The organism is Aromatoleum petrolei (assembly GCF_017894385.1).
Lineage (GTDB): Bacteria > Pseudomonadota > Gammaproteobacteria > Burkholderiales > Rhodocyclaceae > Aromatoleum > Aromatoleum petrolei.
In genome coordinates this window covers 4,888,356-4,944,973 of record NZ_CP059560.1, presented here as the reverse complement: position 1 = coordinate 4,944,973, position 56,618 = coordinate 4,888,356, and the positions used below count along the sequence as shown (strand labels likewise).

Genomic DNA, 56,618 nt, shown 5'->3' with positions numbered 1-56,618 from the left:
AGTACGACGCCCCCGAGCAGCGCTACTGCCCGGCCGGCGTGTACGAGATCGTGCGCGACGAATCGGGGCAGAACCCTCGCCTGCAGATCAACGCCCAAAACTGCGTGCACTGCAAGACCTGCGACATCAAGGACCCGACACAGAACATCAACTGGGTCGTGCCGCAGGGTGGCGAGGGACCGATCTACCAAGGGATGTAAGCCCCAGCTCCAAGCCAGCGACGGCAAAGGGCGGCTTCGGCCGCCCTTTTACTTTCCGGCCGGCGTCGTTACGGGGCCGCCTGCAGACCGAGGGCCGAGCGGACCGTCGCCTCGGTGACGACACCGGACAGGGCTGACTTGCCGCCCTTCCCGTCGAAAAAGATCGTTCTCGGCAACTCGCCGCGCCACTTCGGATCGAGCGCGTAACCGAGCGCCTCGGGCGACTCACCTCCGTAGGCGAAACGTTGCCCGGGCACGGAAAGCAGGTCGAGCGGTTCGGCCAAGCCTGCAAACGGCGCCTCCACTGCGACCGTGACCAGCCTGAACCTGTGGTCGCCCTTGGCCATCTGGGAAAAGAGTTTCAGGTTCTTCTTGCAGTGAATGCACTCCGATGACCACAGGGCAACGATCGTCGGTACCGTGTGGCTCGCGGGATTGACGATTCGGGCCGCGGCAGCCCGATCCAGGGTCTGGAATTCCGCCGCGGCAGTTGCCGCAGCGAGGCTCCACGCCAAGACCGCAATGAGGTTCCGGATCTTCATTCCAGCCAATACCCCTGCATACCTTCGTTTTCCGTCCGCCAGAAGGCGAACAGCACATCGCCACGACGAATCACGCGCGGCTGGTCCGATGCGCCGGAGGTGCTTGCGAGTGCGCGCGCACTGAAGGTCGCACCACCGTCCGCCGAAACCTCTGCCCGAAGAAGCGTGCTCCTTCCGTCAAACTCCTTCCAGACAATGGCGACGCGCCGACCTGCAATCGCAAGGTCCGCATGCGCCGCCCGCTCACCGCCCAGTGCGCGCTGCCCCCTCACGCGTCCATCTTCCAGGCGCCCATAGAACACGCGCCCTTCGCCATCCTTCTCGTTGAACCACACCGCGTGACGCGTGCTGTTCGGGGCAACGGCAAGTGAGGGGCCGTGATGCGGACAGGCGTCGATGCGCCAGCGGTCGAAGGTGGCGCGCAGGACGGGGCCGGGCGCCCCGTCCGCGCCCAGCTTGACCACCGCGTGATCGCGCTCGTTGGGCTCGAAGACATGGCGCCACATCAGCAACGGGAGGCCGTCCGTATCCCCCGCGATCGCGATGCGGCAGCATTCGCAGGAATGGTCGGAGATCTTCCTCTCGGGTCTGAAACTGCGCCCGCCGTCGTCCGAAACCGCCGCGTAGATCGCCGCGCCGCGGTAGTCGCGATTCGCCGCCTGGGCGAGCTCGAGGTCGCGCTTGTCGATCCACGCCAGCACGACCTTCCCGGCACCGGTCACGGCGAGCGACTCGAAGCGATGGGTGATCTCCTGACGATCGCGGTGTACCGTGACGGGCGCTGTGAAGTGGCGGCGGTCATCGGCACGGGCGAGGCGAATCTCACCGGTGAAACGCTTCGCCAGCGGTCGGGTCCATGACACCAGCGCCGCGCCATCCGCATCGAAGGCGAGCTTGGGACGATTTTCGCCGTCTGCCGAGATCTGCTCCGGCTCCGCGTTGACGACGACAGGCGAATCCCAGCTGCGGCCGTCATCCGGACTGCGATGCAGCAATACATGCTGACCATCCTTCGACACTGCGTACAGCGCGCCGTCGGGAGCGAAGGCCGCACTCGTTCCCAGCTCCGGTCGCGCGGGCTTGGCGCCAGCCGCTCCATGCATGTGCTGAGCCGACTGCGCGTGGGCCACGTCAACATTGGCGATGGCCAAGGCCCCGAGCAACACCAGCAACGCCTTCCGGGCGGCACTCCCTGGGGTTGCAGCGCTCACCATTTCGCCTCCACTCCTGCGATCACGGCCCTGGGCAAGCCTGGCGAATAGACCGGCGTACTCCGCGTCGACAGTTGCGCGCTTTCGGCGTAACGCTTGTCGGTCAGGTTCTGGATGCTGCCGAACAGCGACCACGTCGGGTTGAGGGCGTAGTTCCCCCGAAGATTGAAGAGATTATGGCCGCCATACTTCACGGTGTTCGCGTCATCGAGCCAGTAGGAGCCGATTCTCGACCATTCGACCTGCGCCCGGACTGCAGTCGTCGGCGTCCAGGTCAGGCGCGTATTCGACATGAAGCGTGGCGCGCTGGCCTGTTCGTTCCCACCGAAATCGCCCTGCGACGTCTCCCAGTCCTCGAACTCGTGCCACGCGTACGACATCGAAACGTCGAGTCTGACGGTGCGGTGCAGGGGGGCGCCGACTCCGAGTTCGACGCCACGGTGCCGCGTCTTGCCGGCATTGGTCGTGATCGTCTGCGTCGTCTCGGGATCGCGCTGGCTCACGATGTCGTCGTGCTTGGTGAGATCGTAGGCGACCAGGTCGTAGGACACGCCGGCGACCACCCCGCGGATGCCAAGCTCGAACTGTTCGGCCCGGATGGCCTCCAGCTCGAGCGCCGACTGCGCGAGCGCCAGCGCCGATGCACGACTCGTCGCGCGCGACGGCCGGAAGAGTTGAGATTCGGACGGTGCGCGGAAGCCCTGATTGTACGAGGCAAACAGGTGGGTATCGCGATCCAGCGCGTATGTCGCGCCGAGCTTGGGCGTTGCACGACGGAAATTCACTGTGCTGTCGGCCACCTGCCCGTAGAAGCTGCTGCCGACCTGGACGACGCCGGCGGCGAAGTCGTTGCGGAAGGCGTAGCGCATGTCGTCATAACGCAGCCCCGCCGTCAGGCGCAAACGATCGGTGGGCGAGATTTCCCCGTGCAGGTAGGGTGAAATACCACGATATTCAACGTCATAATCGTAGATGCGCGCCCCCACCGTATAGTCGATGAACTCCTGGCTCGCACCGCTTCCGCGCGTCGTCGCATTGACCCTGTTCTCCCGCCGCGACCCGGGACTCATGTCTAGATCGATGCCCGCAATCAGGCGCGCACGCATCGGAGCGAAATCCTGGCGCCACTTGGCCATCAGGCCGTAGGACTGGTTCCGCGTCTCGGCGAGGCTGGGATCGAAACGCAGGGCGAAGCTCGCCAGCAGATCCATGCTGTTGTCGCGCACGTAGGGCGTAATCGACAGCAGCGAATCGGCGGTCTCATGCTCCAAACTGGTCGAGAGCCGCAGCGCACTGACCTTGCGGAAGGCAATCGGTAGGTAGTTGCGCGTCGGGTCGTGTTTGTAGTCCTCGCGCACGAGAGGCGAATTGGCGCCTGTATCCTGATCGATCTCGGAGAAACCGAGCACGGTTTTCAGCGAAGTGTTGTCGCCGATGAAGTGGTCCCAGCGCAGGGTGCCACTCTTGCGGTCGTACGCGGTATCGTCACGCCAGCCGTCGGTCGCGGAGAGATTGAGGTCGGCACGAAAGCCGCCGTTGGCGTAACCCGATCCGCCGCTCAGGAGCGCGCGCCGCCAGCCATGTTCGCCGATCTCGACGGAGGCTCCGAGCTCGGGCTTCGTCGGCGGCACGCGCGTCAGCACGTTCACGACGCCGCCGATTGCATCCGACCCGTAGAGCGCCGAAGACGGCCCGCGGTTCACCTCGATGCCGCCCGCCTGCGGCACGTTGATCTCGTACAGCGCATTGTGATTGAAGAAACCCGGTGAACGCGACGGAATGCCATCTTCAAGGAAAAGGTACACGGGACTTGTCGTGAACGGCTGACGGATGGAGGTCGTATGTCCTTCACCATTGGTGACGGCGACTGCGGCACCGGGGATCTGTCCCATGACCTGGGCGGGATGAGCCGGCTTGTCCGCCGCAATCGCCTCCGCCTTCACGGCGCCGACCGACGCCGGAGTTTCGACCAATCGCTCCTTTTCGCGCGTACCCGTGACGGTCACCTGCTCCAGGATCGTCTCGCCCTCAGCCGCCGACACCCCGCCAATCGCACAGGCGCACGACAGCGCGACCAATGCGCGGATTCGCTCAGCGCTCATGCCCGGCACCTCCCATCGTACCGAGCGGCCGCACCGGTGCCTTGATCTCGATCGTTTCGCGCTTGCCATCACGCCCCTCTACCGTGAGGGTCAGCGGCACGGTTTCACCGGGCTGCAAGGGTTTGCGCAGATCGAGCAGCATGACGTGGTGCGCGCCGGGCTTGAGTTCCACGGACTGACCCGCGGGAAGCGCCACCGCGGCGACCGGCCGCATCTTCATGACTTCGTGCTCCAACGCCATCTCGTGAATCTCGACGGTACCGGCCACCGGCGAACCCGCAGCGACCAGCTTCGCATCCTCGGATGCGGTGAGCCGCATGAAGGCTCCGGTGACCTTCTGGTGCGGCACGGTCGCGCGCACCCACGGTTCCTCGATCTTGACGTCTGCCTGCGCGGGCAGCGAGAAGGCGATCAGGGACAGAGCTGCTGCAATGTAATGCTTCATGTTTCCACTCCTGCATATCAGGCGATCCGCCCGGCAAGTGCGTAACCAACCGGCGCCGGCACGGACGAAGGCGAAGCGACGCTAGTCCGGTCATCGGATCGAAACGTCGCAAACGTAGCTGATGAACCACTGTGATTCCGCCGCACGGACGTCGCACCTGTTTCGTATCGGCTACAGGCGGATCGGGGCGAGAAATGGTCAGGCGAGAAGTGGCGGTGCGCGCGAAGGCGAAGTGATCCACCCGAACAGCGGGCGTGGGGAATGGAAATAGAGGCGGGGAAATTCTTCGCTGCCAGTCGCCAGAGCGAAGGGCACCACGTCTTGCGTCGGGAGCGCAGGTATCCCCCCATGCGTCGCGCAGAAGGCGCAGCGCTCGGCCGGAAAGAGATCGGCGTTGCCGCCCTTGCCCTCGCCGGTCGAATCATTGACCGCCACCAGCTTGGTCCCGGCGACGGTACAAACCTCGACCCAGCGCGTTTCGTCGCCGGTGACCCGCGACAGCGCGTGGCTCATGGCCGGCATCACGGCACCGAGCAGGATCGCGAACAACGCGATCCATGCCGTTAGAGTGCGGGTCGAGCGCTTGAGATGCATGGATGTATCGAGGCCTCGGATCGGAGGCATTCTAGCGACGAGGCTCCCGTTCCCCTTGATTGCAGTCAAGCGCCGAAAAAAGGCTCCTGCCAACTGCTTCACGCGTCGGCAGCCCTTGCGCCGGGCGGCGCGTGAGTCCGATCAGCCCAGCCAGTGCCGCGCGTTGCGGAACATGCGCATCCAGGGCGAATCCTCGCCCAACGATTCGGGATGCCAACTCATCTGCACCGTGCGCGCGGTGCGCTCGGGGTGCGGCATCATGATCGTGAAGCGGCCATCCGCGGTCGTCACCCCGGCCAAGCCATCTGGCGAACCGTTCGGATTGAAGGGGTAGGACGTGGCCGGCTTGCCGTGGTTGTCGACGTAGCGCACCGCCGTGAGCACGCTGCCACGATGAGCATCCTCGGCAAACACCGCCCTGCCCTCGCCGTGGCTGACCACGATGGGCATGCGGCTGCCCGCCATGCCGGCGAATAGGATGGACGGATTTTCCGGAATCTCCGCCATCACGAAGCGCGCCTCGAACTGCTCGCTGCGGTTGCGATGGAAGGTCGGCCAGTGTTCCGCACCGGGGATGATGGCGGCAAGGTTGGCCATCATCTGGCAACCGTTGCACACACCCAGCGCGAAGGTGTCGCTGCGGCCGAAGTAGGTTTCGAACTGCTCACGCAGCGCGGTATTGAAAAGGATGGACTTCGCCCAGCCCTGGCCCGCGCCGAGCACGTCGCCGTAGGAGAAGCCGCCGCAGGCCGCAAGGCCGTGAAAGTCGGACAGGTGACGGCGGCCCGCCTGCAGGTCGGACATGTGTACGTCGAAGGGCGCGAAGCCAGCTCGCTCGAAGGCGGCGGCCATCTCGGCTTGCGAGTTCACGCCTTGCTCTCGAAGGATCGCGATCTTCGGGCGGGCGCCGGTGCCGATCATTGGCGCGACGATGTCCTCCGACGGATCGAAGCTCGTGACGACGCTCAGTCCAGGATTGGACGCATCCGAGAGAGCTTCGAATTCCTCGCGCGCGCAATCGGCGTCGTCGCGCAGGCGCGCGATGCGGTAGCTCGTTTCCGACCAGGTCTGATGGAGTTCGGCACGCGGGGCGCTGAACACGAGCTTGGCGTTGCGCCAGAAGCGCAATTCGTCGCGCTCGTTCGGCTCGCCGAGGAAGTGGTAGGTAAGCCCCGCGTCGCGCAGCGGCGTTGTGATGCGCGCCCGATCCTCGCGGCGAATCTGAACCACTGCACCGAGTTCCTCCGCGAACAACCCGCCGAACAGGCGATCGTTGAGGCGCCCCTTGATCGTGTCCGGCTTCTTGTCGAGACCGTCGACATCGTTCATGTACTGGTCGTAGCACACCGTGTCGAGGACTACAGAGAGGCCGCACTTCGATGCGAAGGCCATCTCGCACAGCGTCGCGAACAGGCCGCCGTCGCTGCGATCGTGGTAGGCGAGCAGCAAGCCGTCGCGGCGGAACTGCTGGATCACCTCAAAGAACTTCGCCAGTTGTGCCGCATCGACGTCGGGGGCGTGTTCGCCGACCGAACCGAACACCTGCGCGAGCGCCGAGCCGCCGAGGCGGTTGCGGTCGTTGCCGAGGTCGATGAGCATCAGTTCGGTCTCGACCCCTTCGGGGAACTGCAGCTGCGGCGTTAGCGTGCGACGGATGTCCTCCACCGGCGCGAAGGAGGTAACGATGAGCGACAGCGGCGCGACGACCTGCTTGTCTCGGCCCTCCTCGCTCCACGCCGTCTTCATCGACAGTGAGTCCTTGCCGACCGGAATCGACAGCCCCGCCGCCTGGCAGAACTGCGACACGGCACTGACGGTGTCGTAGAGCTTTGCGTCCTCGCCGCGATGCCCCGCAGCCGCCATCCAGTTCGCGGACAACTTCACTTGGCCGAGGTCGGAAATATCTGCCGCCGCGATGTTCGTGATTGCCTCGCCCACCGCCATCCGCCCGGACGCCACGGCGTCCAGACAGGCAACCGGTGTACGCTCGCCCATCGCAAAGGCTTCACCCTTGTGGCCGTGGAAGCTCATTGCGGTGACCGCGACGTCGGCCACCGGCACCTGCCAGGGGCCAACCATCTGGTCGCGCGCCGTCATGCCGCCGACCGAACGGTCGCCGATCGTAATGAGGAAATTCTTCGAGGCTACCGTCGGCAGGCGCAGCACGCGCAGGCAGGCCTCCTTCAGGTCGACGTCGGTGACGTCAAAGGGGGGAACGTGCACGGCGCGGCGTGACACGTTGCGCGTCATCTTCGGCGGCTTGCCGAGCAGCACCTGCATTTCCATGTCGACCGGCTTGTTGTCGAAGTGGCGGTCGCTCACGGTAAGATGGCCGTCGGCGGTCGCAGAGCCGAGCACCGCGAACGGGCAGCGTTCGCGCTCGCAGATGGCACGGAATTCGTCGAGGCTCTCCGGCGCGATCGCGAGGACGTAACGCTCCTGCGACTCATTGCTCCATATCTCGCGCGGGCTCATGCCCGGCTCTTCGATATGCACCTCGCGCAATTCGAAATGCGCGCCGAGGCTCGCGGAGTCGGCCAGTTCCGGCATCGCATTCGACAGACCGCCGGCCCCTACGTCGTGGATCGCGAGGATGGGATTCGCCTCGCCGCGCTGCCAGCACGCGTCGATCACTTCCTGACAGCGGCGCTCGATCTCGGGGTTACCGCGCTGCACCGAGGCGAAGTCGAGGTCCGCGGTGTTCGTGCCGGTCGCCATGCTGGACGCCGCACCGCCGCCGAGGCCGATCAGCATGCCGGGGCCGCCCAACTGGATCAGCAGCGTGCCGGGCGCGAACTTCACCTTGTGCGACTGCTGCGCCTGGATGCTGCCGACCCCGCCGGCGATCATGATCGGCTTGTGGTAGCCCCGCACTTCGCTCTGCACTTCCTGCTCGAAGGCACGGAAGTAGCCCGCGAGGTTGGGACGGCCGAACTCGTTGTTGAAGGCCGCGCCGCCTATAGGACCTTCGATCATGATGTCGAGCGCGGAGGCGATTCGGTCGGGCTTGCCATAGGCCTTTTCCCACGGCTGCACGAAGTCGGGGATGTTCAGGTTCGACACCGAGAAACCGGTCAAACCCGCTTTGGGCTTGGAACCGCGGCCCGTCGCGCCTTCGTCACGGATCTCGCCGCCCGCACCCGTCGCGGCGCCCGGGAAGGGCGAGATTGCGGTCGGATGGTTGTGCGTCTCGACCTTGGCGAGGATGTGGGTCTCCTCCGCGCGGAAGCGCCACTGCCCGTCGCCGTCCGCATAGAAGCGGTCGATCACGGCGCCTTCGATCACGGAAGCGTTGTCCGAATATGCGACGACTGTCCCTTCGGGATGCGCCTTGTGCGTCTCGCGGATCATGCCGAACAGGGTCTTGTCCATCGTGCGCGCATCGATGACCCAGTCCGCGTTGAAGATCTTGTGGCGGCAGTGTTCCGAGTTCGCCTGTGCGAACATCATCAGCTCGACGTCAGTCGGGTTGCGCGCCATACGGGTGAAGTTGTCGACGAGGTAGTCGATCTCGTCGTCCGACAGCGCAAGCCCCAACTCACTGTTTGCAGCGACAAGTGCGGCACGGCCGCCGCCGATCACGTCTACGGTTGTTAGCGGCTTGGGGTCATAGTGGTGGAACAACGCCTCGGCCGCATCGACAGTCGGCACCACCGATTCGGTCATGCGGTCGTGCAGAAGCGGAAGCACCGCGGCGAACTGCCGGTCGTCGAGGCCGCCGCGAACGTCGAGCGAATAAGCGATGGCTCGCTCGATGCGCACGACCTTGTCGAAACCGCACTGACTCGCGATGTCGCTGGCCTTCGACGACCACGGCGAAATCGTGCCGAGTCGCGGGACGACGACGAGGAGCGTTCCTGCCGGTGCCGCGGACGTGGCCGGCACTGCACCCAGCAAATCCACCAGCCGCTCGAGTTCGGCGATGCTCAACGGCTCATTGATCTCGATAAGGTACCAGTGTTCGGCTGCGAGCCCCCTGAGCTTGGGCAGTGCTTCGCCAACGGTATGCGAGAGACGCTCCAGACGGGAGGGAGAGAGCGCCGGAGCGCCACGCAGCTTGAGAATTTCGGCCATTTGAGTCGATACGAAGGGTCGGGAAGAACGCGAACAAAGGTCCGACGTACAGGGAAGGTGTAATTATACCCGACGGCCGCGCCGGCTCCCGCTGGTAGTTTCCCCGCATCCGACAGCCCACACCCGCAGTTCGCGACGCAAGCACCGACCCGTTCAAGGCTTGTACGCACAGATCGGGTAGAATTGCGCGTTTTGTCCGACGCAGTCCGATGACTACATCCCGTTTGTCTTCGCCCAGTCGCTCGCGCGAAAGCGCTTGCTGGATCGCGGTTCCCGCCGCAATCCTCGCGCTGTGCGCGCTGGCAACGCTGGCAAGCGGACGCAACGCCGAGTGGTTCCTCGGCTGGAACGACGTAGCCGCGGCGCTGCCCGCCTTTGTGTGGGCCGGCCTGACCAACCTCGGCGCAACTTCCGGCGCGTTTGCGGTGCTCGCCGGTTTCCTCGCCTGGCATCCGCGCTGGGCGGCATCTGCACTGCTGGCGGTTCCCGTCGGGGCGCTCTACACGCATGGCGCGAAAGAATTCTTCGATGAAGCACGACCCGCGGCCGTTCTGGGCGCGGAGAATTTCAATGTAATCGGCGAAGTGCTGCGCACCGGTTCATTCCCTTCCGGCCACTCGACCACGGCCTTCGGTTTCGCGGCCGTCGCGGCATTGTGCGCGGTGCAATCGGGCCGGCGCCTCGTCGCCTTGGCAGCGCTCGCGCTTGCCGCAGCTGTCGCATTCTCCCGCGTTGCAGTGGGGGCTCACTGGCCGCTCGACATCTTCGCCGGCGCAGCCGGCGGCTGGCTCTGCGGTGCGTTCGGAGTGTGGTGGTCCTCGCGCTGGCGCTTCTGGGAAACGCGTACCGGCTGGCACATGCTGGCCGTGCTGCTGGCCGCCTTCTCGATCTCGATATTCTTCGAGGAACTCGGCTACCCTGAAGGACGCTGGATCCAGTACCTGCTGAGCGCCTGGGGACTGGGCGGTGTCGCCCTTGCGTTAGCCCGCGGCCGCCATCCGCAGGGGATCGGTACATGAAGCGCCTGCTTGCGATCGCCGCAAGCCTCGCGCTCTTGGCATGGCTGGCATGGGACGGCCGCTGGCAAGGTCTCGCCGATGCGTTCCGGCGTCTCGACCCGCTCGCTGCGACGCTGGCACTGGCCGGTTTCGCGACAAGCTATATCCTTCGTGCGGGCCGCGTGTACGATGAGTTTCGCTCCGATGCACAAGGTCGCTTCGCGGCCTGCCTGCGCATCGTGCTGATCCACAACGCGATGGTCAATGTGGTGCCTTTCCGCGGTGGCGAGGCAGCCTTCCCCGTCCTGCTCGGACGCAACTTTGGCACGCCGCTGGCCCGCGCCGTCGCCTCGCTGTTCTGGTTCCGCCTCCAGGACGCACTCGTAGTAGCCATCCTCGCCCTCGCCGTCTGGCCGCCTCTGCCCCTGCCCCTGCGCGCCGCCGGGATCGCCGCTCTGGTCACCTTCGCGTGGTACCTTCCGCGCTGGGCGCGTGCGCCTCACGCCTGGGCCGAGCGCGGCGGAGCGAAGGCCAAGCTTGCCAAAATGCGCGACGCTTTTGCCGACTCGACGCGACATGCGCGCTTCGGCTGGGCCTGGACGCTCGCGAACTGGTCTGTGAAGCTCGCCACGCAGGCCTGGCTGCTCGCCTCCCTCGTCCCCGCAGGGCTCGCTGTCGGCGCATCGGGCGCGCTGGGCGCGGAACTCGCGTCCATCCTCCCGGTCCAGGGGGTCGCGGGATTCGGCACGTACGAGGCGGGGGCCGCAGCGGCGATGCTGCCGAACGGCGTCCCGTTCGAGAACGGCCTGCAGGCCGCTATCGCCCTTCATCTTTTCGTCATCGCCTGTGCCGTCGCATCCGGCACCTTCGCCTGGCTCGCGCCTGCACGACCCGCTCGCGCTGCAAATCCCGATCGCTCCCACCTTTCCTGAAGCCACTGATCCGCATGAACAAGTCACCCCTGCCGCCGGCCGAACCGCAAATTCCCGCGGACATGCCTGAACACACCCTCTCGGTTGTCGTGCCAATGTACAACGAGGCGGAGAACGTCGAGCCGCTGCTCGAACGCATCCACCTCGCACTGGGTCCCTATCCCTGCCCCTGGGAGGTGGTGCTTGTCGATGACGGCAGCTCCGACGCGACTCCAGCGGAACTGGCCCGCTGCGCCGACAAGTTCGGCCCTCACGTGCACATCGTCGAGTTGATGCGCAACTTCAAACAGACTGCAGCCATGCAGGCCGGCCTCGACGCCGCCCGCGGCAGCGTCATCGTCACCATGGACGGCGACCTGCAGAACGATCCGATCGACATCCCGCGCATGGTCAAGCGTCTGCTGACGGAAGATCTCGACCTTGTGGCAGGCTGGCGAAAGGATCGCCAGGACGGCCTGCTGTTGCGCAAGATTCCCTCCCGTATCGCCAACCGGCTCATCGCGCGCATGACCGGCGTACACCTCAAGGACTACGGCTGCAGCCTCAAGGTCTTCCGTGCCAGTGCCATCAAGAGCGTGCGCCTGTATGGCGAGATGCACCGCTTCATCCCCGCCTGGCTGGCGACGGTAACGACGCCACGCCGTATCGCCCAGGAAGTCGTGACGCACCACGCCCGCGTCTTCGGCCAATCGAAATACGGCATCTCGCGCACGTTCCGCGTGGTCCTCGACCTGGTGTTCGTGTACTTCTTCATGCGCTACCGCACCCGCCCGGGGCATTTCTTCGGCGGCATCGGCATCGGTCTCGGCGCGCTCGGCACCCTCATCCTCGGCTACCTCCTTGCCCTCAAGCTCTTCCTCGGCGAGGACATCGGCACCCGCCCACTGCTGTTTGGCGGCTTCTTCCTCGTCATCGCGGGCGTGCAGATGGTCACCTCCGGCGTGCTCGCCGAACTGCTCGCGCGCGTGTATTACGAATCCGGCAGCTCCCGCGCCTATCTCGCGCGGCCGCGGACTGCGCTTGACGACGTGGACGGATGGCACCGGAAAGGCGACCGATGACGACTCCCGCGTCGCCCCTGCCCCAGCCGCGCACGTCGCTGGTGCTTGCGATCTTCCTACTGCCGCTCGCGGCCTTCTTTCTGCGGCTGGGGGGCGCACCGCTGTTCGACGTCGACGAGGGAGCGTTCTCGGAAGCCACGCGCGAGATGTTCGAGCGCGGCGACTTCCTCTCCACCTACCTCAACGGCGAGAACCGCTTCGACAAGCCGATCCTCGTATATTGGCTGCAGGCACTCGGCTACCTGCTGTTTGGGCCCACCGAATGGGGCTTCCGCCTGCCCTCCGCGGTAGCGGGGGCGCTGTGGAGCTACGCGACCTGGCACTTCGCGCGCGAGCGCTTCGGCGCGAGTACGGCACTTGCAGCACTCGCGGTCGCGTCGACTGCGCTGGGCCCTTTCGCCATTGCGCGCGCCGCGACCGCCGACGCCCTGCTCAACCTGCTCCTCGCCCTCGCGTTGTTCGACGCCTGGCGGCACCTCGAATCCGGCCGTCGTGCCCCCCTGCTGCGCAGCTTCGTGTGGATCGGCCTGGGCGCACTGACCAAGGGCCCGATTGCGCTGATCGTCCCGGGCACCGTGAGCCTGCTGTACTGCGCGAGCCGCGGGGAATGGAAACGCTGGGCGCGTGCCGTGTTCGACCCGATCGGCCTCGTCATCATCGCGGCGATCGTCGTGCCCTGGTATGCCGTCACCCTGGCGATACACGGACAGGACTTCATCGACGGATTCATCCTCAAGCACAACGTCGAACGCTTTACCGGCACACTGGAAGGCCACGCCGGCAGCCTGTTCTACTACGTGATTGCGGTACCGCTGCTCCTGCTGCCGTGGACCGGTCCGCTATTCGGCGCCCTGAGGCAGCTGCGGGGTGACCTCGATACCGGCGTGCGCCGCTTCCTGTGGATCTGGGCCGGTTTCGTCGTTGCCTTCTTTTCCCTGTCGGGTACCAAACTCCCGCACTACGTACTCTATGGCTCGACGCCGCTGTTCCTGCTGATCGCCGTCCACCGCAACGAACTTCGCCGGGTTCCGCTGCACCTGCTCGCCCCGACCCTGTTTCTCGCGCTGCTGCCGGCCCTGCCGCTGATCTTCGACACGCTCGCCGCAAGCGAGGCTGGCAACGACTACTACCGCGCCCAGCTCGCACTCGCGCTGACCGAGGCCACCCCCGAATACTACCTTGTCGCCGTCGGCGGCCTGCTCGCGTGGATCTGGCTGGCCTTGCGCTGGAACGCCGCTGCGTGGATGAAGGTCGGTGCCGCCGCCGTCATCCAGGTCATCGTCCTCGCGGGCGTGGTCGTCCCCTGGGCCGGCGCGGTATTGCAGGGCCCCGTCAAGGAAGCCGGACTGCTCGCACGCAAGACCGGCGAACCCGTCGTCGCGTGGCGCTACTACGCCCCGAGCTTCAGCGTCTATCGGCAGGCAGTTACTCCTGACCGCACGCCGGCAGCGGGTGAACTGGCGATCACGCGCACCGACCGGATCCCGGCGAGCGGCGTCGTCGTCCTCTACCGCAAGGGCGGGGTCGCACTCGTGCGCAAGCTGCCCGACTGAGCGCCATGCCCGAACCGGCATCGATGAAGGAAGTTACACATGCTGCAAGCCAGCCCGCCATTCCAACCCCTGCGGACAAATCACCCGCGCCGCAGGAGCAGATCCGCATGAACCGGCTGACAGTCTGGATGGCGGTGACGATGGCCGCCTGCGCGATCGTGTTTACGGTGTGGCCCGAGCTCGATCTCGTGGTGTCGCGCGCGTTTTACGATTCCGCACGCGGCTTCTCGGGCGACCACAACCCGCTCGTGCAGTCGCTCTACCGCGGCATCCCGCTCATGTCCAAGGCGACCATCATCGGCCTGTTCATCGCCCTCTTCGCCTACTCGATGCAACGCGGGGTAACCGGACAAAAACGCCGCATCCAGGTCGCCTACCTGATCGCCGCGCTCGCCCTCGGCCCGGGCCTGCTGATCGACGTCGCCCTGAAGGATTATTGGGGCCGCGCACGCCCCTACAAGGTCGAGCAGTTCGGCGGCACCAAGACCTTCACCCCGGCAACGCAACCGTCCGACCAGTGCGACAACAATTGCTCCTTCGTCAGCGGCCACGCCTCGGCCGGCTATTATCTGGTGAGCCTCGGCTTCCTCGGAGGGGTTGCCGCCCGGCGGCGCTGGACCCTGATCGGTCTCACGGTTGGAACGCTCTTCGGCCTCGGCAGGATCGCCCAAGGCGGACATTTCCTAAGCGATATCGTGTTCAGCTTCTATGCAACGTGGTTCGCGGCCTGGGCCGCATGGGTGATCTTCCTGCGGCTCGGATGGCTGCGGGACGAAAGTTCAGCGACAGGGCGGCCCTCGCATCGCGACGACCGGCACGGAGGAAGCGCCGCCCGATCCGGGGGGCGCCCAGGCTAGCGGGCCACTGATGCCGGAATCGAGTTCGTGAGCTCAATGACGTTGGCGCCCGAGGCGCCATCCGCGACTTTTTCCAGCTTGCCATCGACGACCGCGCCGCATTCCATCTGCAGCTGACGGTAGATGATGTTGCCCGAGATCCGCGCGTTCGCCTGCAGCTCGAGGAAATGGTCGACCTCGAGATCACCCTCGATTACGCCGTTGATCACGGCGTCGTAGGCACGCACGCGCCCGTTGATCGAACCTTTCTCGCTGAGAACGAGGAGGCTGCGCTCGCCTTCCTTGTTGACCACGTTGCCCTGGATGCGGCCGTCGACCCTCAGCCCGGCAGAAAAAATCACATCTCCGACGATCTCGAGGTTGTCCGCGACCAAACTCGAAAGCTTGGTCATTTCGATCGTACGCTTGCCCTTGCGTCCGAAGAACATCGCTCCTGCCCCCCCCTTTTCCACTCCCGTGCCTGCCCGGCGCGACGGGTCACTTTTCCGGCTTGCCCGCCCCGGCTGATTTCAGGAACGCCAGTTCGTCGCCGACCTGCTTCAGTTGTTCGTTTAGCGCTGCAACTTGTCGCTCCAGTTCGCCGCGCGTCGCCAGTTCGACATCCAGCTCGAGACGAACCTTTGCGAGCTCCTTCCTGAGTTCGATGTTTTCCGCGCGCACGTCTGAAAGGTAGGACGCCGGCGCAAGATTATTCTCGAAAAACCGCAGTCCGGCCACCGCCACCAGCACCGCCACCACGAGCGTGGCCCCGAGCACGAACGCCATGCGCCCGACGCCGCGGTTTGCCGAGGTCAGTGCATATTCATTACGCGTCAGTTCGTGATTCGGCGAACGGCGCGGCGGCTTCATCGGCTCCACTCAGAAGCGCGCAAGATAGGCAGCGGGATCGACCACCAGGCCATCCTTGATGACTTCAAAATGCAGATGCGAACCGGTCGAGCGTCCGGTCGACCCGACCTCTGCGATTTTCTGCCCTGGTATCACGATCTGCCCGCGCGTGACCAGAACCTTGGACGCATGCGCATAGCGCGTCACAAGGCCGCCACCGTGATCGATCTCGACGGTCTTGCCATATTCCACGCGATGGCCCGCGTAAACGACACGCCCGCCACCACTGGCGACGATCCCGGTGCCACGCGGGGCTGGGTAATCGACACCGCTGTGGAACGCGAGACGGTTGCGGAACGGGTCGAGCCGGTTGCCGAAATTGGAATTCACCTCGACATCAGGAACCGGCGCGCGCCCGGGGAATGCCATCTGCACGAGGCTGAACGAGGTCGCAAGGTTGTCGAGATGGGCGAATGTCTCGCTGACACGTTCGATGTCTCGCTCCATTCGCTCGAGTTCGTCGGAGAGCTTGCCGGCGTCGTCCGCGTCCGACATCAGCGGCGAGCGTACCAGCGCAGTGACCGGATCGGTGACGCGGGGCGCGAACGCCGCGTTCGGATCGAGCAGCGGACCACCGGACGACGCCGGAGGCGTCTTGGCCATGCGACCCGATTTGCTTTCCGCCTCGGCGCTCTCACTTAGGCGGCTTTCGAAGTCCGTGAGGACACCGATTCGGTTGGCAAGACCTTTGGCTTCCGCCTCGAGCTGCACCATCCGGCCCGCGAGCTCGCCGAACCGGCCGATGAGCAGGCGTGCTTCAGGGCTCGCGGAAGGGTCGGCACCGCCTTCCTGCGATGCGGCCGCAGAGTTCGCCGGCGACTGGAAACCGTACCCGAGGGCGAATCCGCCACCGAGTGCGGCCAGCACCGCGATACTCGCGCCGGCCAGGAACGCCCGTGCGCTGATCGTGCGCACTTTCGACCGCGTTAGCGTTCCGGCGGAAAGAATGACAAAAGCCATCCGTCTCCTCCAAGCAGAGACATTGACCAGGCATCGCACAAGCTACGCGTGCGATGGGCGAAAACGGATCCCGGCCAAATCCATTCGTGCAAATCCAAAACGCCGGAACAAAGGCGGCGAATTTTATCACCAAATCAACATGATGCGTCAAGCCGGGGACAGCGAGATCAGCGCCAATGTGGCATCCCTCACCATCCACGCGGCTTTGCGGCTCACGAGCCGGGAAGCCCGGCCCTCTGGTCCGCCCCCACTGCAGGCACTATCATCACGCGGACGGCACAATACGGAACCGTACGTTCCGACACCCAAGAATCGAAATCCGAGGAGACCCGAATGACCGCCGCGAACGCCTACCCGACCCTGCTCCAGCCGCTCGATCTGGGTTTCTGCACGCTCAAGAATCGCGTACTGATGGGGTCGATGCACACCGGGCTGGAGGAGTCCGGCAACGGCTTCCAGAAGCTGGCCGCTTTCTACGCAGCGCGCGCACGCGGTGGCGTCGGCCTGATCGTGACAGGTGGCATTTCGCCGAATTCGGACGGCCTGATCTTCCCCGGTGCGAGCGCTCTGACGAACGACGAGGAAGTTGCGCACCACCGCCTGATCGCCGACAGCGTGCATGCCGAGGGCGGACGCATCTGCATGCAGATCCTCCACACGGGCCGCTACGCGTATCACCGCGGTTCGGTGGCGCCGTCGGCCCTCAAGGCGCCCATATCGCCGGTGACGCCGCGCGAGATGGGCGAAGAGGACATCGAGCGCACGATCGAGGATTACGCCCGCTGTGCCGCGCTGGCGCAGCGTGCCGGCTACGACGGCGTCGAGGTGATGGGCTCGGAGGGCTACCTGATCAACGAATTCACGGTCCTGCATACCAACCACCGCACCGACTGCTGGGGCGGCAGCATGGAGAATCGCCACCGTTTCCCCGTGGAGATCGTGCGCCGCGTGCGCGAACGCGTCGGACCCAATTTCATCATCATCTACCGCATCTCCATGCTCGACCTGGTGGACGGCGGTGCGCCGTGGGAGGAGATCGTCGCGCTCGCGAAGGCCATTGAGGCTGCCGGGGCGACAATCATCAACACCGGGGTGGGCTGGCACGAGGCGCGGATCCCCACAATCGCGACGATGGTGCCGCGCGCCGCCTTCAGCTGGGTCACGCGGCGCATGAAGGGCGAGGTCGGCATTCCGCTGATCACCTCGAACCGCATCAACACCCCCGAGGTCGCCGAGCAGGTTCTGGCCCGCGGCGATGCCGACATGGTGTCGATGGCGCGTCCCTTCCTCGCCGATCCGGATTTCGTTGCCAAGGCGGCCGCCGGGCGCGGCGACGAGATCAATACCTGCATCGCGTGCAATCAGGCCTGCCTGGATCATATTTTCGAAGCGAAACCCTGCACCTGCCTGGTGAACCCGGTCGCCTGCCGCGAAACGGAACTGATGATTTCGCCAGCCCAACAGAAAAAACGCGTTGCCGTCGTTGGTGCGGGGCCGGCGGGCATGGCGGCTGCAGCCACCGCCGCCGAGCGCGGCCATGCTGTAACGCTTTTCGAGGCAGCGGACCGCATCGGGGGGCAGTTCAATCTCGCGAAGCGGATTCCCGGCAAAGAGGAATTTGCGGAGACGCTGCGCTACTTCGGCCGCCGCCTGGAAAGGGCCGGCGTGGAACTCCGGCTGAACCGCCGCGTCACGATCGATGAACTCGCCGGACGTTTCGATACGGTGGTGCTGGCGACCGGGATCACCCCGCGCACCCCCGAAATTCCCGGCATTGACCACCCCAAGGTGGCGAGCTACATCGACGTGATAACCGGACGCAAGCCCGTGGGCCGGAAGGTGGCCGTGATCGGCGCGGGTGGAATCGGCTTCGACGTCAGCGAACTGCTCACGCACGCCGACCTCGCGGACGACCCGGTCGAGCATTACCGCCGCGAGTGGGGGATCGACGCCACGTACGCGACGCGGGGCGGCCTGTGCCCCCCCGTGGAGGAAGCGCGCACGCGCGAACTGTGGCTGCTTCAGCGCAAGCCTAGCAAGGTCGGCGACGGCCTCGCCAAGACCACCGGCTGGATCCGGCGCACGCTGCTCAGTCGACGGGGCGTGAAGATGCTCGCGGGCGTCAGCTATGCGAAGATCGACGACGCGGGCCTGCACCTGCGGCTGGGCGACGAGGAAAAGCTCCTACTGGTCGACACGATCGTGATCTGCGCCGGTCAGGACCCCCTGCGGGAACTGCAGGCTCCGCTGCAAGCTGCGGGAATGGACGTCCATCTTGTGGGGGGGGCGGACGTCGCCGCGGAGCTCGATGCCAAGCGGGCCATCGACCAAGGAACGCGGGTCGCAGCGGCGCTCTGAGTTCGCGCGCTGACAGCATCCCCCCGCAGTTCTGTTCGCCTGGTGCCCCGCGAGGCGCCAGGCGGTCAGAGCTGCAATTCGGCCCGCTCGACCTCGATCACCAGCACGGCGCGCGCCCACGGAAACGATGCCTTCACGCGCTCAAGCAGTTCCGGGTCGTTCACGATCGCTCCGATCCCATGCAGCAGGCAGCCCTGGCCGGGTCCGTGACTGCCCTGTACCGAACGCGACGCCGCCAGGATCTGGACGCGCGGGTTGCTGCGCAGGTTTTCCTCCGTCTTGCGATAGTACCCTGCCGGCAAAACCAGCTTGTCCCCCTCGACCCCGAGACGCCGCAGGTATTCGCCCCAGTTTCCCACCACGTGCGGCCCCTCGGGGCCCTCGGTAACGATCGTTACAAACTCCGTCTTCTCGAGAAGATCCCGCACCGCGCCTTCGATCACGCCCATTGTTCGCATCTCCTGTCTGTCGTTGCCGTGCGCCTCACTGCGCACCCATGCCGGCCGTTGCATTCGGCCATCGTTTTCCGGATTTTGTTTTCCATAAAATAATAGACCCGGATTAGCATGTCTCAATTGATGCGACTCAAGGCGGTCCGTCATACCCGTCCGTCAAGGCCGTCAAATTGGCTGCATTGCGAACACGCAAAAAAAACGGCGGCCGAGGCCGCCGTTTTCGTTCCGCCGGGCGCGGTCTTACTTGCCAGCGTGCTCGGACAGCTTGAGCCAGGTATCGACGACCGTGTCGGGATTGAGCGAGATCGTCTGAATCCCTTCGTCCATCAGCCATTCGGCGAAATCGGCGTGGTCCGACGGACCCTGCCCGCAAATGCCGACGTACTTACCGAGGCGGTTGGCCGACTTGATCGCCATCGACAGGAGCTGCTTCACCGCCGGATCGCGCTCGTCGAATGCGTGGGCGACGAGGCCGGAGTCACGGTCGAGGCCGAGCGTGAGCTGGGTGAGATCGTTCGAGCCGATGGAGAAGCCGTCGAAGTGCTCGAGGAACTGGTCCGCGAGCAGCGCGTTGGACGGGATCTCGCACATCATGATGAGCTTGAGATCGTTCGTGCCACGCTTGAGGCCGTGCGCGGCGAGGAGGTCGACGACACCCTTGGCTTCTTCGACGTTGCGCACGAAGGGCACCATGATCTGGACGTTGGTCAGGCCCAGCTCGTTGCGCACCTTCTTCATCGCGATGCACTCGAGCTCGAAGCAGTCCCGGAAGCTGTGCGCGATGTAGCGCGAGGCGCCGCGGAAGCCCAGCATCGGGTTTTCTTCCTCCGGCTCGTAGATCTCGCCACCGAGAAGCTTGCGGTACTCGTTCGACTTGAAGTCGGACATGCGGACGATGACGGGCTTCGGATAGAAGGCCGCGGCGATCGTCGCCACGCCTTCCACCAGCTTCTCGATGAAGAACTGCTTGGGCGTCGCGTAGCCGCGCGACCGGCGCAGGATCTCATCGCGCAGGCTGGCCGGGACCTGGTTCAGCTCGAGGATCGCCTTCGGGTGGATGCCGATCATGTTGTTGATGACGAACTCGAGGCGCGCAAGGCCGACGCCGCCGTTCGGGATCTGCGCGAACTCGAAGGCGAGTTCCGGGTTGCCGACGTTCATCATGATCTTGACCGGGATCTCGGGCAGGTTGCCCATGTCCGTCGTGATCACCTCGAAATCGAGCTTGCCGCGATAGACGTAGCCGGTGTCACCTTCGGCGCACGACACGGTCACCGAGTCGCCTTCCGACAGCACTTCGGTCGCGTTGCCGCAACCGACGATGGCCGGGATGCCCAGCTCGCGCGCGATGATCGCGGCGTGGCAGGTGCGGCCGCCGCGGTTGGTCACGATGGCGCTGGCGCGCTTCATCACCGGCTCCCAGTTCGGGTCGGTCATGTCGGTGACGAGGATGTCGCCCGCCTGCACACGGCTCATCTCGGACGCATCGGCAACGACGCGCACCGTGCCGACGCCGATCTTCTGGCCAATTGCGCGGCCGTGCGCCAGTGCCTTGCCGTACTGCTTGAGGCGGTACTTCTCCATCACCAGCCCGTTGGACTGGCTCTTCACGGTCTCGGGGCGCGCCTGGAGGATGTAGAGCTTGCCGTCCTGGCCGTCCTTGCCCCATTCGATGTCCATCGGGCGGCCATAGTGCTGCTCGATCACGACGGCGTAGCGCGCGAGTTCGAGCACGTCCTCGTTCGTCAGCGAGAACTTGACGCGGTCGGCCTCGGGCACATCGACGGTGCGCACCGACTTGCCGGCTTCCTTCTTGTCCGCGAAGACCATCTTGATCAGCTTGGAGCCGAGGTTGCGGCGGATCACCGCGGGCTTGCCCTGCGCCAGCGTCTGCTTGTGCACGTAGTACTCGTCCGGATTCACCGCGCCCTGCACGACCGTCTCACCCAGGCCGTAGGAAGCCGTGATGAACACGACGTTGTCGAAGCCCGACTCGGTGTCGATGGTGAACATCACTCCCGAGGCACCGGTATCGGAGCGCACCATGCGCTGCACGCCGGCCGACAGTGCAACGTCGGCGTGCGCAAAGCCTTTGTGCACGCGGTAGGCAATGGCGCGGTCGTTGTACAGCGACGCGAACACTTCCTTCATCGCATGCAGGATGTTCTCGTAACCATGAATGTTCAGGAAGGTTTCCTGCTGACCGGCGAACGAGGCATCCGGGAGATCCTCGGCGGTCGCGGACGAACGCACCGCAAAACTACCCTCGCCTTCCGCGGTCAGTGCGTTGTACGCTGCATGAATCTCTTCTTCCAGCTTGGTCGGGAAGGGGGTCTCGACAACCCACTGGCGGATCTGCGCGCCGGTTTTCGCCAGCTTTTCGACGTCATCCACATCCAGCGCATCGAGCGCAGCGCGGATTTTCTCCGCGAGCCCCTGATGGGCGAGGAACTCGCGGAACGCATCGGCAGTGGTGGCGAATCCGCCAGGAACCCGCACACTGGCGGGCAACTGACTGATCATCTCGCCGAGCGAGGCGTTCTTGCCACCGACCTGCTCTACGTCCGACATGCGCAGTTCAGTGAAGGGGATGACATAACGGGTCATGAATGGCCTTCCGGTTTTGTTGGGGAGAAAGCAAAATGTGATTTTAGCGAATTTTGCTGCTTTGCCGCATGACAGGTTTTCCCGTATGTAACGATCTTTGGCCCCGACCATGAGCGAAAATCCTCCCCGGACCGTATTCTTCATCTCCGACGGCACCGGCATTACGGCCGAGACGCTGGGCCACAGCCTGCTCGCGCAGTTCCCGAAGTCCGGGCTGCGCCAGGTCCGCATCCCCTTCGTCGACGACCTCGACAAGGCACTCGACGCTGCCCGCCTGATCCGCGAGGCACGCGCTGCCGACGGCGTCCGCCCGATCGTCTTCAGCACCCTCGTGAATCCGCACCCCGAAAGTGGGTTGCGCGACGTAGATGCCCTGTTCGTTGACCTCTTCGAGCAGTTCATCGTGCCGCTGGAGGCCGAGCTCGGCCAGCGCTCGACCCACACGGTGGGACGCTTCCACGGCATCGCCGAGAGCCAGGACTACAAGGCGCGCATCGAGGCGATCAACTTCGCCATGTCGCACGACGACGGGATCTCGACGGACGGAGAGCTCGCCGACGCGGACGTGATCCTCGTCGGCGTGTCGCGCTCGGGCAAGACGCCCACGAGCCTCTATCTCGCGATGCAGTTCGGGGTGAAGGCTGCGAATTACCCTCTCATTCCCGAGGACTTCGAGCGCAACAAGCTGCCCGGCGAACTGCACCGCCATCGCGCCAAGCTGTTCGGCCTCACGATCGCGCCCGAGCGCCTCTCGCAGATCCGCCAGGAGCGACGCCCGAACAGCCGATACGCCGCAATCGAGAACTGCCGCTTCGAGATCGAGGCTGCACAGAAGCTGATGCGCCGCGAGAACATCCCCTGGCTCGACTCGACGACGAAATCCATTGAGGAGATTTCGGCTACCATCCTCCAGGCCGTAAGGCTCAACAGACCTGCGTACTGAACTGCGCAGGCGCTGCAAGATCCCCCAAACAGGAATTTCCATGAAGAGACCTCGTCAAAAACGCCGCGGTGGTTTGGGCCGCGACGCCGAAAACCTGATCTGGCTCGCAACGGGCCTGGCCGAATCCGGCAGCCGCGCGGAAGACCGCTACTGGGACCGGCTGCTGTGCGAGAGCCTCGATCGCATCCTCGAGGAAGGCGGCGAAGACACGCTGAATGCCGCGCTCGACCATCTGTACGCCGCCGACCCGCGCGCCTACGACGAACTCGCGGACTACATCGAGTCGCGCGCGGAGAGCGCGTCCGGCCTTTCTCCGGATCACGACATCCTGCTCATCGCCGCGCCGGTGCTGGCGTGGTCGCGCTATCGCATCCCGTCCAACACCATTTCCGCTGCCGTTCTGGCGAACCTGCGGGTGCACCTGCAGGCTCACGTGCTCGCCGATAAGGTGAAACTGGCGCTTGCCGACTTCCTCTTCAGCCCAGACCAGTTGCCGCAGGGCTACTGCGCGACCTCTGCATTCGCCGCCGAACTCGGGCGCGCTGCCGTCGCCGGGAAGGACTTGCGCATCGACACCGAAGGCATGCCGGAAACGGCGCAGTTCCTGTCCGACACGCGTTACCTGCTTGCAGCGGTTGCCGTGCCCAAGGGCGAGGCACTGTTCGCGTGGCAGCAGCCCGACCGCACGCGCGAGCAATGCATGGCACAGTGGCGCATGCAGGGCGGCGCCTGCCTCACCCCCCTGCTGCCGGGCTGTGCAATGGAAGTCGTGTTGCCGGAAGCGTATTTCGCTGCCAGCCGCCAGGCCGACAAGGACAGCCGCCCGTATGCGATCCGCGCCTCGGTGGCCTTCCTCGGCGCCGAGTTGGATACGCCGGCCGCGAACGTCCGCGCCGTGATCGCGCCGTTCTACGACCGCGAGCTCGAGGAATACCGCGTCGGACTGACCCTGCGCGGCAAGGAAGAGGTCGTTCACGGCGTCGTGTGGCCGCTGCTCGGCGCGGAAGACGAGACGTCCGACGCGCATGCCGAGATCGAGGCGGTGCTGCGCGATTGCGGCGTGACCGAAATCGTGAACCTCGAACACCGTTTCCCGCTCGAATACTGCGACGACTGCGGCGCACCGCTCTACCCCTCGCCGGAGGGCGAGATCGTGCACGCGGAGATGCCTGACGAGCACGGCGAGCAGGCGCCCCGCCACCTGCACTGAAGGTTGCGCGCGGTCCCGACGGAGGGAAATCAATGAGCCGCAAGATCGAAAAGACCGACGCCGAGTGGCGCGCGCAACTCTCACCCACGCAGTATCAGGTCGCCCGGCAAAAAGGCACCGAGCGTGCCTTCACCGGCGAATACTGGAACTTCTGGGAGAACGGCGAGTACCGTTGCATCTGCTGCGGCGCGCCGCTGTTCGACTCCGAGCACAAGTTCGACGCAGGCTGCGGTTGGCCCAGTTTCTGGACCGCAGCCGCGCCGGAGAACGTCGATGAGGCCGAAGACCACTCTCACTTCATGCATCGCACCGAGGTGCTGTGCCACCAATGCGGCGCCCATCTCGGGCACGTCTTCGAAGACGGACCGGCGCCCACGGGGCTGCGCTACTGCATCAACTCCGCCTCCATCCACTTCGATCCGCAGCGCTCGCCAGGGGATGCAGACTGAGAACAGCGAGCGCCGGCAGCCCCTTCAGCCGCGATCGTCGTCGAGCACCACCAGCACCGACGAAGTAAAGTCGCGACGGTAGAGCACCACGACCACCAGCGCGGTCAGGAACAGGAAGAGCCAGGGCTGGATGAACCAGGCAACCGCTGCAAGCCCGAAATAGTAGGCGCGGATGCCGCGATTGAACTCGTCGCCAGCCAGCGAGTTCACCATCGCGACTCGCTGCACCATGCGCTCACGCCCTGCCCCGTCGGGATTCGTCGGACTCGCGCCGATGAGAATGGAGAGCATGTTGAACTGGCGCAGCGACCAGGTGAACTTGAAGTAGGCAACCACGAAAACGGTCAGCAACAGCAGCAGCTTCAGTTCCGCCAATTCGCGCGAGGTCGCGCGCGCAAACGGCAGGTCGGCGGTGAAGCGCATCGCCTGGTCAAGGGCCCCGAGTACGGCGAGCAGGCCGGCGATGATGTAGATCGTGGTGTTCGCGTAGAACGACACGCTCTGCATGAGATTGCCCACCAATGCCGCGTCGCTGACACGCAGATCGCGTGCGAGCATCTCGCGGGCCCAGTCGAGCCGGAAGCGGTGACTCACCCCCATCAGGCCGCGCTGCGACCAGCGGCTGCTTTCCGATAACCACCCGTAGCCCGCCCACGCCGCGAGAAACCAGCCGAGCGCAACCCAGTCGAGCGTCGAAATGCTGCTCATCGTGTGCCCGCCTCCCGCAACGCACGCCTCATCGCTCGAGCAGGAAGTCGCGCACCAGCGCGATCTGCGCACGGTCCATCAGCACCGGTGCGTGCCCCACGCCCGCAATCTCCGCAAGTCGCGCCCGCGGCCCGGTGTCACCCATCCGGCGGAATGTCTCGGGGGTGAGCAGATCCGATTCGGCGCCGCGGATCGCAAGCGTCGGGCACTGGATCGCGTTGTACACATCCCACAGATCGATATCGACCACCACGGGCGCCGCGCGGAAGACGTCGCCCAGTCCTGGGTCGTACACCATCGCGAAGCCCCCCTCGACGGGACGCACCGAATAGCGCGTGAGGTGTTGCCACTGGTCGTCGGTGAGCGGGCCGAAGGGGGCGCTCACGGCGCGGATCCAGGCTTCGGCCTCGGCCATGCTGCGGAATTTCGGCGCATTCCCGACGTATTCGCCGATGCGTCGGAGCGAGGCCGCAGTGATCACCGGTCCGACGTCGTTGAGGACGAGCCGCGAGATCGGCGTGTGCGGCCTGCTGGCGAGCAGCATGCCGATGATCCCGCCCATGGATGTGCCGACCCAATGCACCGTGTCGGCATCAAGCCGCGCCAGCAACGTCACCATGTCCCCAACGTACAGCGGGAAGCCGTAGTCGGACTTCACGCCGAGCCAGTCGCTGCGTCCCCGCCCCACCACGTCGGGGCATACCACACGGTAGTCGTCCGCCAGCGCCTGCGCGAGGAAATCGAAGTCGCGCCCGTTGCGGGTGAGACCGTGCGCGCACACGAGCACCTTGCGGGTGGCTGGATTGCCCCATTCCACATATGCCATGCGATGAAAACCGTGCGGACCGATGCATTGCACCGACCGCTCGCGCACGCCATGCCACGGCCGGTCCACCACGGGCTGGACGGCACGCGAAGGGGGTGGTTCGGGCCGGAGCAGACGGCGCAGGGTGTCAAGCAGACTCATTGAAGCGAAATCCCGGTATGCACGGCAGATCCTTGAAGTGTAACAGGACGAACACCTAGCTCCCGTACCAATAGCGCCTCGCAACATCGCGCCAGGAGGTGATCTCGACCCCGCGCACGCCGACATCGACAAGGATCGCGCCCTGCTCGTCGGTACGCCAGTTCGTCGCACCCGCCGCCGACCAGCGCTGCAACACGCCGGGATGCGGGTGATGGAACTGATTGAGGTAGCCCGCCGAATGGATCGCCGCACGTGCCGCGACGCCCGCGACAAGGGGCTCGCCGGACGAGGACTTGCTCCCGTGGTGCGGCACGACCACGACCGTGCTACGCAGCGATTCCCCCGCTTGGACTAGCAGGCGCCGCTCGGCGGCACGCTCGATGTCGCCCGCAAGCAGCACGGAGCCGCCAGGCGCGGAGATGCGCAGCACGCAGGAGGAGTCGTTGTCCGAACTCGTGTCGAGCTCCCTCTCGTCGGGATGAAGGATGCGGAAATCCACGCCATCCCAGGACCAGCTGTCGCCCGCGAGACACGGGCGCCGCGGCGGTTGCGGTCGGCGATCGGAAGGCTCGGGCAGATCGAAGTTGGCCATCACCTCGCTCACTGCGCCGGCAGCGAGCAGGGATGCGAGGCCACCCGAGTGGTCCAGGTCGTCGTGCGAGACGACGAGGCGATCGATACGCCTGACACCGGCGGCGCCAAGATAGGGGATCAGGACCCGCATCCCTGCATCTCCGCCCTGCCGGTAGGCCGGCCCGGTGTCGTAGATGAGCTCGTGGCGGGCCGTGCGCACATGCACCGCCGTCCCCTGACCAACATCCAGTACGGTCATGCGGAATGCCCCGTAAGGGGGCCGCTCGGGCACCCACGCGAGCATCGGAAGCACGGCCAGCGCCCCCGCCGCACGTGCCGGCGTGCCGCGCGGGAGCATCAGCCACCCCACACCGACGAGGGCCACTGCGGCCAGCACCCCTGGCGGCGCGGCCTGCGACCACATCGCGAAAGACAGGGCCGACAACCATTCAAGGGCCACCATCAACACGCCGAAGAACCAGTGCGCCAGCTCCAGCAAGCCCGTGAAGGGCAGGACGATGGCCAACAGCGTGAGCGGCGTGATGACGAAGCTCACCAGCGGGATCGCCAGTGCGTTGGCGAGCGGCGAAACCAGCGAGAAGGCGTTGAACAGGACAACCAGACCCGGGATCATCGCAAGCGTGATACCGAGCTGACCCGCCACCGCCGCGCGCCAACCCTTTTCCGCACGGACGCGGCCGCCGAGAAGGAACATCAGGATCGCGACCGCGCCGAAGGACAACCAGAACCCCGCTGCCAGCACCGCCCACGGATCGAACAGCAGCACGCACAGCAATGCGAGCGCGAGCACGATGCCCCTCGATGGCGCCCTCCCGCCGAGGATCGCCACCGCGACTACCGCGATCATGATCAGCGAGCGCTGCGTGGGGATGCCCATCCCGGCAAGGACCGAATACACGGCCGCAGCGGCGAGCCCGCTTGCCGCGGCCACCTTCATGGCCGGAACCCGCAACATCCGCCGCTGCGACCGACGCCATGCCTTTCCGGCCAGCCAGCCGACGAGCAGGCCGATCATCGATACATGCATTCCGGAGATGCTTATGAGATGACTGATCCCGGTGTTGCGGAACACCGTCCACTGCTGGTCCGGGATGCCACGCTGATCCCCCACGGCGAGCGCAACGAGCACCCCGACATAGTCGGCGCCGGGCAGCGCAGTGTGGAAACGCGCGCGGATGGCGTCGCGCAGGCGATGCACGAGCGTTGCCGGACGCACGACGAATTCGTCGATTCGGACCGGTGCGGGCGACGCGCGCACGCTGCCGGTGGCGCGAATACCGCGCTCGAGCAATGCCGCCTCGTAGTCGAAAAGTTCGGGATTCGCGAGGCCGTGCGGCCGCTTGAGACGGGCGGTGAAACGCCAGCGCTCGCCGGGCCGTAGTGCCGGCGCGGCTCCTTCACCCCGCTCGGCCGCGTACCACGACAGGAGCACGCGCTCGGGCACAGCGGCGGAGGCCCTTTCGACCTGAAAAACGAAGCGCACCCCCTGCTCGCCGGGTTCGGGCAACTCGGCCACGATACCCGTCAGCTCCACGTCACGCATTTCGACGGCTCTTGGCAGTGCGTCGGCGAGCCGCCACACTGCACGCCAGCTCGACCATGCAAACCCGGCGGTTAGCGCGATCGCCAGGATCAGCGCACGAAACAGGTTCGCGCGTGCGACACCGGACTTGTACCATTGCAACGCCAAGACGCAGGTGACGGTCAAACCGCCCGGTAGCACGGCGAGCCATGGATACGAAGGCAACTGCGCCTGGTACTGCGCTGCCCAGACGCCCGCCGCGAACGCGAATATTGCCAGTGGCATAAGCGCGCATCATGCCCGCAGAAGCGAACGGGGGCAAGGGCTGCGTGCAGCATGACACGGGCGACCGTCGTCACGAAAAACAGGACTTCGACCCCCACAGCGAGAATGCGCAACACGATCAAACGCTTCCTGCCGAATCACGAATCGGTGCACAGCAACCGCTGGCTGCGTCCCTTCGCCAACTCCCTGCTCCATCCGCGCCTGTGGCACGTGAATCGCCACTCGGCCGCGGGAGCGATCGCATTGGGCCTGTTCTGCGGTTTGATTCCCGGCCCTTTCCAGGCACTCGCTGCGGCAGCAGGGTGTGTGGTGTTTCGCGTCAACCTGCCGCTGGCGGTGCTGACCACGCTGTATTCGAACCCGCTCACCATCGTGCCGCTGTACGTGCTGGCATACGGCGTCGGCAGCCGCGTGATGGGCATGAGCACCAACGGCTTCGTGCAGCCGCCCGACATGGGCGAACTGCAGTTCGCCCAATGGCTGGGCGCACTGGCGGACTGGATGGTGGGATTGGGCAAGCCCCTGGCGCTGGGGCTGATCGTGCTCGCGGCGGTCTTTTCGCTCGTCGGCTACATCGGCGTCAAGGCAGCCTGGCGCGTGTGGCTGATCCGCGCCTGGCACGGGCGCCGCGCGCGGCGCAGCTCGGGCCCCTGAAGGCCGCCCGGCAACTGCGGCACCCGATCAGAGCAGGCGTCCGTCCTCGAGGCGCAGAGTGCGTTGCGTGCGGCGTGCGAGCCCCTCGTCGTGCGTGACAATGACGAAGCTGGTCGCGTGCCGCTCGTTGAGGCTCAGCATCAGGTCAAAGATCACCTCGGCGGTCTTGCGGTCGAGATTGCCCGTCGGCTCGTCGGCCAGCACGCAGGCCGGCTGCGTCACCAGCGCCCGCGCGATCGCGGCGCGCTGACGCTCGCCGCCCGAGAGTTCGCCCGGCGCGTGGTCGAGCCGGTGGCCGAGCCCGACCTCCTTGAGCACGGCTGCGGCACGTGCTTCCGCTTCTGTCCGGTCCAGACGCCGGATATAGAGCGGCATAGCGACATTCTCGAGCGCCGAGAACTCGGGCAGCAGATGATGGAACTGGTACACAAACCCCAGTCTTTCATTGCGTGCCGCTCCCCGCTCGGCGTCCGACATGCGCGAGAACTCGCGCCCCATCAGCTCGACGGAACCCGCGCCCGGCACGTCCAGCCCGCCCAGCAGATGCAGCAGCGTGCTCTTGCCCGAGCCGGACGCCCCGACGATGGACAACCGCTCGCCGCGCTTCACCTCCAGCGTCACGTCGTGCAGCACCCGCACGGCATCGGCGCCCTCGCGGAAGCTCTTGGTCAGGCCGCGGCAAGCCAGCACAATTTCGTTCATCGGCTCACTCATAGCGCAGCGCCTCGGCCGGATTGACGCGGCTCGCACGCCAACTCGGATACAGGGTTGCAACAACGGTCAGGACAAAGGACACCGACACGATGGTGACGACGTCCGACGTCAGCACCTTCGACGGCAACTCGCTGATGTAATAGATTTCCTTGTTCCACAACGTGGCGCCGGTCAGCGCCTCGAGCGCGGGGATGATCACGTCGAGGTTGTTGGCCAGCAGCAAGCCGCCGATCACGCCGCCGGCGAGGCCCACGAGTCCGATGATCGCGCCCTGCAGCACGAAGATCCCCATGATCGAGCCCGGGCTCGCGCCCAACGTGCGCAGGATGGCGATGTCCGCGTACTTTTCCTGCACCGCCATCACCAGCGTCGAGACGATGTTGAAGGCGGCGACCGCGACGATCAGGAAGAGGATGATCGTCATCATCGTCTTCTCCAGCGCCACGGCACGGAAGAAGTTGGCGTGGCTGCGCGTCCAGTCGGTGACGGCGAGGTCCGCTTCCATCGATCCGACCAGTTCCCGCGCCACGCGCGGCGCGGCGAAGAGATCGTCGAGCTTGAGACGCACGCCGCTCACGCGCTCGTCCAGCCGGTACAGCACTTGCGCATCCTGCATGTGCACCAGCGCCAGTCCGGAATCGTATTCGTACATGCCCGCTTCGAAGATGCCCACCACGTCGAACTGTTTGACTCGTGGCAGCACCGCGGCGGGCGTCACGAGCCCCTGCGGCGCGATCAGGGTCACCTTGTCGCCGACCTGCACGCGTAGCGCGAAGGCCAGATCGCGCCCGAGGATGATGCCGAAGCGCCCCGGCTGCAGTGCACCGAAGCTGCCCGCGCGCATGTGGCGCGCGAAGTCGGCGACCTTTTCCTCGGCGTCCGGCAGCACCCCGCGCACGAGGGTGCCGCGCACCGCCTGTTCGAAGGAGAGCATGGCCTGCTCCTGCACATACGGCGCCGCGGCCCGTACGTCCGGATGGCGGCTCGCGACGTCCGCCACCTGCTGCCATGACTCCAACTCACCGCCAGGGCCCGATATCTGGATGTGCGACGCGACCCCCAGGATGCGCGTACGCAACTCTTCCTGGAAACCGTTCATGACCGACAGCACGACGATCAGCGCCGCAACGCCCAGGCCCGTACCCAGCATCGACACGAGCGAAATGAAGGAGATGAAGCGATTGCGGCCCTGCGCACGTTTTCGCGACCGCGTGTAGCGCAGCCCAACCAGTAATTCGTATCGCATCGCTTGGGGCGGAAACCGCCTGCTTTTTCGGGAAACTCTGCATTGTGCCCTGCGCGCGCGGGAATTGGGAGCTCGCCCGTCTGCGGCACTCTCGGGAGGCCGCGTCGCGCCTAGGGTTTCCCCCAACAGGGAATACCCCCGTAGCTTGTCAGACAACTTCTTCGTATCGTTCGCCGCGCACCGGGAACTCCGTTCGCGGTCCTTCAAACAATTACGGGGGCACACCAAGTGGTCTGGCAACAGCTTTACGATCCATTCAACAACATTTGGCTATCCAGTGCAGTCGCGGCGATTCCGGTCGTCGTGATGCTCGTCGGCCTCGGTTTCCTGCACATGAAGGCCCACATCGCCGCCGCGCTGGGCCTCGGCAGCGCGCTCCTGATCGCGATCTTCGTGTTCGGGATGCCTGCCGCGATGGCAGGCAATGCAACGCTGTACGGCGCCATGTTCGGTCTGCTGCCGATCGGCTGGATCGTGCTCAACATCATCTTCCTGCATCAGCTCACGACCGAGAACGGCTCGTTCAAGGTGCTGCAGCAGAGTCTCACCGGCATCACCGATGACCGCCGCCTGCAACTGCTGCTGATCGCCTTCAGCTTCGGCGCCTTCTTCGAGGGCGCCGCCGGCTTCGGTACCCCCGTCGCGGTGACCGGCGCAATCCTGATCGGTCTCGGTTTCTCGCCACTGGCCGCGTCGGGCCTCGCCCTCATCGCGAACACCGCCCCGGTGGCCTACGGTGCGCTCGGTACGCCGGTGATTGCGCTAGCCGCCGTCACGGGCCTCGACCTGCACCAGCTTTCGGCCATGATCGGCCGCCAACTGCCGTTCTTCTCGCTGCTCGTGCCGTTCTGGCTGATCTGGGCGTTTGCTGGTTTCCGCGGCATGATCCAGATCTGGCCCGCGATCCTCGTGACCGGCGTGTCGTTCGCGATCCCGCAGTTCCTCGTGTCGAACTTCCACGGCCCCTGGCTGGTGGACGTGGTCGCCGCGATCGTCTCGATGGTCACGCTGATCCTCTTCCTGAAAGTGTGGAAGCCAAAGAAAGTGTGGACCTCGACCGCACTGCAGGGCCGCAAGGACGACTCCGCAAGCCAGGTGCCGCAGGAAACGGCCGCTCCTGCATCGAGCGTGCGCCCTGACCGACGTGCGGTGATCGCCGCCTGGGTGCCCTGGATCGTGCTCACCGTGTTCGTGTTCATCTGGGGCATTCCGGACTTCAAGAAGTGGCTGGACACGATCTCGGTTTTCAAGATCCCCTTCACCGGACTGCACAACCTGATCGAGAAGGTTCCGCCGGTCGTCGCCTCCCCGCACAAGGAAGCCGCGGTGTACACCTTCAACTGGCTGTCGGCCACCGGTAGCGGCATCTTTATCGCCGCGATCGTCTCCGGCCTGCTGATGAAGTTCAGCCTGGGCCAGCTCTTCGGTGTCTACTGGCGCACGATCAAGCTGGTCAAGATGTCGCTGCTGACCATTGTCATCATGCTGGGCCTCGGCTACCTGACGCGTTACTCCGGCCTCGACGCCACGCTGGGCCTCGCCTTCGCCAACACCGGCGCGCTATACCCGCTGTTCGGCACCCTGTTGGGCTGGCTGGGCGTCGCGCTGACCGGATCGGACACCGCCGCGAACGTGCTGTTCGGGGGGCTGCAGAAGGTCACGGCGGAACAACTCGGCCTGAATCCGATCCTAATGGCGTCGGCCAACAGCTCCGGCGGCGTGATGGGCAAGATGATCGATGCCCAGTCAATCGTCGTCGCCAGTACCGCAACGCGCTGGTTCGGGCATGAAGGCGACATCCTGCGTTACGTGTTCTTCCACTCGATCGCGCTGGCCATCCTCGTCGGCCTGCTGGTGACCTTGCAGGCATACGTGCCGCCCTTCACCCTACTGGTTCCCACGCCGTAAGGACCCGGGGGCGTGGCTGGCACCCGGTTTCCGGACGGTGCCGGCCACGCCGCGCAAACAATCATCCCGTATTCATCGGAGCATCACATGTACAAGAGGATTCTGGTCGCGGTCGATGACAGCGCGACCTCCAATGCCGCCCTGGACGAAGCGATCACGCTCGCCAAGGCTCTGGGAGCAGCCCTGCGCATCGTGCACGTCGCGGACGAAGCCCCCGTGCGCAGCACGGTTGGGCTGGAGGCCCTGCTCGACGTCGCGCAGGTCGAGGAAGCCATGCGCAAGGCCGGCAAGGCCCTGCTCGAGGCCGCGGTAAAGAAGGCCGCCGATGCCGGCGTGCAGGCGGACTCGGCGCTGCTCGAGAGCGACAACAAGATCGAACTGGCCCACAAGCGCGTCGCCGAGTGGATCGTCGAGGGTGCCAATGCGTGGCAGGCGGACGTGATCGTCGCCGGAACGCACGGGCGCCGCGGCTTCGCTCGCCTGTTCGTCGGCAACGTCGCGGAGGACCTGGTCCGCCTCGCGACCACGTCGTTGGTCCTCGTTCGCGGGAAATAAGCCGCCGCGGATGCCGTAAGTGCATCCCGATTCCGGACGGGCGTCGCGGGACCAGCAGAGCCGGTTCCGCGACGCCCGAATCGTTTCCGGGTCAGATCACGCGGCCGCATGCGCCGCACCGCGCGCATGCGACGGGCTTCGCATGCAATTTCATTGGAATAATAATTATCTAATCTGGATAATCACTGTCGCCCGACATGGGCAATAACAGGAGAGTCCGATGAATCAGTCCCGCCGCAACATGTTGAAGATGGTGGCATGACCCTCGCAATGATTCCGATCGTCGCCCTGGCTGCGAAGAACGAAGGCATCCGCACGTCGATGAAATACAAGGACACGCCTGAAGGCGACAAGAAGTGCGAAAGCTGCAACCTGTTCATCCCGGGCGCCTCGCCGACCGCCCCGGGCGCCTGCAAGGTCTTCCTGAACGACACCGAGATCTCTCCCAACGGCTATTGCATGGCCTGGGCGAAGAAGGCTTAAGCGGCGACGAACCAGGATTCCGCCTGCGCCCTGCGTGCCACGCTCGAGCGGGGCGGGCCGATATGCTAGACTCTGCGCCGCGGATTTTCACCCGGCGTCCCATGCAGATTCATCTTGTCGTCCCCGGCCTGCTCTGGCCGGCGGTCTCCGCCCTCGGGCCCGCCTCGGGCCTCCAACTGACTTCGCTCGCATGGCTGCTCGGCCAGGGACGGCGCAGCCTCGTGCCTTTCGAACCGCTCGATGCGCAGCTCGCACGGCTGATGGGCTATCCCGCCGATGCGGGAGCGCTTCCCCTCGCCGCCCTGCGCCGGCTCGGCGAACCCGATCTCCCCGCACCTGCAGTCGACACGGACTGGCTGTGCGCCGACCCGGTCAACCTCTCGTTCGCACGCGAGCACCTGCTGCTCGGCGAATTTCCAGCGGACGAACTGCGCGCGGACGAGGTTGCGCCGCTCGTCGCGGAACTGAACACCACCTTCGGCGACCTCGGAAGCTTCGAGGCCGCGACGCCGAACCGCTGGTACCTGCGCCTGAAGGCACCGACCCGCACACGCTTCTTTCCGTTGCACGACGTTGTCGGGCGCCCCATCCGCGACTTCCTTCCGGAAGGCGATGACGCGCGCCTGTGGCAGCGCACGATGAACGAACTGCAGGTGGTGCTGCACAACCATCCTGTCAATCAGGCGCGCGAGGCTGCCGGTCGCAGGCCGGCGAACAGCCTGTGGTTCTGGGGCGCGGGCACGCTTCGCGCCGCCGCGCAATCGGGCGCACGCACGATCCAGACCGCCGACCCGCTCGTGCGTGGTTTCGCCCTCGCGGCCGGCACCCCAGTTGCGGCGCCAAACTGCGCCAAGGCCCTGGAAGGCAACTCGCTGGTCGTGCTGGAAGATCTGATGCTCCCCGCGCGGCATCTCGACATCGACAGCTGGCGGAACCGGCTGGCGATGCTGGAGCAGGCCTGGTTTGCGCCGCTCGCGGCGGCCCTGCGTGGCAAACGCCTGCGCGTGCTGAAGCTCACGGCGCCGGGCGACCGTGGAACGATGACGCTCGAGGCGCGCGCCACCGATGCATGGAAATTCTGGCGCAAGCCCCTCTCGCTAGACACCCTGCTGAAGTCGATCGCACCCGCAGCCGCGGCGCTGCCGGGTGGCGTGGCCGACCTCGCCCCTCCTCACCCCCCAGGCACACGATGACCCGAATCCAGCCGCGGGCGATTCCGCCCCGCTCCATGCAGCGCCTGATCGACGCCGGCACCCACCCCTTGCTGGCCCGCATCTACGCCGCGCGCGGCATCTCGCGCCGTGAAGAACTCGACTACTCGCTCAAGGCGCTCATTCCGCCCGCAGCCCTGAAGGGGGCGCGCGAAGCGGGCGCGCTGCTCGCCGATGCGATCGAGGCCGGCGCGCGCATGGTGATCGTCGCCGACTATGACTGCGACGGCGCAACGGCTTGCGCGGTCGGCGTGCGGGCGCTGCGAGCCTTCGGTGCCGACGTCGGCTACCTGGTGCCGAACCGCTTCGAATACGGCTATGGGCTGACGCCTGCCATCGTCGAGCTGGCCGCGCGCATGGAGCCGGACGTGCTGATCACCGTCGACAACGGCATCGCCAGCGTGGAGGGGGTTGCTGCGGCGCGCAGCTACGGCATGGCGACGGTGATCACCGACCACCACCTGCCGGGTGACACGCTTCCCGATGCCGACGTGATCGTGAATCCGAACCAGCCCGGCTGCGACTTCCCGAGCAAGTCGCTCGCCGGCGTAGGCGTGATGTTTTACACCATGCTCGCGCTGCGCGCCGAGTTGCGGGAACGCGGCGCATTTGCCGGCCGCCAGGAGCCGAACCTTGGCGAGCTGCTGGATCTCGTGGCCCTCGGCACGGTCGCGGACGTCGTGAAGCTCGACCACAATAACCGTATCCTCGTCTCGCAAGGTCTCGCGCGGATGCGAGCGGACCGCATGCAGCCAGGCATCCGCGCGCTGTTCTCGGTCGCCGGCCGCGACGCCACGCGCGCGAGCACTTTCGACATGGGGTTCGGGCTCGGCCCGCGCCTGAACGCCGCTGGCCGCCTTTCGGACATGAGCCTCGGCATCGAGTGCCTGGTCACCGACGACATGGGCCGCGCGCTCAACATCGCACAGGAGCTCGATCGGCTCAACCGCGAACGCCGCAGCATCGAGCAGGACATGCAGGAAGGCGCCCTGCTGCGCCTGGCGGATTTCGACCCGGGCAATTGCGCGACCGTCAGCCTGTTCGAGCCGGACTGGCACCAGGGCGTGATCGGGATCGTTGCCGGCCGAATCAAGGAGAGGCTGCACCGCCCGGTGATCGCGTTTGCGCGGGGCGACGAGGGGCAGCTGAAGGGCTCGGGCCGCTCGATCCAGAACCTGCATCTGCGGGATGCCCTCGATCTGGTCAGCAAGCAGCATCCCGACCTGATTCTGCGCTTTGGCGGGCACTCGATGGCCGCGGGCCTGACGATCCGCGAGGCGGACTATGACCGCTTTCAGCGCGTGTTCGAGGAAGCCGTTCAGTCCCTCGTGGCACCCGCGGACCTGACGCGCACGCTGGACACCGACGGGCCGCTCGAAACCGGTTACATGAGCCTGGAAGCCGCACGGCTGATCGAGCAGGATATCTGGGGCCAGGGCTTTCCGGCACCGCTGTTCGACGACGTGTTCCGCGTCGACAACCAACGACTGCTGAAGGACAAGCACCTCAAGCTGCAGCTGTCCAGGAACAACGTGCGCTTCGACGGGATCCGCTTCAATTTTGCCGAGGGTGCGCCGCAGCAGATCCGCGCGGCGTTCCGCCTGGCGCCGAACGAGTATAACGGCGTCACCAGCCTGCAGCTCATGCTGGAGCATTTCGAAGCGGCCTGAGCCGACTTTGCGGCGCCCGCTCCGGCGCCAGCTCACCCCTCGCGTTTCGTCCCGGCACGCCGCTCGCCCCGCTCGATTCCGCGGTCGTATCGGTCGGCGTATTCCTCACCGGCGACGCCGAGTCGCCGATGGTGCCCCCCGATATGCCTTCCACAACCGCAACCTGCCGATCGGGGGCGCATATTGGGTCGCACTTGCGGAATCTTTCCTACGCCGAGTCCTGCCAATCACGGCTCGCGCTGTTCCGGCCGGGGCAACTCCGTCATAATGGAGTTGCCCTTTTTTCACGCCAACGGAGCATTCCGGGCGACATCGTGCCGGCAACGCATCATGATGAACGACACCAACGCGCCCTATCTCACCTACAAGCTCGACCTGATCAAGACCATCTCGATCAAGGCGGGCAATACGTACTTCAAAAAGGCCTTCGGCCTTGGCGTCCGCGAGCTGCGCGTTCTGCGTCTCGTGCACGACCACCCCGGCATCACCGCGAAGGATCTCGGCAACATGCTGGTCCTCGACAAGACCCTGTTGTCGAAGAACATCGCGTTTCTCGAGGACGGCGGCCTCATCACGCGCAGCCCCAACGTCAATGACAACCGTCAACAGCACCTCGCGCTGACCGAGCTTGGCATGCAGGTCTGGCGCGATGGTGAAGAGATCGGTCGCGGGCTCGAACGCGAGATGTTCGCGGATCTCAGCAGGGAGGACTGGGAGCACCTGCACATCCTGCTCGACAGGGTGCTGGTTTCGCTGGACAAGTGGCAGGAGTCGCACCGAAAGTAGTGCCCCACCCAGCCGCCCGAGCTTGCCGCCCCCAGGGCGGGCGGCGTCACTGCCGCAGCGGGGTCTGCCGGATTTCGTCCACCGCCCAGGTTGCGACTTCAGTCGCGAGGCGCGTCGACGCCACCCCCAGTGCATTCACGACGGCCGGGACATCGCTAGCCGTTGCGCGCTCGCCTGACGTGAAGGTCCGGCTCGCGAGAATGCGCCTGCTTTCGCGCTCCACCAGGCGCGCATCAAGCCGCACGACCGCCTCTGGAACCCCTCCGCGGTATTCGCTCTGGAAGGCGCGCAGGTCGCTGACGATTTCGTAATCCGCCTGCAGCCGGGCTTCGTCGCTGCTCAACGCGGCGATCCGGCCATCCGCACGCAGGGCGTCGATCAGCCGATCGCGCATCAGCACCGGTGCGGGTTCGCTCCAACTCGCGCCCTGGTACACGCTCACCTGGTTGTCCTGAGGAATGACGACGATGCGCTGTCCGGCAAGATGCACACCGCTGGCGGGTTTGGCCACGCGCAATGAAACGGGAAGCGGCGTGGCGGTCACGGCGGCAGGCGCCGGGGCGAAGGGAAGGAGGAAGGTGTCGACCGGCTCCGCCTTCGGCAGCACGGAACACGCGCCGAGAAGTAGCGTTGCGGCCAGCCAGGCCGCGCGGCGCATCCCGCTCCCACCGCGCCGGGCGCTCCGGCAATCGGTGGTCATGGCTTGAACTCCTTCATCGTCTCATTGCCCAGCAGGTAGTCCGCGGGACGGTTTTCGAGCTGCCGGGCGATCGTCCGCACCGACACGAGGGTGTCCTGCAGTTCGGTGAGTGCGGGCCCCAGTTCCGCCGCGCCCCGTACACCGGAGGCGAACTGGGCGCGGTTTTCGGCGAGCAGCGCGTCGACGTTCTGCATCGCGCGCTCGAAGGCGGCCATCGCATTCTGCGCGCTCTGCAGCGTCTGCACGCCACGCTCATCGACGAGCCGGTTGGTCGCCTTGGCCAGCTTCGCCGCTTCGGCCAGCGTCGTATTCGCCTGCTCGCTGGCCCCGGCTAGTTCCTTCAGCGCACGGCCGAGGTCTTCGCGCTGGGCGGCGATCGCCCCGGTCGCCTGCTCCAGGCTCTGCAGCATGCGGCCGACGCTCTCGACGTTCTGTGCGGAAAAGAGCTCGCGCACCTGCAGCAGCACCTGATTCGCGTTGAGCATGGCATCCTCGCCGTCGGCCAGCAGCTTGCTGAGCGGCGACGGCGTGGCGACGATCTCCGGGACCTGCCCGGCTTCACCCTCCAGCGGCTTGCTCGCCGGATCGTCGCCGCTGCTCAGGCGGATGACCGAGATGCCGGTGATCCCGGCAGGCACCAGGCGCGCACGAGTGTCGCTGCGCACCGGGGCCTCGGCATCGACACGCACGCGCGCGAACACTCGGCGCGGATCCTGCGGATCGAGCCGCAGACTGAACACGTCGCCGATCTTGATGCCGTTGAACTCGACCGTGCTACCCTTGGAGAGGCCCGTGACCGCCTCCTGGAAGACCACGTCGTAGGTGCGGAACTGCTTATCGCTGTCGGCCTTGCCGAGCCACAGCGCGAACATCAGCGCCGCGCCGACCACCAGCAGGGTGAAGAATCCGATCAATATGTGATGGGCGCGTGTTTCCATTCAGCTCTGCCCCCCATGGGAAAGTTTGTGCGACACACCGTGCGCAGAAGAAACCGCCTGCGCCGCGGCACGTCCGCGCGGACCGTGGAAGTATTCCCGGATCCAGGCGTCGTCGACGTCCACGACGACGTCGAGACGCTCGTTCACGAGCACACGCTTTTGCGCGAGCACGGCAACGCGGTCGGTGATGGTGTAGATGGTGTCGAGATCGTGCGTGACCATGAAGACGGTGAGGCCGAGCGCATCACGCAGGGTCAGGATGAGCGCGTCGAACGCGGCCGCGCCGATCGGGTCCAGCCCTGCGGTCGGCTCGTCCAGAAACAGGATGTCGGGGTCGAGCGCAAGCGCGCGCGCGAGGGCCGCGCGCTTGATCATGCCGCCGGAGAGGTCTGCCGGATACTTCTCGCCTGCGTTGGCGGGCAGGCCCGCGAGCGCGATCTTCAGCGCGGCGAGCCGGGCGGCGTCCGCGGCTTTGAGCCCGGCATGCTCGATCAGCGGCAGGGCGACATTTTCCGCCACAGTCAGCGAGGAAAACAGTGCCCCTTTCTGGAACAGCACGCCGAAGCGCCGCTCGATGGCGGCCCGCCGCAGCGCAGGCAGGGCGAGCAGATCCTCGCCGAACACGCTGACGCGACCGGCCGCCGGGCGGTTGAGGCCGACGATGGTGCGCAGCAGGACGGACTTGCCGGTACCCGAGCCGCCCACCACGCTCAGGATCTCGCCGCGCCGCACGTCGAGGTCCAGGCCATCGTGCACCACCTGACGGCCGAACTGGTTGCGAACGCCGCGCACTTCGATAATGTTGGTCACCAGCCCATCTCCATGCAGAAGAGCGCCGCCACCGCATCGACGACGATCACAATGAAGATGGACTGCACGACGGCCGAGGTCGTGTGCTCGCCGACGGACTGCGCGCTGCCCTCGACCCTGAAGCCTTCCAGGCAGCCGATGACCGCGATCAGGAAGGCGAAGATCGGTGCCTTGGCGATGCCGATGATGAAGTGCCGGAGCCCGACGTGGCTTTCCAGCACGGACAGGAACATCGTAGGCGAGATCTCTAGCGTCATCGCGCACACCAGCATGCCGCCGACAATGCCCGAGATCATCGCGATGAAGCTGAGCATCGGCAGGGCGAGCAGCAGCGCGGCGACGCGCGGCACGACGAGCAGCTCGACGGGGCTCAAGCCGCCCACGCGGATCGCGTCGATCTCCTCGTTCGCGCGCATCGAACCGATCTGCGCCGTGAAGGCGCTTGCCGTGCGGCCGGCGACGATGATCGCGGTGAGCATCGGCCCGAACTCGCGCAGGAAGGAGAACGCGACGAGGTCGACGGCGAAGATGCTGGCGCCGAAATCGGCCAGCACCGTGGCGCCGAGGAAGGCGACCACCGCGCCGACAAGGAAGGTCAGCAGCGCGACGATGGGCACGGCGTCGAGGCCCGTGCGTTCGAGGTTCGCGGCGAGCGAGGTGATGCGCCAGCGCCGCGGGCGCAGCATCACATGGAACGAGGTCTCCAGCGTGATGCCGATGAAGCCGGCGATGTCGATCACGTGGCGCCAGAACGCAAGCATGCCGATGCCCGCGCGCTCCATTATGTCGCCGAAGGCGTAGCCTGCGACGCCTGGCGCGGGTGCGGCAGCATCGATCACGCCGACCACCGCCTGCAGCAGGGCACGGCGTTCGGGCGGCAGCGGGCTCCCGTCCGCGGCCAGCGCGGCGAGCCGATCCTTGCCCAGCAGGTCGTGCATGAGGCTGACACCGGCGGTATCGAGTTCGCCGACGTCGCCGAGATCGACCACGACGGCATCGGCGATCCCGGGGCGCAGGCGTGCGACATCGGCCGCGAGCGCGGCGTGGTTCGCAAGCGTCCAGTCGCCCCGCAGGCGCACCTGCCGGCCGTCGATGTCGATGAATGCCGGTTCCGTCATCGGCCGCGGGCTCCCTCCCTGTCGCGCTCGCGCATCGCGAAATCCTTCATGTTGAGGTACGTGATCATGTCGGCGTAATCGTACAAATAAATCCACGGGCACAGGCCCGTCAATACGCAGCAGCTTTCCCCGCAGCCCACAGGTGTGCCGCCACTAGCGCGCGCCACGGCGCATAGCGGGCGAGCCACTCCTTGGCCTCGGCTTCGCCCACCCTGCCCTCCGTTCCCTGCAGCGCCTGCAGTCCCCGACGTACAGCAACATCGCCGTGCAAGGATCCGTCGAGCCAGCCGAAACCGCGTAACAGCACGTAATCGACGGTCCACGGTCCGACGCCGCGTACCGCGAGCAGGCGGGAACGAATCTCCTCGATGGATGCCGTTTCCGCCCACGCGTCGAGCGGCAGTTCCCCGACCCCCACCCGCCGCGCGAGCGTCAGCAGCGTGCGCGCCTTCGCGGTCGAAAAGCCCGCGGCGCGCAGATCGTCCTCCGCAAGGTGCGCGAGACCTCCCGCGTCCGGATAACACAACATCCCCGAGCGGTGGCGGATCCCTGCGGCGACGATCAGTCGTCGCCGCAGCGACACGGCGGCCGCAACGCAGATCTGCTGGCCGGTCACCGCCCAGCTCAGCGCCTCGAAGGGCGTTGTGGTGACCGGCACGCGCAGCCCCTTCTGCGCCGAGATCAGCGAACCGATGCCCGGATCGTCGCGAAAGCGTTCCTCGAATGCCTCGACCGTCTGGTCCAGCCCCAGCATGCGCCGCACCATCGTCCCAAAGCGGGGCTCGAGGTCGCGCGCTGGCTCCGCGTCGAGCACGATTTCCGCGCTCGCCACCCCGTCGGCGAATCGCACGTTCAGGCAGGCGGGGATCCCGTCCCACAACAACCCCTTGCACAGCGAATCCCCGGTGACACGTTCGGCCAGCTCCTGCGTGTCGCGCCGATGGAACGCGAGGATGTCGCCGGGACGGAACCCGGCAGGGAGCGCGATCGCGACGGCAGCCTGGCGCGTCATTGCGCCGCTTCGCGCGCGAGCAGGAGGCGCTTGCGCTCGACGCCCCACCGATACCCGGACAAGCCGCCGTCGCTGCGCACCACACGATGGCAGGGAATCGCCACCGCGAGCGCATTGGCCGCACATGCGCCGGCGACCGCACGCACTGCCGCGGGTGCGCCGATGCGCCGTGCGATCTCCGTGTAGCTCGCGGTCGCACCCGCCGGGATCTCCTGCAGCGCCTGCCACACGCGCATCTGGAAAGCCGTGCCGCGCACGTCCAGCGGCAGGTCCAGCCCCAGCTTCGGTACCTCGACGAAACCGACCACCGTCGCCACGATGCGTTCGTAATCCGCATCCCCGCCGATCAATTCGGCGCGCGGGAAGCGGTCCTGCAGGTCGCGCACGAGCGTGTCGGGATCGTCGCCGATGAAGATCGCGCAGACGCCACGCGCAGTGCTGGCTACGAGGATTGCCCCCAGCGAGCACTGGCCGACCGCGAAACGGATCTGCTGCCGCGCCCCGCCGGCGCGGTAGCTGCTCGCCGTCATGCCCAGCGTCCGCCCCGAGTCTTCGTAGAAGCGCCCGCTCGAACCGTAGCCCGCCGCGTAGAGCGCGTCGGTCACCGATGCCCCGTCGTCGAGTTTCGCCCGCATCCTTGCCGCTTGGCAGGCTTTCGCATAGGCGCGCGGGGTCGTTCCCGTGACCGCCTTGAAGACGCGGTGCAGATGGAAAGCGCTCATGTTCGCGAGTCCTGCAAGAGCCTCCAGCGTCGGCGGCGTCTCCGCCTGTTCGATCTGCCGGCACAAGACGGAAACCGCTTCGGCATGCTGCTGTGCGAGCGAAGGCCCGTCCGGTGCGCAGCGCAGGCACGCGCGATATCCCGCACGGAGCGCCTCCTCGCCCGTTGCGAAGAACTCCACGTTCTCCGGCCGCGGGGTGCGTGCCGCGCACGACGGCCGGCAATACACGCCCGTGGTCCGCACCGCGTAGCAGAACGCCCCGTCAGCCGTCGCATCGCGTGCCAGCACCGCCGCCCAGCGCGGATCGGCCGCTGTCGCGGCAGCACGCGCCTCGATTTGCCTGGACATGTTCATCGCCTCGTCAGAATCCGATGAGCCCCACTGTAGACATGCGTACCCCCGGACGCACTCCGGTCCTTGCTTTCGAATTCGACAACACCACAATCACTTCCGCAGCGGCGCGAGCAATCCGGACAAGCCGTTGTGATCCAGCTCGTGCATCAACGCGAGCAGTTGTCCCAGCTTGCCCGGCGGAAAGCCTTCGCGCGCGAACCAGTTCAGGTAATGCCCCGGTAGATCGGCAATCAGCCGCCCTTTGTACTTACCGAACGGCATCGCAGTGCTCACCAGCGCTTCGAGATTCTCCGGATTCACGCGGCCTCCGCACGCTCTCCGGCGATCGCCGCGAGAATCGCCCCCAGCAGGTGCCACACGCGCCCCACCGAAGCAATCTCGACGCGTTCGCCCGGCGCATGGGCGCCGCGTATGGTGGGGCCGAAGGAAACGATCTGCATGTCGGGGTACTTCGCCGCGATGAGCCCGCATTCGAGCCCGGCATGGATCACTTGCACGCGCGATTCCACCCCGTGCTCGCGCCGATACACTTCGCGGCACAGCGCGAGCAGTGGCGAGTCGGTCTTCGGCGCCCAGCCCGGGTAATGCCCCGATGCCTCGGCCGCCGTTCCCGACAGCGCGAAGAGGCTGACGATCTCGTCGCCGAGCGCGCCTGCCGCACCGTCCAGCAGGGAGCGCACCATGAAGCTGGATGTACCGCCATCCGGCTCCAGCGCGACGATGCCGAGGTTGTTCGACGTCTCGACGACACCCGGCACGCTCGGACTGCGGCGACGCACCCCATGCGGCGCCGCATGGAGCGACGCGAGCCACACCGCCTGGTCCGCCGCTGACATCACCGGTTCGGCCTCCGTGACGGGCACCGCCCGCAGGCTCACGCCCTCATCGACGCCCTTCAACTCCTCGCGCAACCGTTCCTGCCACGCTGCCAGCACGAGCGCCAACTCATCGCCGGATCCGGCCCGCAGCGCCACCCGCGCGCGCGCATCGCGCGGCAGCGCGTTGCGCGCCGAACCACCTTCGACCGCACCGAGACGCAGGTCGAAGCGGCGCTCCAGATCGCGCAGCACGCGCACCAGGAGCTTGATCGCGTTGCCCCGCTCCTCATGGATGTCCACGCCAGAATGCCCGCCGCGCAGGCCGTGCAGCTCGACCTGCCACTGCTCCGTCCCAACCGGCGGCTGCTCCGCCCGCCCCTCACGGCGAACATTCACGTCCAGTCCCCCAGCGCAGCCGATATAGAACTCTCCCCATTCCTCCGTGTCCAGGTTCAGCATCAGCCGACCTCGCAGCACATTGGCGTCGAGCCCTTGCGCACCGCCCATTCCGGCTTCCTCATCCACCGTCAGCAAGGCCTCGAGCGGCCCGTGCACGAGCGAATCGTCCTCCAGTGCCGCAAGAATTAGCGCCACGCCGACGCCGTTGTCGGCACCGAGCGTGGTCTCCGCGGCGGCGAGCCAGTCGCCGTCCCGAACCACGCGGATCTCGTCGCGCGAGAAGTCGTGCGCCGATTCGGCCGCCTTCTGGCACACCATGTCCAGATGCGCCTGCAGCACGACGCCCGGCGCCCCTTCGCAGCCCGGACTCGCGGGCTTGCGGATCAGCAGGTTGCCCGCCGGATCGATCGATACCTCCAGTCCGTGCGCCAAAGCGCGCTCGCGCAGCAGGTCGCGCAGCGCGCCCTCTGCCTTGGATGCGCGCGGGATACGGCACAGCGTGGCGAAATGCGCCCACACGGGGGCAGGTTCGAGGCCAGAGAAGACGGGCGAAGCGGAATCGGACATGGCAGGGAGCACGAGGACGGTCAAAGCGGTCAAGTGCGCAATGGTAAGCCAGCCAGACCGCAGGGCACGATCGGCAACTGGCCCTTGCAGACTGGATGGCGCCAAAAATTCCATCGCCATCCACCTTTCCTGAGGCCATACTTTAAATGTGTGGCAACAGCATCGGCGCCCCGCCGGACGCCGTACGAACGGGGGAAGGTCATGAACCAGGACTTCGAAAACATCGAACGCGACGTGGGTGCCGCGATCGACGGCGACCCGGCCAAGGTGGCCGAACGTGTACGGACGATCACGCTCGGGGCACTGTCGCACGGCAAGCTGGACACCGACGCGCTCAAACAGGTCACCGATGCCGTGCTCAGGGGCGCGCAACAAGGCATCGAGCGCCCCGACCGCGAACGCACCGAAGCCATCCGCGAAGCGGTGCGCGGGCTGGACGAGGCCCTCGCAGCAGCCGCCCAGGCGACACTGCTCGCCGTGAAGGAGGCCGTCGGACGCGGCAGCGAGTATTCGCGCCAGGAAATCCGCGGCACGCTCGACCAGCTTGGGGCGATGGAATCGAACTTCCTGCGCACGCTGGCCGACGCGGGGCGTGGCGCAACCGGACTCGCGCGCTCCACTCTCCACGAACTAGCCGAGCACGCGCGCAACAGCGGCACCGCGGTCGGCGGCCGCGTCGCGAACGCGGGAGCCGACCTCACGCGTGCCGTCGCAGAGCTCACCCGCGAGCAGCTGCAAAGCGGCGTTCAGACGCTGCGCAACGAGGCGGGCCTGCTCGCCGCACTCGCCTCGGGGATGCTCAGGGGCATCGCCGACCGCCTGCACCCGCCGGGTTCCGACAATGCGAGGGGCGGACCGGGCGATCCGCAGGCCTGATGCTGTGGAAAGCGCTCGGTGCGGCGCGTGAGCTGACACGCGCCCACGACATCGCCGCCGTCCTCATCCGCTACGGCTTCGGCGATCTCGTACGCCGCATAGGCCTTGCCGACACGCTGGAGCGCGCCGGCAAGGCGCTGCACTGGACCGAACCCGAGGAACTGGCGCGCCTCGAACCCCCAGCGCGCGTGCGCCGGGCCTTCGAAGAGCTCGGCCCGACCTTCATCAAGCTCGGCCAGATCCTCGCCACGCGCGTCGACCTGTTTCCACCCGAATGGATCGCCGAGTTCGGTCGCCTGCAGGATTCGGCCCCGGCCGTTCCCTTCGAACAGGTGCGCGAACAGCTCACCGAGGACCTCGGCGAAGCGCCCGAAGCCGCCTTCGCCGAACTCGACACCCAGCCGCTCGCGGCGGCCTCGCTCGCACAGGTCTACCGTGCGCGGCTAGCCGACGGCCGCCCGGTGATCCTCAAGGTGCGCCGGCCCGGCATTCGCCCGACCATCGAGGCCGACCTGCGGCTGCTTGCCCGCCTCGCCGAGATCGTCGAGGCGGAAGCGCCGGACCTGCGCCGCTACCGCCCCTGCCAGGTCGTGCGAGAGTTCACGCTGTCGCTGCGCCGCGAGATCGACTTCGCCGCCGAGTGCCGCTACGCCGAACGCGTCGCGGCGAGCTTCATCGGCCACCCGGAGATCGTCATCCCGCGCGTGCACTGGCAGTGGTGCGGCGAGCGCCTGAACGTCCAGGACTACGTCGAGGGCATCCCCGGCCGCGACCTGGCCGCCGTCGATGCCGCGGGGCTGGAACGCAAACTCCTCGCGCGACGCGGTGCATCCGCGGTGCTGAAGATGATGCTGGAGGACGGCTTCTTCCACGCCGACCCCCACCCCGGCAACGTGTTCTACCTGCACGGCAACCGCATCGCCTTCATCGATTTCGGCATGGTCGGCCGGCTTTCGGAGACGCGCCGCTACGAGCTCGCGATGCTGCTCAACGGCCTCGTCTCGAACGACGCCGCCACTGTGGCCGACGTCCTGCTCGAATGGCGAGACTCCGAAGCGCCGGAAACCGAGCCGGAACTCCTGCGCCACGAGATCGACACCTTCGTCGACCAGTACAAGGGCGTTCCCCTCAAGCAACTCGACATCGGCGCGATGCTGTCAGATCTCGTGATGATCCTGCGCGAGCACGGAATCGCCCTGCCCTCGGACCTGTCACTGTTGATCAAGGCCTTCATCACGCTGGAAGGAATGGGGCGCCAGCTTGATCCCGACTTCGACATGGGCGCCGAAGCCGCCCCCTTCCTGCGACGCGTGCTGCTAGCGCACCACGCCCCTGGTGCGGTCGCCAAGCGCGGCTGGCGCACACTGGCTCAGGCCATGGATCTTGTCACCGACCTGCCGCGCGACCTCAGCCAACTCCTGCGTTCGGCACGACGCGGCAAACTACAGGTCCAGGTCGACATCGTTTCGCTCAAACGCCTCGGCGATCAGGTCGACCGTGCGGCCACGCGCATGACGATCGGGATCGTCACTGCGGCACTGATCATCGGCTCGGCCATCGTCATGACCGTGGTGGGCGATCCCGGTTTCGCCGCGCTCGATACGCTGGGGCTGCTGGGCTTCGCCGGGGCCGTGGCGGGCGGAGTGGCGCTGCTCCTGTCGATCTGGCACGGCGGACGCGGGGAATGACCCCCCATGATTAACGCGGCAGTTGAATAGATCACCCCCGTTCGCCCTGAGACTGTCGAAGGGTCCGGTTCAGCTGGGCTTCGACAGGCTCAGGGCGTACAGGGGTGTTTGATTGGCGCCTTGTCAAACCCCGCGCCCCTCGCCCGCCTCTTCGTAGGTTCGTCCGTCACGGATGCGATACAGGCGGCGGAACGTCGGAATGATCTTCTCGTCGTGCGTCACGACGATGATCGCCGTGCGGTACTGCTCCGCCATCCGGTTGAGGATGCGCACCACGTTCAGCGCACGCTCGCTGTCGAGCGGCGCGGTGGGTTCGTCGGCGAGCACGACCGGAGGCCGGTTCACCAGCGCCCGCGCGATCGCCACGCGCTGCTGCTCGCCGCCCGAGAGCTCCGACGGTGCCGCCTTCGCGCGATGTCCGACGTCGAGCGCTTCGAGCAGTTCCACAGCTTGCCGACGCGCATCGCGGTTCGACTTGCCGGCCAGCATCGGCAACAGCGCGACGTTGTCGGTCACGTCCAGGAAGGGAATCAGATACGGAGCCTGGAACACGAAACCGATGTTGTCGCGCCGCAGGCTGCGCAGGTCGCGGATCTTCCAGCCGCCGTCGAACGCCGTCCGCCCGCCCAATGCCATGTATCCCGCGGTCGGCTCGATCACGGCGCCGAGGCACTTCAGCAGCGTGCTTTTGCCCGAGCCGCTCGGTCCGATGAGGCCGACCACCTCGCCGGGCGCGATCCTCATATCCACGCCCTTCAGCGCATCCACCGCGGCATCTCCGACGCCGTAGCGCTTGCTCAAGCCCCTGACCTCGATCGCAGGCATGTTCATTTCAGCCCCCGATCGCCGTTGCCGGATCGACCTTCAGCGCAACCCGGATCGCCAGCAGGCTCGCGATCGCGCACACCACCATGGTCGCAAGCAGCCCACGTACCGCGTCCCCCGGCAGCAACAGCACGTACTTCGGGAAATACGGCGCCCACAGCGTCGCGACCGTCTTGCCGATCACGAATCCGATCAACCCGAGCCCGAGCGACTGCTGCAGGATCATCGCCGCGATCGTGCGGTTGCGTGTGCCGATCAGCTTCAACACCGCCAATTCGCGCACCTTGCCCAGCGTCATCGTGTAGATGATGAAGGACACGATCGCCGCACTCACGATCGCCAGGATCACCAGGAAAGTCGCGATCTGCCGGGCCGAGGTCTCGATCAGCTTGGAGACGAGGATCTCCTCCATCTGGGCGGACGTGTAGGCCTCCAGATGTTTCCAGCGCCGGATGTTCTCTGCCACCTGCTCCGCGTCATGGCCGTCGGCGACCCTGACCAGCACCGCATTGACGCTGCGGCTGGCCGTCTGCGACGTCAGGATCGCATCGAGCAGCCCCGGCACCCCCGGACGGTTCAGCGCCGGATTCGCCGCGGTGCGCGCGCGCTCGTTCACGATCGCATCGTTGTCCTTGAGGAACTGCGCCTCCTGCGCATCCTTGAGCGACAGGAACACCATCGGATCCCCGCTCGACGACACCATGCGTCGGGTGAGCCCCACGACCTCGTACTCGTGCCGCCGGATCCGCACCCGCTCGCCGAGCCCGAAGCCCGTGCGAACGTCCGCGACCACCTCGTAATGGCTGCGCACGATGCGTCGGCCGGCCACGAGGAAGGGCGGCTCGCCGGGGCGCCCGAGCTCGAAGCCCACCGCCATCACGCGCACGTCGCGCTCGCCCTGGCGGATCTGCATCGTCAGGTAAGTCACGTTCGACGCCTCGCCCACGCCCGGCATTCCCAGGATCGCGCGGTACACATCGTCGCGCAGGTTCGAAGGCTCCGCGTATGGCCCCAGGGTCTCCTGCTGCACCACCCAGATATCTGCCCCGCTGCTGCGCAGGAGCACCTGCGCATCATCGACCATGCCGCGATAGATCCCCGCCATCGACAGCGTCACGCCGATCAACAGCCCCAGCCCGACGCCGGTGAAGACATACTTCGCCCAGTGATGGAGGATGTCGCGTCCCGCAAGGCTGATCATCGCTTCACCGCGACCAGCGACTCGGTCGGACTCACCCGGTCGCCCGCCTCCAGTTCGCGCGCGCTATGGACGACGACGCGGTCGCCCGCCTGCAGTCCGTCGAGCACCACGACCCGCCCGTCGAGCGCGGTTTCCCCCGTGCGCACCGGCACGAAAGCCGCAGCCCCGTCCGCAACGGTCCATACGCCGCGCCGTCCGCCGCGATCATGCACAGCCGCGCCGGGCACCGCGAGCACGTCCGCGCCACGAGTCGTCGCGATCGTCACCTCGGCCAGCTCCCCGAAGGCGAAATCCTGCGGCACTTCGTCGAACACGACCTGCACGATGCGCTCCTCCGTCACCGCATCGCCGTTGAGTTCCACGCGCGAAACCCGCCCAGGCAAGGCCAGGCCGGGCCGCGAACGCAGCACGATCGAAGCCGCCTGCCCGGCACGCACGCTGCCGGCGCGCCCCTGGTCGATGCGCGTCCGCACGCGCACGCTCGCGGGATCGACCATGCGCAGCACCGTCTGCCCGGCCACGAGCGTCGTTCCCGGCTCCGCATCGCGCGCCGTCACCACACCAGCCACCGGCGCGACAAGGCGCACATTCGCCCGCTGCCGCTCCACCGCGACGCGCTCGGCTTCGAGCCGCTCCACATCCATTCGTGCCGCGTCGAGCTGCGCCCGCACAGCCTGCAACTGCGCTCCGGCGGAGTCCGCCTCCTGCCGCTTCGCCTCGACCGCCGCATCGCTGAAAAAGGCCTGCTCGCCGAGCGACGCATAGCGCCGCGCGTTCCGTCCCGCGAGCGCCTGACGGACCTCGGCATCGCGCACCTGAGCCCGGGCCGCCTCCAGGGCGTGAACAGCGCGTGCCGACGCCGCCCGAGACGCCGACAGGCGCGCGTCCAGCTCCACCGGATCCATCTCGGCGAGCAACTGTCCCGCGCGCACCATGCCGCCCACATCCGCGTGCACCGCGAGCACGCGCCCCGGAACCGTCGGACCGATCGCGTAACTCCTCTCCGCATCCACCGTGCCGACCCCGAACACGGCATTCTCGAATGTCCCCCGCTCGACTGTTGCCAGCGTCACTCGCACGGGTGCCAACGGTCCGCTCCGAACCATCAACAGGATGAAACCTGCCAGCAGGCCGATCCCGAGAACGGTCAGACCCACCACTCGCAGTATCTGCCACCTCATGCCCGCCTCCCCGCAATTCCCGAGAGATAGACCTCGAACACCCCTTCGGCCGATTCTTCCACCCCGCGCATCCCGCCGGCGAGCATCGACTGCATCACCAATCCCTGGATTGCACCGACGAACAGGGTCGCAGCGTGCTCCGCGTTGAGCTCGCGCCCAACGACCTCGCGCTCCCTTGCGCATTTCAGGACCTGCAATAAGGTCCCCCGGTAACTGCCGAGCAGCGCCCGGATGCGCCGCTTCACCGCGCTGTCGCCCGGCTGCTGCAGTTCGTGGAAGATCAGGCGTGGTGCCCCCGGATGGGCAAGCGCGAAATCGATGTGCGCACGGAACATCGCACGGAGCTGCGCTATCGGCTCGCTGCTCGAAAGCGACGCCTCCTCGATCGCTCCCAGCAGGTTCTCTTCGATCCAGTCAGCCACCGCCAACCAGATCGCCTCCTTAGTCGGGAAATGACGGAAAACCGCCCCTTGCGTCAGGTGCATGGCGGCCGCGATGCGTGCGGTCGTAACGTCCGCCGGGCCGCTTTCGGCCGCCAGGTCGAGCACGGCCTGAACGATCTCGGCCCGCCTGAGTTCCGTCGAGCGCCGGATGCGCGGGGAGTCCATCGTGACACCTTGCTAGTAAGTAATCGCTTACTAGCTTAGTATAAGCAAACTCAGATGTACACCCGTCTGATCCGCCCCATCCCGCTACGCGACGCAGGGCGCGGTGAAACCCTGCCCTGTCCGGATTTGTGCAACTGCCGTGGCGCTCCCCGGCGCCCGACTACGGACCTCAGGCTTCGATCTCACGCGCCTGCTCGATCGCTTCCTCGATGCGGTCCACCGCAATCACGCGCATGCCGGGGATGGCCTGCTTGGGCGCATTGGCCTTCGGGATGATAGCGACCGTGAAGCCGAGCTTGGCAGCTTCCTTCAGACGCTCCTGGCCACGCGGCGCCGGACGGATCTCGCCCGCCAGACCCACCTCGCCGAACACCACCAGCTCGCGCGGCAGCGCCCGGCTGCGCAAGGACGACACGATCGCCAGCAGCACTGCAAGGTCCGCCGCCGGTTCGGCGATCTTCACGCCGCCTACGGCATTCACGAACACGTCCTGATCGAAGCACACCACGCCCGCATGCCGATGCAGCACCGCGAGTAGCATCGCCAGCCGGTTCTGCTCCAGGCCGACCGACAGGCGACGCGGATTCGGGCTATGCGCGCCGTCGACCAGCGCCTGGATCTCCACCAGCAGCGGGCGCGTGCCCTCCTGCGTCACCAGCACGCAGCTGCCCGCCACCTGCTGGCTGTGCTGCGACAGGAAGATCGCCGACGGATTGCTCACGCCGCGCAGGCCGCGCTCCGTCATCGCGAACACGCCCAGCTCATTCACCGCGCCGAAGCGGTTCTTGAACGCCCGCACCAGGCGGAAGCTGGAATGCGTATCGCCCTCGAAATACAGCACCGTGTCGACGATGTGCTCCAGCACGCGCGGCCCGGCGAGCGTGCCGTCCTTGGTCACGTGGCCGACCATGATCAGGCTCGTGCCGCTCTGCTTGGCGAAGCGCGTAAGCTGCGCCGCACATTCGCGCACTTGCGCCACCGAACCGGGCGCCGACTGCAGCGCCTCCGAATACACCGTCTGGATCGAGTCGATCACCGCGATGCGCGGCTTCGCCTCCTTGAGCGTCGCGAGGATGCGTTCGAGGTTGATCTCGGGCAGCAGCTTCAGCCCCGCCGGATCGAGCTGCAGGCGTTGCGCGCGCAGCGCCACCTGCTCGCCCGACTCCTCGCCGCTCACATAGATCGCCGCCTGCCGTGCCGCGAGCGCAGACAGCGCCTGCAGCAGCAGCGTCGACTTGCCGATGCCGGGATCGCCGCCGATCAGCACCACGCCACCGGCAACCAGGCCGCCGCCGAGTACGCGGTCGAACTCCTCGATCCCCGTCGGCGTGCGCGGTTCCTCGCGCGGCTCGAGCTCCGCGAGCGACTGCAGCCTGCCGGTCGTGCCGGCCAGCGCCGCGAACCGGCCGTTACCCGGCGCCGCGGCCTCGATCACGGTCTCGACCAGCGTGTTCCAGCCCTTGCACTGCGGGCACTGGCCCTGCCAGCGCGGCGCCTGTCCGCCGCACTCGCTGCAGACGAAGCTCGTCTTCGCCTTCGCCATCACGCGCCCACGTCATCGACCGCCATGCGCTTGAACTCGGCCACCGCATACTCCGCGAAGGTCGTGATCAGACGGGAACGGAACTTGTCGCGCGGCACGATCACCTCCAGCGGCGTGTATTGACGCGGCTCCAGCGGAATCCCGACCAGGCGCCCGTCGCGGAGGTCGCGCTGGATCGCCGCGCGCGACGCGATCGCGAACCCCATCCCCTCGGCTGCGAGATGCTTCACGGTCGCGAGGCTTCCCAGCTCAGCGCAGATCGTCAGCTCGTCGATGCCGATGCCCGCGGCGGCAAAGAAATCCTCGGCCAGTACGCGGATGGCGTTGCCCGGATCGCGGGTGATCAGCGGATGGTCCTTCAGCACCTTGGCGCTGAGGCTCTTGTGCTTCGCCAGCGCATCCTTCGGGGAACAGATCACGAACAGTTCGTCGCGCGTCGCCGTCATGCGCTCGATCGCCGGCTGTTCCGAAACGATCTCGATCAGCCCGAGGTCGAGCTCGCGCGACGCGACGCGGTCCTCGGTCAGCTGCGAATTGCCCACCACCACGCGCGGCACCACGCGCGGATATTTGCGCTTGAAGCCTTCCAGCAGCTGTGGCAGCCAGTACGCCGCAATCGTCGTGCTGGTCCCGATGTTGAGCGCGCCGCCGAGCTCGTCGGTCAGTTCCGACACCCGCGACTCCAGCTCGTCCGAAAGATCCAGGATCCGGTCCGCGTAGGCGAGCACCACCTCCCCGGCCGGCGTCAGGCTCACTCGCCCGTGCCCGCGCTCGAGCAGGCGCGTGTTGAAATGCTCCTCCGGCTGCTTGATCTGGAAGGTCACGGCCGGTTGGGTCATGAAAAGATGTTCCGCGGCCCGGGTGAAGGAACCGTACTTGGCCACGGCACTGAATACCTGAAGTCTGCGATCAGCCACGGCAACTCCATAAGTCTCGTTTATGCACTGCATTAAAGCACAGCTCATGCGCGACGTGAAATGTCTCACACTCACCTGACATCTCCGCGCGAACCGTGGCAATGAGTCAAATCACAACAAACTGACACATGTCGTGATATAAACCGCGCTTCACCTTCAGACGGCCGTCTCCCACCCGATGCCGCTCGGCTTCTACATCATCATGGCGGCGCAGTTCTTCTCTGCGCTGGCCGACAATGCGCTGTTGATCATCGCCATCGCGCTGCTGCGCGAGATGTCCGCCCCGGCAACGTACGAACCGCTGCTGAAGCTGTTCTTCACCGTCTCCTACGTCGCGCTTGCCGCATTCGTCGGCGCCTTTGCCGACTCGATGCCCAAGTGGCGGGTGATGTTCATCAGCAACACCATCAAGATCGGCGGCTGCCTCATGCTGCTCCTCGGCGCGCATCCGCTCTTCGCCTACGCCGTAATCGGGCTCGGCGCCGCTGCCTACTCCCCAGCCAAGTACGGCATCCTCACCGAATATCTGCCCCATCGCCTGCTGGTCGTCGCCAACGGCTGGATCGAGGGCCTCACCGTCGGCGCCATCATCCTCGGCACCGTCCTCGGCGGCGTGCTGATCCGTCCCGACGTCGGGAACTGGATCGCCAGTCTCGGCCTGCCCATGGTCAGCGGGAACGCCCTGCAGTCGACCATCGCCATCGTCGGACTGCTCTACCTTGCCGCAGCCGCGTTCAACCTGCGCATCCCCGACACCGGCGTCGACCACAAGCCGCTCAAGAACAACCCGATCTACCTCGTCCACGATTTCGTGCACTGCATGAAATTGCTGTGGCGCGACAAGCTCGGCCAGATCTCCCTCGCCGTCACCACCCTCTTCTGGGGCGCTGGCGCCACGCTGCAGTTCATCGTGATCAAATGGGCCGAGCACAATCTCGGCTTCGACCTTTCCAAGGCGTCGATGATGCAGGGCGTCGTCGCCGTCGGCATCGCGCTCGGCTCCGTGCTGGCCGCACGCCTGATCAGCCTGCGCCGCTCCGTCCAGGTCATCCCCCTGGGCATTGCCATGGGCCTGGTGGTGATGGTCATGGTCGTCGTCACCCAGCCCACGCTGGCGATGGTCCTGATGGTCGTCGTCGGCTGCCTGGCCGGCTTCTTCGTGGTGCCGATGAACGCCCTGCTCCAGCATCGCGGCCACATCCTCATGGGCGCGGGCCATTCGATCGCCGTGCAGAACTTCAACGAGAACCTGTCCATCCTGATGATGACCGGCCTGTACGCCCTGCTGATCATGTCGGGGCTGTCGATCACCGCGGTGATCGTGATGTTCGGACTGTTCGTAGCCGGGACGATGTACCTCGTGCTGCGGCGCCACAACTTCAACCAGCGCGAAGTCGATTCGGTCGCGCTGCTCGAAGACCACAGGCACTGACCCCGGCACGGGCCGCCCTCGCGGCCCGCCCGGCTCGCCTCACGCCTGCCCGGCAAGCTCCTGCATCAGGCGGCGCGCAAAGCAAAGATCCTCCCACGCCTTGGTCTTGTCGGCCTGGTTCCGCAGCAGGTATGCGGGATGATAGGTCACGACCACGGGCGTATCTCCACGATGAAACACCCGGCCACGCGACGCGCCGATGCTGATCTCCGCATCCAGCAATGCAAGCGCCGCCGGGCGGCCAAGCGCGATGAGGATGCGCGGGCGCACCAGCTCGATCTGGCGCGCCAGATAGGGGTGGCAGGTCGCGATCTCGTCGGCCTGCGGCGTGCGGTTGTGCGGCGGCCGGCATTTCACCGCATTCGCGATATAGACGTTTTCGCCCCGTTTGAGGCCGATTGCGGCCAGCATTGCATCGAGCAGCTTTCCCGCGACACCGACGAAGGGCTCGCCGCGCTGATCCTCCTCGGACCCGGGGCCCTCCCCGACGAACATCCACTCAGCCCCGCGATCGCCCACTCCGGGGACCGCCTGCCTGCGCTTCTCGCACAGGCGGCATGCCCCGCAGGCGCGCATATCGGCTTCCAGCTCGTCCCAGTCCATCCGCGCGATGCGGCCGGCCCGGGCAGGATCGACCTCCGCCCTTCGCACTCTGGATGGTGCTACAGCAGCAGCCGCCGTCGGGTGCGGTTTCGGATCGCGGGGGGGAAGCGCCACCCGCGCGCGATTCGCCTCACGTGCCGGCAACAGTGCCGCCGTCTGGGGCGGCGCGGACAGGGGCGAGGCCGCGCTGCCGCGACCCGGACCGGTTGCGACCGGCGCCGGCTCCGGCAAGGCCTCTACGGGTTCTGTCGCCCCCCCGTCCGCGCCCTGATCCCTACTTTCCTCCGCGCGCCCTGCACGCAATCGCCACACGGGAGCGAGGCCCATCTCGCGGAGCACGCTATCGCGCCGCGCGTGCCTCACAGTTCGCGCCTCATCACGATCGCCTCCTCCCGCCCGCCGTCGAGCGCCGGGTAATAGCCCTTTCTCCGCCCGACCGCGACGAATCCGCGCCCCTCATACAAAGCAAGTGCAGGCGTATTGGACGGGCGCACCTCAAGGAAGAATTGCGTCGCTCCCGTCTGCTGTGCCACGGAGAACAGGTGTTCGAGCAACTTCCCGCCA

Annotated in this window: 52 protein-coding genes (2 of these 52 cut by a window edge); 20 read left to right on the top strand and 32 right to left on the bottom strand. The window is 66.4% G+C overall.

Going from position 1 to position 56,618, the window contains the following annotated elements; genetic code table 11:
* Window positions 1-200, top strand: the 3' portion of a protein-coding gene (locus ToN1_RS22630) for an electron transfer flavoprotein-ubiquinone oxidoreductase (protein ID WP_169205073.1). The gene continues 1,444 nt to the left of window position 1, outside the view; 200 of the gene's 1,644 nt are visible here — the last part of the coding sequence; the start codon falls outside the window, past its left edge; its stop codon occupies window positions 198-200.
* A 68-nt stretch (window positions 201-268) separates the two neighbouring features.
* On the opposite strand, the gene ToN1_RS22625 is transcribed toward ToN1_RS22630, so the two are convergent.
* From ToN1_RS22625 to purL, 6 genes are all read right to left on the bottom strand, one after another.
* On the bottom strand, window positions 269-742 hold the full coding sequence (locus ToN1_RS22625) for a TlpA family protein disulfide reductase (protein ID WP_169205072.1): 474 nt from the start codon (window positions 740-742) through the stop codon (window positions 269-271).
* Window positions 739-1,956 carry a sialidase family protein gene (locus ToN1_RS22620; protein ID WP_244860863.1) on the bottom strand — a complete coding sequence of 406 codons (1,218 nt, stop codon included), beginning with the start codon at window positions 1,954-1,956 and terminating at the stop codon, window positions 739-741. Before ToN1_RS22620 ends, ToN1_RS22625 begins: the two co-directional genes overlap by 4 nt.
* A complete protein-coding gene (locus ToN1_RS22615) occupies window positions 1,950-4,055 on the bottom strand; it encodes a TonB-dependent receptor (protein ID WP_210147911.1) in 2,106 nt (701 codons plus the stop codon). Before ToN1_RS22615 ends, ToN1_RS22620 begins: the two co-directional genes overlap by 7 nt.
* A complete protein-coding gene (locus tag ToN1_RS22610; protein WP_169205071.1) occupies window positions 4,045-4,500 on the bottom strand; it encodes a copper chaperone PCu(A)C in 456 nt (151 codons plus the stop codon). Before ToN1_RS22610 ends, ToN1_RS22615 begins: the two co-directional genes overlap by 11 nt.
* Before the next feature lie 198 nt (window positions 4,501-4,698).
* Window positions 4,699-5,094: a DUF2946 domain-containing protein gene (locus ToN1_RS22605; RefSeq protein WP_169205070.1), complete on the bottom strand. Its 396-nt coding sequence runs from the start codon at window positions 5,092-5,094 to the stop codon at window positions 4,699-4,701.
* Between the two features lie 141 nt (window positions 5,095-5,235).
* Window positions 5,236-9,168: a phosphoribosylformylglycinamidine synthase gene (gene purL / locus ToN1_RS22600; protein WP_169205069.1), complete on the bottom strand. Its 3,933-nt coding sequence runs from the start codon at window positions 9,166-9,168 to the stop codon at window positions 5,236-5,238.
* Window positions 9,169-9,377: 209 nt separating this feature from the next.
* Between purL and ToN1_RS22595 the strand changes: the two genes are divergently transcribed.
* The 5 genes from ToN1_RS22595 (at window position 9,378) to ToN1_RS22575 (ending at window position 14,569) form a co-directional block, all read left to right on the top strand.
* Window positions 9,378-10,187: a phosphatase PAP2 family protein gene (locus ToN1_RS22595; RefSeq protein WP_169205068.1), complete on the top strand. Its 810-nt coding sequence runs from the start codon at window positions 9,378-9,380 to the stop codon at window positions 10,185-10,187.
* Entirely contained in the window at window positions 10,184-11,098 is a 915-nt protein-coding gene (locus ToN1_RS22590; RefSeq protein WP_169205067.1) for a lysylphosphatidylglycerol synthase transmembrane domain-containing protein, read from the top strand. The genes ToN1_RS22595 and ToN1_RS22590 overlap by 4 nt, the downstream gene beginning before the upstream one ends.
* A gap of 14 nt (window positions 11,099-11,112) precedes the next feature.
* Window positions 11,113-12,159 carry a glycosyltransferase family 2 protein gene (locus ToN1_RS22585; RefSeq protein WP_169205066.1) on the top strand — a complete coding sequence of 349 codons (1,047 nt, stop codon included), beginning with the start codon at window positions 11,113-11,115 and terminating at the stop codon, window positions 12,157-12,159.
* Window positions 12,156-13,712: an ArnT family glycosyltransferase gene (locus tag ToN1_RS22580; RefSeq protein WP_169205065.1), complete on the top strand. Its 1,557-nt coding sequence runs from the start codon at window positions 12,156-12,158 to the stop codon at window positions 13,710-13,712. The genes ToN1_RS22585 and ToN1_RS22580 overlap by 4 nt, the downstream gene beginning before the upstream one ends.
* A 107-nt stretch (window positions 13,713-13,819) precedes the next feature.
* A complete protein-coding gene (locus tag ToN1_RS22575; protein ID WP_169205064.1) occupies window positions 13,820-14,569 on the top strand; it encodes a phosphatase PAP2 family protein in 750 nt (249 codons plus the stop codon).
* Here the strand turns inward: ToN1_RS22575 and ToN1_RS22570 are convergent.
* From ToN1_RS22570 to ToN1_RS22560, 3 genes are read right to left on the bottom strand one after another with little or no spacing between them, the layout of a single operon-like run.
* The gene (locus ToN1_RS22570; protein WP_169205063.1) at window positions 14,566-14,997 is read right to left on the bottom strand and encodes a bactofilin family protein; all 432 of its coding nucleotides are present in this window, start codon (window positions 14,995-14,997) and stop codon (window positions 14,566-14,568) included. The genes ToN1_RS22575 and ToN1_RS22570 overlap by 4 nt on opposite strands.
* 49 nt (window positions 14,998-15,046) lie before the next feature.
* On the bottom strand, window positions 15,047-15,418 hold the full coding sequence (locus ToN1_RS22565; protein WP_169205062.1) for a hypothetical protein: 372 nt from the start codon (window positions 15,416-15,418) through the stop codon (window positions 15,047-15,049).
* Between the two features lie 9 nt (window positions 15,419-15,427).
* Window positions 15,428-16,417: a M23 family metallopeptidase gene (locus tag ToN1_RS22560; protein ID WP_169205061.1), complete on the bottom strand. Its 990-nt coding sequence runs from the start codon at window positions 16,415-16,417 to the stop codon at window positions 15,428-15,430.
* A 333-nt stretch (window positions 16,418-16,750) separates the two neighbouring features.
* Here ToN1_RS22560 and ToN1_RS22555 point away from each other — a divergent pair, with 333 nt between their 5' ends.
* Window positions 16,751-18,775, top strand: coding sequence for an NADPH-dependent 2,4-dienoyl-CoA reductase (locus tag ToN1_RS22555; RefSeq protein WP_169205060.1), 2,025 nt, complete (start codon window positions 16,751-16,753; stop codon window positions 18,773-18,775).
* 65 nt (window positions 18,776-18,840) lie between these two features.
* Here ToN1_RS22555 and ToN1_RS22550 read toward each other — a convergent pair whose 3' ends face one another.
* Window positions 18,841-19,224 carry a pyridoxamine 5'-phosphate oxidase family protein gene (locus ToN1_RS22550; RefSeq protein ID WP_169205059.1) on the bottom strand — a complete coding sequence of 128 codons (384 nt, stop codon included), beginning with the start codon at window positions 19,222-19,224 and terminating at the stop codon, window positions 18,841-18,843.
* Between the two features lie 246 nt (window positions 19,225-19,470).
* Window positions 19,471-21,837, bottom strand: a complete 2,367-nt coding sequence (gene ppsA / locus ToN1_RS22545; RefSeq protein ID WP_169205058.1) for a phosphoenolpyruvate synthase — start codon at window positions 21,835-21,837, stop codon at window positions 19,471-19,473.
* Window positions 21,838-21,946: 109 nt separating this feature from the next.
* On the opposite strand from ppsA, the gene ppsR reads away from it, so the two are divergent.
* The 3 genes from ppsR to msrB are packed head-to-tail and all read left to right on the top strand — an operon-like array spanning window position 21,947 to window position 24,439.
* On the top strand, window positions 21,947-22,780 hold the full coding sequence (gene ppsR, locus ToN1_RS22540; RefSeq protein ID WP_169205057.1) for a posphoenolpyruvate synthetase regulatory kinase/phosphorylase PpsR: 834 nt from the start codon (window positions 21,947-21,949) through the stop codon (window positions 22,778-22,780).
* A gap of 40 nt (window positions 22,781-22,820) precedes the next feature.
* Window positions 22,821-23,990 (top strand): DUF2863 family protein, encoded by a 1,170-nt coding sequence (locus tag ToN1_RS22535; RefSeq protein ID WP_169205056.1) that lies wholly within the window; start codon window positions 22,821-22,823, stop codon window positions 23,988-23,990.
* Window positions 23,991-24,022: 32 nt separating this feature from the next.
* Window positions 24,023-24,439 carry a peptide-methionine (R)-S-oxide reductase MsrB gene (gene msrB, locus ToN1_RS22530; protein WP_169205055.1) on the top strand — a complete coding sequence of 139 codons (417 nt, stop codon included), beginning with the start codon at window positions 24,023-24,025 and terminating at the stop codon, window positions 24,437-24,439.
* A 24-nt stretch (window positions 24,440-24,463) separates the two neighbouring features.
* On the opposite strand, the gene ToN1_RS22525 is transcribed toward msrB, so the two are convergent.
* The 3 genes from ToN1_RS22525 to ToN1_RS22515 are packed head-to-tail and all read right to left on the bottom strand — an operon-like array spanning window position 24,464 to window position 28,515.
* Window positions 24,464-25,147 (bottom strand): DUF599 domain-containing protein, encoded by a 684-nt coding sequence (locus ToN1_RS22525; protein WP_169205054.1) that lies wholly within the window; start codon window positions 25,145-25,147, stop codon window positions 24,464-24,466.
* 28 nt (window positions 25,148-25,175) lie between these two features.
* The gene (locus ToN1_RS22520; RefSeq protein WP_210147910.1) at window positions 25,176-26,114 is read right to left on the bottom strand and encodes an alpha/beta fold hydrolase; all 939 of its coding nucleotides are present in this window, start codon (window positions 26,112-26,114) and stop codon (window positions 25,176-25,178) included.
* 55 nt (window positions 26,115-26,169) lie between these two features.
* Window positions 26,170-28,515 (bottom strand): DNA internalization-related competence protein ComEC/Rec2, encoded by a 2,346-nt coding sequence (locus ToN1_RS22515; protein WP_169205053.1) that lies wholly within the window; start codon window positions 28,513-28,515, stop codon window positions 26,170-26,172.
* A gap of 105 nt (window positions 28,516-28,620) precedes the next feature.
* Here ToN1_RS22515 and ToN1_RS22510 point away from each other — a divergent pair, with 105 nt between their 5' ends.
* Window positions 28,621-29,169, top strand: coding sequence for a DUF2062 domain-containing protein (locus tag ToN1_RS22510; protein WP_169205052.1), 549 nt, complete (start codon window positions 28,621-28,623; stop codon window positions 29,167-29,169).
* Between the two features lie 27 nt (window positions 29,170-29,196).
* On the opposite strand, the gene lolD is transcribed toward ToN1_RS22510, so the two are convergent.
* Together lolD and ToN1_RS22500 are read right to left on the bottom strand one after the other, a co-directional pair.
* Window positions 29,197-29,883 carry a lipoprotein-releasing ABC transporter ATP-binding protein LolD gene (lolD, locus tag ToN1_RS22505; protein WP_169205051.1) on the bottom strand — a complete coding sequence of 229 codons (687 nt, stop codon included), beginning with the start codon at window positions 29,881-29,883 and terminating at the stop codon, window positions 29,197-29,199.
* Window positions 29,876-31,129 (bottom strand): lipoprotein-releasing ABC transporter permease subunit, encoded by a 1,254-nt coding sequence (locus tag ToN1_RS22500; protein ID WP_169205050.1) that lies wholly within the window; start codon window positions 31,127-31,129, stop codon window positions 29,876-29,878. The genes lolD and ToN1_RS22500 overlap by 8 nt, the downstream gene beginning before the upstream one ends.
* A 228-nt stretch (window positions 31,130-31,357) precedes the next feature.
* On the opposite strand from ToN1_RS22500, the gene ToN1_RS22495 reads away from it, so the two are divergent.
* From ToN1_RS22495 to ToN1_RS22470, 6 genes are all read left to right on the top strand, one after another.
* Complete coding sequence (locus ToN1_RS22495) at window positions 31,358-33,037, top strand: L-lactate permease (RefSeq protein ID WP_169205049.1); 1,680 nt, start codon at window positions 31,358-31,360, stop codon at window positions 33,035-33,037.
* An 87-nt stretch (window positions 33,038-33,124) separates the two neighbouring features.
* Window positions 33,125-33,592 (top strand): universal stress protein, encoded by a 468-nt coding sequence (locus ToN1_RS22490; protein WP_169205048.1) that lies wholly within the window; start codon window positions 33,125-33,127, stop codon window positions 33,590-33,592.
* Window positions 33,593-33,850: 258 nt separating this feature from the next.
* Window positions 33,851-34,075, top strand: a complete 225-nt coding sequence (locus ToN1_RS22485) for a high-potential iron-sulfur protein (protein WP_169205047.1) — start codon at window positions 33,851-33,853, stop codon at window positions 34,073-34,075.
* A 101-nt stretch (window positions 34,076-34,176) separates the two neighbouring features.
* Window positions 34,177-35,268, top strand: coding sequence for a hypothetical protein (locus tag ToN1_RS22480; protein WP_169205046.1), 1,092 nt, complete (start codon window positions 34,177-34,179; stop codon window positions 35,266-35,268).
* Window positions 35,265-36,956, top strand: coding sequence for a single-stranded-DNA-specific exonuclease RecJ (gene recJ / locus ToN1_RS22475; RefSeq protein ID WP_169205045.1), 1,692 nt, complete (start codon window positions 35,265-35,267; stop codon window positions 36,954-36,956). Before ToN1_RS22480 ends, recJ begins: the two co-directional genes overlap by 4 nt.
* A gap of 330 nt (window positions 36,957-37,286) precedes the next feature.
* Entirely contained in the window at window positions 37,287-37,742 is a 456-nt protein-coding gene (locus ToN1_RS22470; protein ID WP_244860862.1) for a MarR family winged helix-turn-helix transcriptional regulator, read from the top strand.
* A 46-nt stretch (window positions 37,743-37,788) separates the two neighbouring features.
* Here ToN1_RS22470 and ToN1_RS22465 read toward each other — a convergent pair whose 3' ends face one another.
* From ToN1_RS22465 to ToN1_RS22430, 8 genes are all read right to left on the bottom strand, one after another.
* Complete coding sequence (locus ToN1_RS22465) at window positions 37,789-38,442, bottom strand: ABC-type transport auxiliary lipoprotein family protein (RefSeq protein ID WP_169205044.1); 654 nt, start codon at window positions 38,440-38,442, stop codon at window positions 37,789-37,791.
* On the bottom strand, window positions 38,439-39,380 hold the full coding sequence (locus ToN1_RS22460) for an MlaD family protein (RefSeq protein WP_169205043.1): 942 nt from the start codon (window positions 39,378-39,380) through the stop codon (window positions 38,439-38,441). Before ToN1_RS22460 ends, ToN1_RS22465 begins: the two co-directional genes overlap by 4 nt.
* Complete coding sequence (locus ToN1_RS22455; protein ID WP_244860861.1) at window positions 39,381-40,190, bottom strand: ABC transporter ATP-binding protein; 810 nt, start codon at window positions 40,188-40,190, stop codon at window positions 39,381-39,383.
* On the bottom strand, window positions 40,187-41,308 hold the full coding sequence (locus tag ToN1_RS22450) for an ABC transporter permease (protein ID WP_169205042.1): 1,122 nt from the start codon (window positions 41,306-41,308) through the stop codon (window positions 40,187-40,189). Before ToN1_RS22450 ends, ToN1_RS22455 begins: the two co-directional genes overlap by 4 nt.
* Before the next feature lie 109 nt (window positions 41,309-41,417).
* A complete protein-coding gene (locus tag ToN1_RS22445; RefSeq protein WP_169205041.1) occupies window positions 41,418-42,320 on the bottom strand; it encodes a DNA-3-methyladenine glycosylase family protein in 903 nt (300 codons plus the stop codon).
* On the bottom strand, window positions 42,317-43,390 hold the full coding sequence (gene ada, locus ToN1_RS22440) for a bifunctional DNA-binding transcriptional regulator/O6-methylguanine-DNA methyltransferase Ada (RefSeq protein ID WP_169205040.1): 1,074 nt from the start codon (window positions 43,388-43,390) through the stop codon (window positions 42,317-42,319). The genes ToN1_RS22445 and ada overlap by 4 nt, the downstream gene beginning before the upstream one ends.
* 96 nt (window positions 43,391-43,486) lie before the next feature.
* Window positions 43,487-43,696: a DUF3820 family protein gene (locus ToN1_RS22435; RefSeq protein WP_169205039.1), complete on the bottom strand. Its 210-nt coding sequence runs from the start codon at window positions 43,694-43,696 to the stop codon at window positions 43,487-43,489.
* Complete coding sequence (locus ToN1_RS22430; protein ID WP_169205038.1) at window positions 43,693-45,180, bottom strand: aminoacyl-histidine dipeptidase; 1,488 nt, start codon at window positions 45,178-45,180, stop codon at window positions 43,693-43,695. The genes ToN1_RS22435 and ToN1_RS22430 overlap by 4 nt, the downstream gene beginning before the upstream one ends.
* Before the next feature lie 201 nt (window positions 45,181-45,381).
* Between ToN1_RS22430 and ToN1_RS22425 the strand changes: the two genes are divergently transcribed.
* Window positions 45,382-46,056, top strand: coding sequence for a DUF6781 family protein (locus tag ToN1_RS22425; protein WP_169205037.1), 675 nt, complete (start codon window positions 45,382-45,384; stop codon window positions 46,054-46,056).
* Window positions 46,056-47,744, top strand: a complete 1,689-nt coding sequence (locus ToN1_RS22420) for an ABC1 kinase family protein (protein ID WP_169205036.1) — start codon at window positions 46,056-46,058, stop codon at window positions 47,742-47,744. The genes ToN1_RS22425 and ToN1_RS22420 overlap by 1 nt, the downstream gene beginning before the upstream one ends.
* Window positions 47,745-47,867: 123 nt before the next feature.
* Here the strand turns inward: ToN1_RS22420 and ToN1_RS22415 are convergent, their stop codons facing one another.
* From ToN1_RS22415 to ToN1_RS22390, 6 genes are all read right to left on the bottom strand, one after another.
* Window positions 47,868-48,575, bottom strand: coding sequence for an ABC transporter ATP-binding protein (locus tag ToN1_RS22415; protein ID WP_169205035.1), 708 nt, complete (start codon window positions 48,573-48,575; stop codon window positions 47,868-47,870).
* A gap of 1 nt (window position 48,576) precedes the next feature.
* Window positions 48,577-49,770 (bottom strand): ABC transporter permease, encoded by a 1,194-nt coding sequence (locus ToN1_RS22410; protein ID WP_169205034.1) that lies wholly within the window; start codon window positions 49,768-49,770, stop codon window positions 48,577-48,579.
* Window positions 49,767-50,951: an efflux RND transporter periplasmic adaptor subunit gene (locus ToN1_RS22405; RefSeq protein ID WP_169205033.1), complete on the bottom strand. Its 1,185-nt coding sequence runs from the start codon at window positions 50,949-50,951 to the stop codon at window positions 49,767-49,769. Before ToN1_RS22405 ends, ToN1_RS22410 begins: the two co-directional genes overlap by 4 nt.
* Window positions 50,948-51,499, bottom strand: coding sequence for a TetR/AcrR family transcriptional regulator (locus ToN1_RS22400; RefSeq protein WP_244860860.1), 552 nt, complete (start codon window positions 51,497-51,499; stop codon window positions 50,948-50,950). Before ToN1_RS22400 ends, ToN1_RS22405 begins: the two co-directional genes overlap by 4 nt.
* A 229-nt stretch (window positions 51,500-51,728) precedes the next feature.
* Window positions 51,729-53,102 carry a DNA repair protein RadA gene (radA, locus tag ToN1_RS22395; RefSeq protein WP_169205031.1) on the bottom strand — a complete coding sequence of 458 codons (1,374 nt, stop codon included), beginning with the start codon at window positions 53,100-53,102 and terminating at the stop codon, window positions 51,729-51,731.
* The gene (locus tag ToN1_RS22390; protein WP_210147908.1) at window positions 53,102-54,019 is read right to left on the bottom strand and encodes a LysR family transcriptional regulator; all 918 of its coding nucleotides are present in this window, start codon (window positions 54,017-54,019) and stop codon (window positions 53,102-53,104) included. The genes radA and ToN1_RS22390 overlap by 1 nt, the downstream gene beginning before the upstream one ends.
* A gap of 178 nt (window positions 54,020-54,197) precedes the next feature.
* Here ToN1_RS22390 and lplT point away from each other — a divergent pair, with 178 nt between their 5' ends.
* Window positions 54,198-55,451, top strand: a complete 1,254-nt coding sequence (gene lplT, locus ToN1_RS22385) for a lysophospholipid transporter LplT (protein ID WP_169205029.1) — start codon at window positions 54,198-54,200, stop codon at window positions 55,449-55,451.
* Window positions 55,452-55,490: 39 nt separating this feature from the next.
* Here the strand turns inward: lplT and ToN1_RS22380 are convergent, their stop codons facing one another.
* On the bottom strand, window positions 55,491-56,381 hold the full coding sequence (locus ToN1_RS22380) for a uracil-DNA glycosylase (RefSeq protein ID WP_169205096.1): 891 nt from the start codon (window positions 56,379-56,381) through the stop codon (window positions 55,491-55,493).
* Between the two features lie 32 nt (window positions 56,382-56,413).
* Window positions 56,414-56,618, bottom strand: the 3' end of a protein-coding gene (gene rimI / locus ToN1_RS22375) for a ribosomal protein S18-alanine N-acetyltransferase (protein WP_169205095.1). It continues 221 nt past the right edge of the window; only the last 205 of its 426 coding nucleotides appear in the window; its start codon lies beyond the right edge, outside the window; the stop codon is at window positions 56,414-56,416.

Excerpts from the sequence above, each read along its gene's own strand:
- ToN1_RS22625 (WP_169205072.1), bottom strand. The coding sequence starts at position 742 with ATGAAGATCCGGAACCTCATTGCGGTCTTGGCGTGGAGCCTCGCTGCG.
- ToN1_RS22620 (WP_244860863.1), bottom strand. The coding sequence starts at position 1,956 with ATGGTGAGCGCTGCAACCCCAGGGAGTGCCGCCCGGAAGGCGTTGCTG.
- ToN1_RS22615 (WP_210147911.1), bottom strand. The coding sequence starts at position 4,055 with ATGAGCGCTGAGCGAATCCGCGCATTGGTCGCGCTGTCGTGCGCCTGT.
- ToN1_RS22610 (WP_169205071.1), bottom strand. The coding sequence starts at position 4,500 with ATGAAGCATTACATTGCAGCAGCTCTGTCCCTGATCGCCTTCTCGCTG.
- ToN1_RS22605 (WP_169205070.1), bottom strand. The coding sequence starts at position 5,094 with ATGCATCTCAAGCGCTCGACCCGCACTCTAACGGCATGGATCGCGTTG.
- purL (WP_169205069.1), bottom strand. The coding sequence starts at position 9,168 with ATGGCCGAAATTCTCAAGCTGCGTGGCGCTCCGGCGCTCTCTCCCTCC.
- ToN1_RS22595 (WP_169205068.1), top strand. The coding sequence starts at position 9,378 with ATGACTACATCCCGTTTGTCTTCGCCCAGTCGCTCGCGCGAAAGCGCT.
- ToN1_RS22590 (WP_169205067.1), top strand. The coding sequence starts at position 10,184 with ATGAAGCGCCTGCTTGCGATCGCCGCAAGCCTCGCGCTCTTGGCATGG.
- ToN1_RS22585 (WP_169205066.1), top strand. The coding sequence starts at position 11,113 with ATGAACAAGTCACCCCTGCCGCCGGCCGAACCGCAAATTCCCGCGGAC.
- ToN1_RS22580 (WP_169205065.1), top strand. The coding sequence starts at position 12,156 with ATGACGACTCCCGCGTCGCCCCTGCCCCAGCCGCGCACGTCGCTGGTG.
- ToN1_RS22575 (WP_169205064.1), top strand. The coding sequence starts at position 13,820 with ATGAACCGGCTGACAGTCTGGATGGCGGTGACGATGGCCGCCTGCGCG.
- ToN1_RS22570 (WP_169205063.1), bottom strand. The coding sequence starts at position 14,997 with ATGTTCTTCGGACGCAAGGGCAAGCGTACGATCGAAATGACCAAGCTT.
- ToN1_RS22565 (WP_169205062.1), bottom strand. The coding sequence starts at position 15,418 with ATGAAGCCGCCGCGCCGTTCGCCGAATCACGAACTGACGCGTAATGAA.
- ToN1_RS22560 (WP_169205061.1), bottom strand. The coding sequence starts at position 16,417 with ATGGCTTTTGTCATTCTTTCCGCCGGAACGCTAACGCGGTCGAAAGTG.
- ToN1_RS22555 (WP_169205060.1), top strand. The coding sequence starts at position 16,751 with ATGACCGCCGCGAACGCCTACCCGACCCTGCTCCAGCCGCTCGATCTG.
- ToN1_RS22550 (WP_169205059.1), bottom strand. The coding sequence starts at position 19,224 with ATGGGCGTGATCGAAGGCGCGGTGCGGGATCTTCTCGAGAAGACGGAG.
- ppsA (WP_169205058.1), bottom strand. The coding sequence starts at position 21,837 with ATGACCCGTTATGTCATCCCCTTCACTGAACTGCGCATGTCGGACGTA.
- ppsR (WP_169205057.1), top strand. The coding sequence starts at position 21,947 with ATGAGCGAAAATCCTCCCCGGACCGTATTCTTCATCTCCGACGGCACC.
- ToN1_RS22535 (WP_169205056.1), top strand. The coding sequence starts at position 22,821 with ATGAAGAGACCTCGTCAAAAACGCCGCGGTGGTTTGGGCCGCGACGCC.
- msrB (WP_169205055.1), top strand. The coding sequence starts at position 24,023 with ATGAGCCGCAAGATCGAAAAGACCGACGCCGAGTGGCGCGCGCAACTC.
- ToN1_RS22525 (WP_169205054.1), bottom strand. The coding sequence starts at position 25,147 with ATGAGCAGCATTTCGACGCTCGACTGGGTTGCGCTCGGCTGGTTTCTC.
- ToN1_RS22520 (WP_210147910.1), bottom strand. The coding sequence starts at position 26,114 with ATGAGTCTGCTTGACACCCTGCGCCGTCTGCTCCGGCCCGAACCACCC.
- ToN1_RS22515 (WP_169205053.1), bottom strand. The coding sequence starts at position 28,515 with ATGCCACTGGCAATATTCGCGTTCGCGGCGGGCGTCTGGGCAGCGCAG.
- ToN1_RS22510 (WP_169205052.1), top strand. The coding sequence starts at position 28,621 with ATGCGCAACACGATCAAACGCTTCCTGCCGAATCACGAATCGGTGCAC.
- lolD (WP_169205051.1), bottom strand. The coding sequence starts at position 29,883 with ATGAGTGAGCCGATGAACGAAATTGTGCTGGCTTGCCGCGGCCTGACC.
- ToN1_RS22500 (WP_169205050.1), bottom strand. The coding sequence starts at position 31,129 with ATGCGATACGAATTACTGGTTGGGCTGCGCTACACGCGGTCGCGAAAA.
- ToN1_RS22490 (WP_169205048.1), top strand. The coding sequence starts at position 33,125 with ATGTACAAGAGGATTCTGGTCGCGGTCGATGACAGCGCGACCTCCAAT.
- ToN1_RS22485 (WP_169205047.1), top strand. The coding sequence starts at position 33,851 with ATGACCCTCGCAATGATTCCGATCGTCGCCCTGGCTGCGAAGAACGAA.
- ToN1_RS22480 (WP_169205046.1), top strand. The coding sequence starts at position 34,177 with ATGCAGATTCATCTTGTCGTCCCCGGCCTGCTCTGGCCGGCGGTCTCC.
- recJ (WP_169205045.1), top strand. The coding sequence starts at position 35,265 with ATGACCCGAATCCAGCCGCGGGCGATTCCGCCCCGCTCCATGCAGCGC.
- ToN1_RS22470 (WP_244860862.1), top strand. The coding sequence starts at position 37,287 with ATGATGAACGACACCAACGCGCCCTATCTCACCTACAAGCTCGACCTG.
- ToN1_RS22465 (WP_169205044.1), bottom strand. The coding sequence starts at position 38,442 with ATGACCACCGATTGCCGGAGCGCCCGGCGCGGTGGGAGCGGGATGCGC.
- ToN1_RS22460 (WP_169205043.1), bottom strand. The coding sequence starts at position 39,380 with ATGGAAACACGCGCCCATCACATATTGATCGGATTCTTCACCCTGCTG.
- ToN1_RS22450 (WP_169205042.1), bottom strand. The coding sequence starts at position 41,308 with ATGACGGAACCGGCATTCATCGACATCGACGGCCGGCAGGTGCGCCTG.
- ToN1_RS22445 (WP_169205041.1), bottom strand. The coding sequence starts at position 42,320 with ATGACGCGCCAGGCTGCCGTCGCGATCGCGCTCCCTGCCGGGTTCCGT.
- ada (WP_169205040.1), bottom strand. The coding sequence starts at position 43,390 with ATGTCCAGGCAAATCGAGGCGCGTGCTGCCGCGACAGCGGCCGATCCG.
- ToN1_RS22430 (WP_169205038.1), bottom strand. The coding sequence starts at position 45,180 with ATGTCCGATTCCGCTTCGCCCGTCTTCTCTGGCCTCGAACCTGCCCCC.
- ToN1_RS22425 (WP_169205037.1), top strand. The coding sequence starts at position 45,382 with ATGAACCAGGACTTCGAAAACATCGAACGCGACGTGGGTGCCGCGATC.
- ToN1_RS22420 (WP_169205036.1), top strand. The coding sequence starts at position 46,056 with ATGCTGTGGAAAGCGCTCGGTGCGGCGCGTGAGCTGACACGCGCCCAC.
- ToN1_RS22415 (WP_169205035.1), bottom strand. The coding sequence starts at position 48,575 with ATGAACATGCCTGCGATCGAGGTCAGGGGCTTGAGCAAGCGCTACGGC.
- ToN1_RS22410 (WP_169205034.1), bottom strand. The coding sequence starts at position 49,770 with ATGATCAGCCTTGCGGGACGCGACATCCTCCATCACTGGGCGAAGTAT.
- ToN1_RS22405 (WP_169205033.1), bottom strand. The coding sequence starts at position 50,951 with ATGAGGTGGCAGATACTGCGAGTGGTGGGTCTGACCGTTCTCGGGATC.
- radA (WP_169205031.1), bottom strand. The coding sequence starts at position 53,102 with ATGGCGAAGGCGAAGACGAGCTTCGTCTGCAGCGAGTGCGGCGGACAG.
- lplT (WP_169205029.1), top strand. The coding sequence starts at position 54,198 with ATGCCGCTCGGCTTCTACATCATCATGGCGGCGCAGTTCTTCTCTGCG.
- ToN1_RS22380 (WP_169205096.1), bottom strand. The coding sequence starts at position 56,381 with ATGGGCCTCGCTCCCGTGTGGCGATTGCGTGCAGGGCGCGCGGAGGAA.